Genomic DNA, 57,671 nt, shown 5'->3' with positions numbered 1-57,671 from the left:
CATATTGGCGACAAATGCGCTGGACAGCGCGAGAATCGAACCGACCGACAGGTCAATGCCGCCTGTCAGGATTACAAACGTCATACCGAATGCAATCAATGCATTAATCGATACCTGACGCAGCAGGTTCAGAATGTTAAGCGGTTCCAAGAAGCTTGGATTTAGGACGGATACGATAACGATAAGAATGATCAGTCCGAGCAGCGGACCGAGCTTTTGCGTCAAACCTGAGACCTTAAACCCTTTTTCCGCCTTGGCATCGTTAATAGTTGTCATATTACTGACCTCCTGTAGCTAGAGTCATGATGTGTTCCTGCGTGGCTTGTTCGCGATCCAGTTCACCGGAAATTCTGCCTTCGTGAACAACGAGAATCCGGTCGCTCATTCCGAGCACCTCCGGCAGCTCCGACGACACCATCAGAATCGCCACGCCCCGTTCGGTCAGCTCATTCATCAACTGATAAATTTCCCGCTTTGCACCAACGTCTACGCCGCGTGTCGGCTCATCTAGGATGAGCACGCTCGGCCCAATGCCGATCCACTTGGCAATAACGACCTTCTGTTGGTTACCACCAGACAGATTGCGTGCCAGCGTCTCGGATGTATGCGTTTTGATCTGCAGCCGCTTCGTCAACGTATCCACGAAATCCTGTTCCTTCTTCCCGGAGATGAACCCTCTGGAAGAGAAGCTGAACAGATTGGGCAGCGCCATATTTTCACGGACCGAGAAATCCAGGACCAACCCCTCATCCTTGCGGTCCTCTGTGATGAATCCAATGCCGTGTTTCACGGCATCATCCGGCTTCTTGATCGTAACTTTCTTTCCGCGTACCCAGATTTCGCCGCTATCCAGCGGGTCCAATCCGAAGATCGCTCTCATCATCTCGGTGCGCCCAGCCCCCATCAGGCCGGATACGCCAACGATTTCGCCGGCACGAACCGAAAAGCTCACATTCTCGAACCGGCCTTTGCTGCTAATATTCTTCACTTCCAGCACAGGCTCACCCGGAGAGGGATGGCGTGCCGGATATCGCTCGGTCAGCTCCCGGCCGACCATCTTTTTGACGACTTCATCAAAGTCCGTGTCCGGAATAGCTTTGGTATCGACGGATTTACCATCCCGCATGACCGTAATCCGGTCGCAGATCGTAAAGATCTCCTCCATCCGGTGAGAGATGTAGACGATGGATACGCCTTGTTTTTTCAATGAACGAATGACGTCAAACAGCTTCTCGATTTCTCTTTCGGTCAGCGCCGCCGTCGGCTCGTCCATAATGATGACTTTTGCTTGGGTCATGAGCGCCTTGGCGATCTCAATCATCTGCTGCTGGCCGACGGAGCATTCCCCCGCCTCCTGCGTTAGTGGTATCTTCACCGCCAGTTTGCCGAACTGTTCCTTCGCAAGCGCCTTCATCTGCTTCATGTTGAGGAAACCCAGGCCGGATGTCATCTCCTTGCCGATAAACAAGTTATCCAGAACCGTCATTTCCGGCCAGATGTTAAGCTCTTGATGGATGAAGGCAACGCCTCTTTCTTCCGCTTCCTTCGGATTAGCAAAATAAGTTTCCTTGCCGTCGATGACAATCTTGCCCTCATCCCGGCTGTGAAGACCGGTCAATATATTCATCAGCGTCGATTTGCCCGCGCCGTTCTCTCCCATCAGGGCGTGAACCTCTCCTTCCCGGAGATCAAAGTCTACGCCTGCCAGTACGCGGTTCGTGCCAAAGGATTTATGGATATTGGTCATCTCAATGTTCATGGTGCTTCCTCCTTTTTAACCGAAATGAACACCGGCCTGCAAAATGCAGTTCGCATAGGGCTTGGCTTCTCCTGTACGGATAACCGCCTTGGCGTTTTGCGTCCGTGCTTTGAACAACTCGTGCGAGCAAGCCTCGATCTCGCAATCCTGAAAGTTCTCCTGTATATAATGCAGTGTTTCCTTATTATCTAGCTTCATTTCTTCAGCAATCACGATTTTTTCAATCACCATATCGTCGGCGATCGCTTCCACCACCTCGGTAAAGCTTGGCGTCCCCAGCGTGAGAGCCAGGTCGATCTTCGGAACGCCTGGGGGAATCGGAAGACCGACGTCTCCAACTACGATGGTATCGGTGTGCCCCAGATCTGCCAGCACTTTCGCAATGTGACTGTTTAGCATGCCGTTCTTCTTCATGATCAAAGACTCCCTTCTACTTCGAGGCGCGATGGCATTCCGCCCTGCGCTCCGAACTTCATGACCGACAAGGACGCTGCGCGGTTCGCAAATCTCAGGCTGTCTGCTATGCTCATGCCTTCGGACAGAGCCACGGCGAAAGCGCCGTTGAATGTATCGCCGGCTCCCGTCGTATCCACGGCTTCAACCTTGTAGCCGGGAACGACAACCTCTTGCAGGCCGTCGAAATAACGAACTCCCCTCTTGCCTTCCGTCACGATCAGTTTGTTCGGATAACGGCGCAGCACGTCGCCTAATGGCTCATCGCCGAACAAGATAGCCGCTTCATGTTCGTTTGGCGTAATATAAGCCGCCCGTTCAATAACGCTGCTTGGCACCGGGCGGGCAGGAGCCGGGTTCAGCATCAACGGCACCTGATATTTTGCGCACAATTCACTGACATGGATCACCGTTTCCTCCGGAATCTCCTGCTGTATCAACACGATATCCGCAGCCTGGATAACCTCCGCTGCCTGATCAACATATTCCGGAGTGACCCGGTCGTTGGCAGCTTTTACCACCACGATGCTGTTGTCTCCCTCTGCCAAAATGATGTGCGCGGTTCCGCTTTCCATACCTGTAACCGGTTCCACATGGTCTGTTAAAACGCCATTTGACTTCAGATTGCTCAAAATCATTTCGCCGAAGGAATCTTCACCGACACAGCCAATCATGTTCACCTCTGCACCCAGACGCGCCGCCGCGACGGCCTGATTGGCCCCCTTCCCTCCGGGTACCGTCTTAAAGCTGTCGCCAAGCACCGTCTCTCCCGCGCCGGGGCGCTTGGTGGAGGTGACCACCAAGTCCATCGACGCGCTTCCGATTACCACGATTTTCGCCATTATGATTCCACCTTTCTCGTTGTCTGCCGCTCTATAAATTCTACCGAGAATTCGATGCTGCTTCTCTCTATGTGATGCCCTTCAATAAGTCCCATAAGCAATCTGGCCGCCTCCCGGCCCATTTCATATGCCGGCTGATGAATCGTAGACAGGGGCGGTGCCAGCAGCCGGCTGAGCAGAATATCGTCAAACCCTATAATCTGTACGTCTTCCGGCACCCTTTTCCCCAGCCGAAACGCTTCCTTGACTACGGCGGATGCCATAATATCGTTACTGGCGATTACGCCGTCCGTGTCCGGAAACTCGATGAACACTTGCTGGGCGAATTCTTCCGCTTCGATTAAAGAAAACGATGTCGTCTTCAGCACTTGATACGCTGCCGCCTGTCCTTCCAGAACCTCGACGGCTCCTTCAAAACGCTCTTGAGCAGGACGGACATCCGCCGGGCCCTGAATCACGGTTATAGCTTTACTGCCTCGCCTAATGATCTCCTGCGCTGCAATTCTTCCGCCCTGCCGGCCATCCGCATAGACGGAAGGACGATCCGATGAGGTGCGATCCAGAAATACTACCGGAATCTTGAGCCCTGTATACATGTCGGCATCCGGATCATTGGTCGATGATATGACACCAACCACATTATTTTGGACAAAGGTTTGGATATATTCCATTTCCTTTTTCTTGCTCTCGTCGCTGTTCCCGAATATCAGCCGATAATCATTCTCCTGCATCTCATCCTCAACTCCGCGGGCTAGCTGCGGGAAATAAGGGTTCATAATATCCGGAAGTAAAAGTCCAATTAATTTCGATTTTCTTTTATATAAAGAACGCGCTACTTCATTCGGCGTATAATTCAGCTCGCGAATGCTTTGTTCTACCTTGGACCTGGTGTCCTCATGCACGTAACCGTTTCCATTTAAAACCCGTGAAACCGTGGCCACGGACACGCCGGCCCGATTTGCCACATCCTTGATCGTTGCCATTACCGTCATCACCTCATTCATGTGTAACCGGTTACAGCTATAACATATCACATCTTTTTTTAACGTGCAAGCGTTTGAGGATTGGAATATTTATGTACCGTCGCTGTCCAGCGCAAATTCAGCATCTAACATATCCAGCAATAAATTACGGTATTCTTACAAAACCCATTACTGGATTTTACATCCGGCTCCTATACTCAATACCTGTAAGGCCAAGCAGGAAAGTGAGGTAAACATGATGATGGAAAAAGAATTTACGCTTCCTTCTCCGAGTCACTCTCTGACGCCGCCGGTCAGCGAAGCTGAACCTTCAACAGCGGCGAAAACGATCTCCATCAAGAAATCAAAACGCAGGGAAATCATGCTCGCCTATGCATGTCTGGCACCTTCGCTGCTCATTTTCGGTCTGTTTCTGTTCTATCCGCTGCTTAAATCGGTTTATCTGAGCTTGTTCCTGACCGATCCTCAAGGCCGGGTAGCCGAATTCGTGGGGTTCGATAACTTTAAGGAAATACTGACCTCCGAGATGTTTTATACCAGCTTCGGCAACACACTGCTGTTTATCGTGCTGACGGTCCCGACCGGGATGGCGGCCGCCATACTGCTCGCAGCCCTGACGCACAATAAGCTGAAAGGCATGAAAATATTCCGCTTCATATTCTCGCTGCCGATGGCCGTGTCCGTCGGCACCGGCTCGATGATCTGGATGATTCTGTATCATCCGACATTGGGCGTACTGAATTACTTTCTGTCGCAACTCGGCACTCAGCCCATTCAATGGCTGACCGATCCGAAATGGGCCATGATCTCCGTCGCGATCATGACCGTCTGGATGAATCTTGGTTTTAATTACATCCTCATGCTGAGCGGCATGCAGGGCGTATCCGAGGATATCTACGACAGCACCAAGATCGACGGCTCCGGTCCGCTGAGAACTTTCTTCCGGATTACGATGCCGCTGATCTCCCCTACGTTATTCTTTACATCCGTCGTGTCGGTCATCGGCGCTTTCCAAGCGTTCGGACAGATCAACATCCTGACCAAGGGAGGTCCGATGAACAGCACCAACGTCATCGTGTTCAACATTTATCAGGATGCCTTCGTCAATTTCCGCTTTGGCATCGGCAGTGCGCAAGCGCTCATCCTGTTTGCGATCATTCTGCTGCTGACCATCTTTCAATTTAAATTCGTGGAGAAGAAGGTGCATTACCAATGAACATGCGACTCATGCCCAAAAGCTTCATCTACATCGCGCTGCTTCTCTGTTCGCTGGTCATTGCCTTTCCGCTCCTGTACACCTTGTCAACATCGCTGATGAGCGAGGCTGAATCGGCTGTTTATCCGCCGCCTCTTCTTCCGGAAGCCATCAATCTGTCCAATTTCGCCAAGGTGGTCGATACGATCCCTGTCCTTACCTTTATCGGGAACAGCCTTGTCGTCTCCATTGCCATCATGGCAGGTCAGATCGTGACCGCAAGTCTGGCGGCATACGCCTTCGCCTTCCTGCGGTTCCCGGGAAAAACGCTGCTGTTCAGTCTCTTTCTCGCCACGATGATGATTCCGTGGGAAGTGATCATGATTCCGAACTATTTGACGGTCAAAAGCCTGAACTGGCTGGATACCTACCAAGGGCTTATCATTCCATTCCTGGCAACGGCCTTCGGAACCTTCCTGCTCAGACAAGCTTTCCTTCAGCTGCCAAAGGAGCTGTTTGAAGCGGCCCGCGTGGACGGCTGCGGACATGTCCGCATTTTCCTGAGCATGGTCCTGCCGTTATCCATCCCCGGAATTGCCACGCTGGGCGTATACTCGTTCCTGAACCATTGGAACATGTACCTGTGGCCGCTCCTGACAACAAACCGCGTCGAGATGCGAACCGTCCAGATCGGGATCGGGATGCTGCAGTTCGAAGAGATGAACTCATGGAATCTGATACTGTCCGGCGTGCTCCTCTTGCTGCTCCCTTCCCTGCTGCTGCTTGCACTCGGTTTGAAGCCGCTAGTCCGCGGCATTACGGCAGGTGCGTTGAAGGGCTAACTGGCCCATATGCCAGGGCTTTAATGGATCAGCCTTGCGTGCCGGTTATCTGGTAAGAAACGGGCCGCGCAATTTCTGATAGATCAAAACCATACTATATTTTCAAAAGGGAGAGATTAACCGATCATGAAACGTTTTGGTAAAAGGTCCTTCGCGCTGCTCCTGCTTTCCTGCTTCATGCTGCTCAGCGCCGCTTGCAGCAATACGCCAGCTGCTGGAGAAACGACCGTTGCCGCCGGCAGCGAGCCAGCCAAAGAGCCCGTTAAGGTCGTATGGTGGCATTCCATGAGCGGTGAGCTCGGGACCGTCGCGGACAAGCTGATCTCCGATTTTAATGCCGCCCACAAGGATATTCAGGTTGAGGGCGTGTTTCAAGGAACGTACGATGAAAGCTTGAACAAGCTGAAGGCCTCCTTGGGATCGAACAGCGGCCCGACCATGATTCAGGTGTACGAGATCGGCAGTCGTTTCATGATGGATACCAAGGCGATCCGTCCGGTTCAGGACTTCATGGATGCTGAAGCATACGACATTTCCTCCTTGGAACCGAACATTAAAAATTATTATACATTCGACAACAAATTGTACTCGATGCCATTTAACTCCTCCAACCCGATCCTTTACTACAACAAAGATGCCTTTAAAGCGGCGGGACTGGATCCGGAAAATCCTCCAAAAACCTACGAAGAGGTAGCGGAAGCGGCCAAGACGCTAACGAAAGACGGCCAAACCGGCGCATCCTTTGCGATCTACGGCTGGTTCATGGAGCAATTCCTCGCGAACCAAGGTGTTGAACTGCTGAACAACGGCAACGGACGCACGTCCCCGGCCACCGCTTCGCAAGTCAACAACGCCGCTGCCGTGAAGACGCTGGAATGGTGGAAGCAATTGCTGGACGATAAGGTCCTGCTGAACCTGGGACGTAAAACGGACGATACCAAAAAAGCATTCGCAGCGGGTCAAATCGCCATGACGCTGGACTCGACGGCTTCCCTCCGCGGGATCGTCAGCGCAGCGGAAGGCAAATTCGAAGTCGGTACGGCTTTCCTCCCTAAACCGGCTGACGGCGGCGAAGGCGGCGTTATCATCGGCGGTGCAAGCCTGTGGCTGATGAACAACAAATCGGAAGAAGAGCAGCAGGCCGCCTGGGAATTCATGAAGTATTTGGCCGAGCCGCAAACGCAAGCTTACTGGCATGTCAACACGGGTTACTTCCCGGTCACGACCAAAGCTTACGAAGAGACCCTCGTAAAAGAAAACCTGGAGAAATATCCGCAATTCCAGACGGCCGTTGATCAATTGCATCAAACGACGGCCAATCTCGCAACGCAGGGGGCTGTCATGGGCGTATTCCCTGAAGCCCGCCAGCTGACGGAAACGGCCATCGAGGAAGTGCTGAATGGTCAAAAAACGGCGCAGGAAGCACTGGACAAAGCCGCTCAGGAAATTAGCTCCAAGATCGAGACTTATAATAAGACGGTAAAATAAACGTCGCGCATGCCGCGTAAGCATGCGCTGAATCATAAATCGAATTGCACCTATTCCACACCCTTCATGCTGAATCATGGGGCCCTCTGCGGACAATCCATGAATCATGCATTAAGGGTGTTTTTTTAGATCCAAAACCTTCCATATTGATCAGCTTGTATAGGGGTTTGCCCAAGTCACGCAGCCGGCTCCTGAATACACTGATACAAAGTGGAGGTGAGCCTATGATGAACAATCTTCCGTCCACCGTAACCATCGTCCCGGTGCCGTTTGACCGGGGTGCTACCCGCCGCGGCGCAAGCCAGGGACCAGACGCGATTTTCGGAGCCGGCCTGAAGCGCAAGCTTGACGCACTCGGAATATCCTATCAGGTTGATGAGCTTGCTGGACTCCCCGAACATAAGGGTGGAACGCACCATCCTCAATTAAAACATCTGAAAGAAGTCCTAACGATTAACGAGCAGCTCGCCGCTCATGTTTCTGCCCTGGCAGAATCGGGTGTCTTCCCGCTAGTCCTTGGCGGTGACCATAGCATTGCAATTGGCACGCTTGCCGGGCTTACCCGGCACTACCGAAGCCTGGGCGTCATCTGGATCGATGCCCACTCCGATCTCAACACACCCGATACGACCCCAAGCGGCAATATCCACGGCATGTCGCTGGCTGTCAGCTTGGGAAGAGGCGATGCGCGGCTAACATCGATCGGCGGCGCAAAATCAACGATCAAGCCCGAACATGTGGTGCTCATTGGCGCGCGCTCCCTCGACCAAGGCGAACGGGATTTCATCCGCCGGGAAGGCATTTCCTGCTTCACGATGCAGGATATCGACCGCCTGGGCATGTTCAACGTCATGAAGGAAGCCATCCGCATCGCGTCAACGGGCACGGATGGCGTACACCTCTCCTTCGATATCGATAGTGTCGATCCGAAAATCGCGCCCGGAACGGGAACGCCGGTTCAAGGCGGACTCAGTTACCGGGAAGCGCATCTGGCCATGGAGATGCTGTCGGAATCCGGCATTCTGACCTCGGCCGAATTCGTGGAGAACAACCCGCTGCTGGACCGCGGACAGACAACGTCCCGGCTGCTTGTCGGCTTAATCGGCTCCATGCTTGGCGAGAGCATCTTGTGATGCGTCCTCATGCTTGATGAAGAAAGGCCTTTTTTTGCGCGGTATACAGTGCCATTGCCGTTTAGGTTTCTTTAGACTCCCAAGGAGGTAACGCTATGGACCCTTCAAACCCGCATATCGAGAAAGCCGAAAAGTACGGTGCGAGAAACTACCATCCCCTCCCCATCGTCATTGCCGAAGCGGCAGGCATCCATGTGACGGATTCGGACGGCAAGCGGTATATCGACATGTTAAGCGCCTACTCGGCGCTGAACGCAGGACATTGTCACCCCCGTATTATCGGGGCTTTAAAGGAACAAGCAGATAAGGTGACTCTGACCTCGCGCGCATTCCATCATGACCAATTGGGCGAGTTTTACGAGAAGCTGTCTGCTATCACCCGCAAAGATATGATCCTTCCCATGAATACGGGAGCCGAGGCTGTTGAAACGGCGCTCAAGGCAGCACGCCGCTATGCTTACCGGAAGAAAGGTTTACCGGCCAATCAGGCCGAAATTATCGTCTGCGAAGGCAATTTCCACGGACGCACGATCACCATCACCTCCTTCTCCTCCTCCAACGAATATCGGGAAGGCTTCGGCCCGTTCACGCCGGGCTTCAAAGTCATCCCCTATGGCGACCTGGAAGCGCTCAAGCAGACGATTTCACCGAATACGGCCGCCTTTCTTGTAGAGCCGATCCAGGGAGAATCCGGTATTGTCATCCCTCCTGACGGATACCTGAGCGGCGCAATGGAGCTGTGCAAGCAGCATCGTATCCTTCTGCTCGCGGACGAAATCCAGACCGGCTTCGGCAGGACGGGGAAACGGTTTGCCTGCGACTGGGAGGATGTCGTGCCGGATATGTACATCCTCGGAAAAGCGCTTGGCGGCGGCGTCTTCCCCGTCTCTGCCGTGGCGGCGGACGCCGATATCCTCGGTGTATTCGAGCCGGGGTCTCACGGCTCTACCTTCGGCGGGAATCCCCTCGGCTGCGCGGTGGCCGTTGCCTCCATGGATGTATTCCTGGAGGAAGGGCTGGAAGGCAACTCCAAGGAGCTCGGCGAATATTTTCTTCAGCAGCTTCGAACCATCCGGCACCCCGATATCAAGGAAGTGCGCGGCAGAGGCCTATTTATCGGCATGGAGCTTAACGTCCCAGCCAGAACCTACTGCGAGAAATTAAAGGATCTCGGCTTGCTCTGCAAAGAAACCCATGAATCCATTATCCGCTTCGCCCCTCCGCTCATCATCACCAAAGCGGAACTGGACCAGGCCGTCGAGATCGTAAGGCAGGCGTTTGCATGAGGAATCGATACCGATGGCATGTGCACAAAAAAACAGTTTGTTCACCCCTGACTCCAGCATGAGGGTGCAACAAACTGTTTTTCCGGTTCTTCTTTATTCCAAGCCCTGCAGCTTATCCTGACACTGCGAGCCGCCGCGCAACTTTGATCGTGCGGCTCTGAGCACCGTCAGGTAACCGACTTCTGTTTCATTCTTCTTGTTACTAACAGCAGCTGGGATACAACGGCAAGCACAGGCAGTTCGATTAGCGGTCCGATGACCAAGGCAAGGGCAATCACCGGCTGGTCCGGAAAGGCCGTCACGGCGATCGCGAGGGCTACCGGGGAATTCCGGGCAATGATCGTTAAATGGAGGCTGACCGAATCCTCATAGGTGAAACGCAGCATGCTGCCCACCGCACTGCCCAGCATATAATTCATCGTGAAATAAATCAGGATCGGAACAATGAGGATATATACCATGTCCATATTATTCAATAAGTATGACCCTTGAGACGCAAACATCGCAACAATGGCGAGACTCAGAAAGACAATCTGGGCCCTGCCGAAGAACGGCATCACCTTGTGCTCAAGCACCTCTTTCCTGGTTCTCAGAATGAAACGGGTGAGATGCGCAAGCGTGAACGGAACGACGAGCACAAGCAGCACGCTTTCGATCAGCGCTGCCATCGAAATCGTTTCGATCGTGCCGGAGAACAAGAGCAAATACAGCGGAAGCAGCAGCACCTGTAGGATCAGGTTTATAGGAAGCACCGAAGCACCCGAGGGTACGTTTCCCTTGGCAATCGAGGTAAAGACCAAATACCAGTCTGTACAGGGGGTCACCATCAGCATGATGAATCCGATCCAAAGCGCCGGGTGGTCCGACAGAAAGACAGCACCGAGTCCCCAGGCTAGCAGCGGTGTCCATATAAAATTAATGAGCGTGCTCGCTCCCAGAAACCTGATGTTCTTAAACGCCTTTCGCAGCTGCCGCAGCGGTATCGTCAGAAACAATCCATATAACATCAGCAGCAAAAAAGGAACGATCGTGTATTCCGCATACTCTGCGGCGAACGGCAGCTGTCCCACTGCCAGCCCAATCGCCACCGCGCCCATAATGATCAAGGTTTGAAATTTCTCTATAAGTCCCATCCCGCACTCCTTACCGATTCGAATTATGAACAAACTAAAGAAATATCATCTAATGGTATCATACCGCATTTCCAGTATAATGGATTGTATAATACTGGATTTAGCATCAGGTAAGAAACGCATCCCAGTATCCTTCTCCGCTCATTTCAATCGATGAGGGGCAACGATTCTTAGCCTTGTTTTGTCAGGGTTGATGATAACTTTTGCAAGGAGGTTCGACCATGAGAATAGCCATTTGCGGAGGCACCGGTTTCATTGGAGAGGCATTGTGCACGCGTTGGCAGCAGGGCGGGCATGACATGATCATCGTCACAAGATCGAAACCGGACAATCCCCAACCCAGCAGGCCTATATCCTATCTGACCTGGGATGAGATGAAGTCCCATCCCGAGCGGTTTGAGGGTCTGGATGCCCTCGTTAACCTTGCAGGCTCTTCCCTGAGTCAGCGCTGGACGCAGGAAGGCAAGCAGAGAATCCTTCAGTCTAGACAACGAACCGTCTCCTCCGTAGCCGAGCTAATGGACCGCCTGGCGTTTAAACCTCCGGTGGTCATTCAAGCTTCGGCGATGGCCATTTACGGCACATCCGAGTTTGAAACCTTTGATGAGGAAAGCCCAGCCACGATTATGGATTTCCCGTCCGAGGTTGTGCAGGAATGGGAGCAAGCGGCCGACCGCATCCCGGTTGACCGGTTAATTAAGCTGCGCATCAGCGTTGTTCTGGGCGGTAAAGGCGGAGCCCTTCCCAAAATGCTGCTGCCCTACAAACTAGGCGTTGGCGGTAAGATCGGCAGCGGCAAGCAATGGCTCTCCTGGATACATATCGACGATATCGTGGATTTGATCGATTATTGCATCCGGCACGAGGCCATATCCGGAGCCGTGAATGCGGCTTCCCCGCATGCGGTCACGAATGATGAACTCGGCAGGAGCATCGCCAAGGTCTATCACCGTCCGCATTGGCTCCCCCTGCCTGCTTTCATGCTCCAAGCCATCCTGGGCGAAATGTCGCTCATTCTGCTAAAGGGCCAGCGTATCCTTCCGGCCAAGGCACTGCGACACGGCTTCCAGTTTCGATATCCGGAAGTGACGGACGCTCTGAAGCAGATCAAAGAAAACTGAGCCGTACGGCCATATGCATAAAAAAACAATCGCTCTCATGATATAGAGAACGATTGTTTTCTTTTTTTCATAAAACTTCTATTGTACGGGGGCCAGCTCGCTTTCCGTCACCCACTTATGATTCTTGACTTCTTCGCCGGTTGTCGTCGTGAAGTCCACCATATAGACCGTCGTTTGTTCGGCGGAATCGATAACGGCAGTGGCTCCCTTCATGCCCTCCATATGATCCGCATTCACGACAGCTTCCGTTCCGGGTTCCAAGGGCTCCTTCCCGGCATCCTTCAGCTCCTCATGAATCACCCATTTATGATCCTTCTCTTCGGGTCCGCCGCTCGTCGGCGTATACGATATCGTGTACACCGTCGTATCGTACGCCCCGACAATCGTTGCCTTTGCCCCCTTCATTCCGGGCATGTGATCGGATTCAATGATCGCTTGGGTCTCGGCCGCATAGGTCGGATTCTCTGCCGCCTTCAACCCTTCCGGGATCTCGCCCGAGCCGGAATGGTTCATGCTGCCATGATCCATGCCATCCATGTTCCCGGTGGCTTCCGTGTTTTCGTTGTTATCGGGGTTTGCACTCTTCGTATTACCGCAGGCACCCAGTATGAGGATGAGGGATGCCAACGCAACCAGAATAAGCGGCTTCCATCGTTTCTTAGCTGACATATGATGAACTCCTCTCTTATATTGAATGTTCATAGCATAGCAGCTACTTATGAAGAACTTGTGTAGCTGTCTATGCATGACATCACTTACCCATTTTTTCAATAAAACCTATCTGTGATATAAAATAGAGAGTGACTAGAAGTCCCATTTTGTCCTATATTCTTGGCAGAGATATATGCCAATTCCGAGAAGGAGCACCCTCTCCCATGCAAATCGATGACGAAACTTTCATCCCGTTATTCAAACGGGCCAATTCCATATTAAACCGAACCCTGAACTCCATTGAACAGCAGGAACTGAGCGTCCGGATCCACTACTGGGGATTTATGCCGCGCCACTACGACAATACGGAGCATAAGCATTCTTTTTTTGAAGCTTGTTACGTGTTGACAGGCTGCGGCTCGTATATCGAAAACGAGACAGAGTTCCATCTTCATCCAGGCACCCTGTTTCTCTCAAGGCCGGGCATCCAGCACCAAATTAAGAGCAGGGAGGGCTTGGCCTTATGTTATGTTGCCTTTGAACTGGATGAATCAGCAAACAGCGATCTCCATACGGCTGCTTTCCGAAGGTTAGCCATCCAAGGCATTCCGGTGCTTCAGGAAGATGCCGGGCAAGCGTCCGGACTCTTGTGGCTTTCGCTGCTATCAATGTTTCAGTCGGGCTCTGGCGGTAAGCAGCACCCGCCGCATATGCTGAACAGCTTGGCAGCTTCACTCATATTATCGATTCTGGCTGCCCACGGTCCCGGTTTCTACCAAGAACCTTCCGATCCTGGAGCACGCGAAGAAGGAGCTTCGATGTTTCATCAGGCCGAATTGTTTATCCAGGATAATCTGGGCGAGCCGCTCTCGCTGGAGCGGGTGGCTGGCCATCTTCACGTTACGACCCGTCATTTAACCCGGCTGTTCCGTAAATACGGACATCAATCCTTTGTTCATTATGTGCAGGAGCAGCGCGTGCAGCAAGCGAAACACCTGCTTCTGAATACAGACCGGCAGATCAAAGAAATTGCCGTCTCCTGCGGATTTGAGTCCGTGCACTACTTCACCCGGGTGTTTACGTCCAAGCTCGGCGTAACCCCGGCCCGCTTCCGGCGTTCCCAGTTTTCAGAAGGCCGTTACGACTCCGAGCTTTAGCGACTAGAGACGTCGATGTCCTGATCGTACAAAAACACTTCCTCTTTTTATAAAGACGGATCCTCCCCTTCCTCCTACAATGAAGTCGTAACCGACATTCCGGAAGGGAGGAACCATTTATCCATGAAACCTGCAACGACCTTTCAATCACACCCGATCAACCACTTGGACTTTGGCAGCGAACCCCAATTTATGAAGAATGGGACCGACGCATGGTGCTCGTTTATCCTGTCGACCTATAAACAAAAAAATTCCCAGCATGAATCACAGGAAAAAAGCAGTATCTTCATTACGCTTGACGGAACACACGGCGCCGATTTCGATAAACTGCTGGCCAAGCTTCAGCAAGCCTGTGAGCAAGAAGGCATCGCCTTCGCATGCGATTCCACGTCCGATTACGTCAAACCCGAAGCCGAGCTCCGGGCCGAGATGGCTCCTTATCTTACGGATAACCGGGCATTCGGCTATAAAGCAACCGATGTCCGCCCCATTCAATATTTTCAACAGGACGCACGGCCAGCCTTGAATAAAAATGCGCATGCATTTGACGCGATGCGCGGCATATACGTCCTGCACGGACCCGGCGCTTCGCTGCTTCAAGGCCGGACCCCCGACCTTCATTTCTACGCCGATTACTCCCGCGAGAACCAGCAGCGGCGCCATGCCCAGCATATGGGCAGCTTCGGCTTGGGCAGCTCCTTCGACAAGGTTGAGACTTACAAGAATTGTTTATTTCTCGAATGGCCCGTCTGGGAGACCTACCGTCGCGACTGGTTAGCCCATCATACCCATGCCCAACACTCCGACAACCAAGCGTATTACATGGACTTAAATCGTCCGGAAGAGCCGGTGTGGCTGCCGGCTGCCGCCTTGGCAAACGTACTGCGCAAAGCAAGTCGGCAGCCGTTTCGGGTCAAGCCGTTTTTTGCCCCGGGAATATGGGGCGGTCAATATCTTAAGGAATTATGCGGTCTTCCCGACGAATGGCCCAACTGCGCCTGGAGCTTTGAGCCTATCGCTCCCGAGAACACGCTTGTGCTGCGCGTGCAGGATATCACCTTCGAGGTTCCGTTCACATTGCTCATGGAAGCAGCGGCTCAAGAGATTATGGGAAGGCGTAATGTCCGGCTGTTCGGCGACTACTTCCCGATCCGGTTTGATTATCTGGATACGATGCAGGGCGGCGAGCTGTCGCTTCAGGTGCATCCGCTGCAGGAATATGCAGAGTCGCAGTTCAATGAGCATATGACGCAGCAAGAATCGTACTACATCATGCGCAATGCCCCGGAAGCCAAGGTGTATCTCGGGCTGAAGGAAGGAATAAGCGGCGAACGGCTGCTTGCAGCAGTGGAAGACGCCCAGCTTCGGGAAGAGCCGCTTGAGCTCTCCGACTACGTTAACGAGTACAACTCGCAAACAGGGGATCTCTACCTCATTCCACCGGGCACGGTCCACTGCTCCGGCAGGGATAATCTGGTGCTGGAAATTTCCTCGACCACCTGGTGGTTCACGTTCAAGATCTACGATTATCTGCGCCTGGACGCCGATGGCAAACCGCGCCCGATGAACCCTGAGCATGCGCGCCACAATATTAATGACGCCATGAATACGCCTGCGGTAGAAAGCGGGCTTATCGCCCGGCCAGCCGTCGTAAGCCGTCAAGGGGGCAGCTCGGAGGAACTGCTGGGTCAACGGGAAGATCTTCTGTTCCAGGTCAGCAGGCTGAATCTGCAGGAAACGTGGAAAGCGGACACCCAAGGAGAATTCGTCATGTACAATCTCGTGGAAGGCGAACGTGTCCGCCTCGTGCCGGCAGCGGACGAGAGTGCGGCCGTTGAATGGGGCTATGCGGAATCTTACATTGTTCCGGCATGTTTAGGCGAATACCGACTGGAGAATCTGTCCGGATCCCCATGCGCATTGATTGCAGCGAGGGTCAATCCCGATTGGGATTCTCCACTGCTTCCGCCTTCCCGGCCAACAGAAAGCGGGGAATTTGCATGAACCGCAAGGATAGCGCCGATCCAGAAAGCGTGCCCTCCCCTGCCCCCATCACCATCGCGCTTGATGCCGGCGGCACCGCTTTGAAGGGAGCGCTCATCGTGAACGGGCTGCCAATCCCCGGCTCGTTCATAACCCGGCCTTCGGAATCGCACGGAGCCGCGGCGGATACGATTTCCAGCTTCGCCCAAGCCTGTCATGATCTGATCAACTATCACGCTTCGGCCTTCCGGCCGTTGGATTATCATGATTTAATCCGGATCGGCTTCGCTTTTCCGGGGCCCTTCGATTATGCAAAAGGCATTGCGCTTCTTCAAGGCCTAGGCAAATATGACGCTCTGTTCAAGCAATCGGTTCGGGATCTGCTCCGCTGCGAATTTCAGAGACTCAAGTCATCCTTCCCGGGTGTCACGATGAACCGTCTGACCGCCGCCGATATCCGGTTCGGCAATGATGCCTTCATGTTCGGCCTTGGGGCCTCCACCCGGTTCCCATCGGAACGCCGTCTCCTATGCCTTACGCTCGGTACGGGCCTCGGCTCTGCCTTTGTGGAGAATGGTCAAATCGTAGCCGGCAGGCATGGTATCCCAAGCAGCGGAATGCTGTTTGCGGAGCCTTACCGGGATCATATCGTGGACAGCTATTTCGGGAAAAGGGGCATTCTGAACATGGCTTCGGAGCGGGGACTCCTGGCTGACGGGTTCGACGTAGCCGACCTCGCTGAAGCTGCCAAGAGCGGTAACGCGCAAGCTCAGGATGTATTCCGCGAATATGGCAGCGAGCTGGGAGAAATGCTCCTGCCTTATTTATCCGTGTTCAAACCGAGCCGCCTAGTGCTGGGCGGGCAAATCTCGGGCAGCTTGCCCTTATGGGAAAAGGATATCATGCTCGCTTTGGGCAGGCACGCCGTTCCCGTTCACGCTCTCGCAGACGGAACGGCGGCTGTGTTTAACGGCATTGAGAAGCTATTCGAGGATACGGATCATCATGCATCCGCTCCCCATTTTAATCTATAGGAGGTCACTAATATATGAACCTATCCACCCAAGGCGGTCATCGACCCGCCCGTCCCTGGACGATCTATGTCATCCATCATTCCCACACGGATATCGGCTACACGGAACGCCAAGAGAGAATCGAGCAGTACCATGTTGATTTTATCCGCCAGGCACTAGACATCACGGAAGCCGCACAACGCGGGGAGCGCCCGGAATGGGAATCGTTCCGCTGGACTTGCGAGACCTTCTGGGCCGTAGAAAAATTTCTCGAAGCAGCGACTCCGGCGGAAAAAGCAGCTTTTCAACAAGCGGTAAAGCGTGGCGACATCGAACTGTCCGGAACCTATCTCAATATGACCGAGCTCCCGGATTTCGACCTCCTTCTGCGGAATCACGGCAAGGCGCAAAAGTTCGCGGAGTCCTTCGGACATCGGATCGACAGCGCCATGACTGCCGACATTAACGGATACAGCTGGGGGTATGCCGAAAGCCTGCTGCAAAATAACATTGAGCATCTGTTTTCCTGCATCCATACGCATCACGGCATGTATCCGCTGGGCCGCAAACAAACCCCGTTCTGGTGGGAAAGTCCGAATGGCGGCAGGCTGCTTGTCTGGAACGGCGAACATTATATGTTTGGCAACGAGCTCGGGTTCTGCCCTGATGCACTGGGCAAATATATCATCAAGGACGAGCTTCAGCATAACCTGATGGAGCCTGAACAACGTCATAACGAGATCGCTGCTTTACGGATTAACCGGTATTTATGGAATCTTGAGCAGGAGTCCTATCCGTATTCCTTCGTTCCGGTCATGGTCTCCGGCCTGGGCACGGACAATGCATCCCCGAATGCGGATATCGCGGAGAGGATTACGAAATGGAATGAACAATACGGCGACCAAATCACCATTAAGATGGCTACGCTGTCTGAATTTTTTGCGGCATTGAAACAGGAGGACCTGTCTGCGCTTCCGGTACACCGGGGGGATTGGCCGGACTGGTGGACGGATGGGGTCGCTTCAACAGCAATGCATACCCAGATTTACCGGGATGCCCAGCGCACGCTTCGCAAAGTCAAGCGGCTAGATCCGGTCCATGGTGCGGCAAGCCTGGCCGAGGTCGAGGAAACGTCACAGGCGCTGACCATGTATGCCGAGCATACATGGGGCTATCATTCCTCCGTGTATGAGCCATGGCATCCGCAGGTGCAAATGCTCGAGGTGCGGAAGCAGGCCTATGCGGCGGAAGCCAGCAAGATGGCTTACCGGGCGCTGGATAAAGCGCTCGTAGCCCGTCAAGGCGCGCTGCTCGCTCCCCATCGTCCCCTGCGCTACGAGGTGATCAATACGGAACCGGCCGCAGCGACGCTGCAGGTCGCCATTCCGTTGGATGGCTGGGAACACGTGATCCTGAAGAAAAAGTTCGAGCTCATCGACGAAACGACCGGGCAGGCGCTACCGTACCAATTGGCACACACGGGGGCGCTTGTTACGCAGCTCTCGCTTGAACCGGATGAGTCCCGGATCTTGTACATCCATCCGCACGAAACACCGGATGCACTCTCCGCTTCCGGGAACATGGTGACTGCGCGCAACACCGAACCGATTGCGTGCGAAGGAATCGCCGACATCCAGTCACAGCCCATAACTCCTTATCCGATTGTGGTGGGCAAGCGTTCGATCGAATCCGAATCCTTCCGGATCGAATGGGAGATGAACGAAGGCATTACGGCCTGGATCGATAAGACACGCTCAGCAGACCTGCTGGACGGCGCACGTGAGCACGCGCCTTTCACCCCCATCTACGAGGTAACGCCGGCACAGGATGAGTTTAATCCGTCCGAAATATGCTCAACCCGCCGCCGCATGGGACGCAACCGGAAGGGCACGAACGTCCAGCGGGATACCGGACGCTTGACCCGAGTCACCGTGCTGGACAACGGACCGCTATTTGCCCTGGTCGAGCTGGTGTTCGACGTGAAGGGACTCAGCTATTATGCCCTCCACATCAAGATGTTTGCCAACCAGCCTCGGGTCGAGGTGTCCGTCCGCTTCCACAAGGACAGCGTCTGGCTGCCGGAAAATGTCTATGTGGCTTTGCCGTTCTCCATGGGCACTGAAGCCGAGTTATACGTGGAAAAAGCCGGTTGTCATTTCCGGCCTTGGAAGGATCAAATTCCCGGAAGCTGCCTGGATTACACCAGTGTGCAAGAGGGAATATTCTGGCACTCGGCTATAGACCGGGAAGCGCTGGCCCTGTCCATGACGGACACGCCGCTTGTACAGCTGGGAACGCTGGAGCACGCGCCTCGTCAGCTTCACACCATGCAGCCGGCGGACAGCCGTCCTTCCACGTATGCCTGGATATTGACCAACTACTGGGAAACCAACTTCAAAGCGACGCTTGGCGGCTTCTATGAGTTCCGTTATGCGGTAGAGCGGCATCGCCAGCTGGACCCGGAGCAGGCTGCGAAGACCCTGCACGCTTCAACCGGACAATTCACGGTTCACCGAATTATATAAGTCATGAAGAAAAACAGCTGCCCTGGTTTCAAGGCAGCTGTTCTCATTATGAAAGGCAGGATGGCCGTTAAGCGGTCTCTGTCCTTATTATTTTTTTCTCAACAAGACTACGTCCACGCCCACATGAATCCGTCGCGATCCCAAGCAATCCGTCCGCCATGCAGTTTGCGGAATGCCTTCTTCACGTCCTTGGACAGCGAGGCGTTTCCGTTTTCGTTCACGAAAACAAATTCTTCCCCGAAATTCTCGCGTACATAGCGGATGGCCTCCGTCTGATACAAATTACCCGTAAACCGGATTTCCTCCACCATCCATTCGGCCACCTGCTGCGCTGTATATGTCATTAACATCGTTCCCTTCTGTATACCTTCACTTATTATAACAGAATGGACGATGGAATCGATTTTTATGAAAACGGCAGACTACATCAAAATGATGGACAGCAATAAAAACTGGACGGAACCTACAATCTCGATGATTCCGACCTTCATCGGTTTCATTATTTTTCCGGAATACAGTAACGTCTTAATGAACGGAAATAAGAATGGCAGACACATCCATGGATTCCCGAAGATGATCGGCAGAACCAACATCACAGCATGATACAATTTTGCGTATACGGTCCAGCGGCTGTTTTTGCGTTCACGGAAGACCGATTTGACAAAGAACACGGTCCCCGTAAAATAAAGGAAATTATACCCAATGACGGCGGCAAGGATCGGATCGAAACCACCGCCTCCCAGCATATAAGCAGCGGCGCCTCCGGTACAGAACAGCAGAATCGCGCAAATATCATTTAACAGCGCACGCTCCGATTTCTGAAGGACATGCCAAACATTCACCATGATCAGGATGAGCAGCACAGGTGCAAACCAGAGCATCATCGGTTTGAAGACAAGCACCGGAATGAGAAACGCAATAGCGATAAGGGCATAAACGATCCCCCAGGATAACCATGTTTTACGTTGGGATGTTTTCTTTAAGGATTGCAGAAACGGATAGGATGCCATATATAAACCTAACCACGCCAAAAATAGCGGAAGGTGCAGAAGCGCCGGCTTGGCGGCCGCCATTCCTATGATATAGGGTACGCTGACCATGGCCCAGCCACCATGCTCCCGTGGTATGACAAACCTCGTCTTTTTCATGTGTCTCTCCCTCTCCAATCCATAGACTCATACCCGGTACGATCCATAACTTCAGCCATTCGAACAACGGCCAGGCGGATGATAAGTAATATCGCTGAAGGTGCCCACATACTGAACGATGTCACCCGATTCGTCCTTTACCGCGTTAATCGTTAGCAGTTCCAAGTACTCTTCTCCGTTCTTCCTGCGGTTCCAAATCTCCCCCTGCCAGCTCCCGTGTTCCATGATTTCAGACCACATCGCCTGATAAAACGCAGGTGTTTGTCTTCCGGATTTCAATACGCTCGGATTCTTGCCAAGTACTTCCTCCTCTGAATATCCCGTTAACTTCGTGAATGCCGGATTGACGGCATTGATCTTTCCGCTCCGATCCGTAACCAATATCCCCTGGCCGGTGGAGTTAAACACCTCGGATTGTACGGAGAGTTTGTCCTGATAGTACATCCATACCACAATAACGAAACTGGCCAGCGCAACCTGCGATAAAGCCATGAACCCAATGGAATATTGCCCCGTAGCCGAATGGATGAAGGAAAGCATCAGCGGCGGGAAGAATCCGCCAAGACCGCCCATCATGGACACGATACCGTTCACAATGCCGGCCTGCTTGTTGAAATAAAGGGGCACGAGTTTGAAAATAACCCCGTTTCCAAGCCCGGCACCAACGGCAATGGTTAAGCAGCCGGCCGTATACAAGCCAATGGATGGAGAGAATGCCAACAGGATGGCCGCAGCCGTGAGCCCTATGAATACGCCCATTAATAAGAACAGCGGTTTAAACTTATCTGCAAGCCAGCCGCCTACAGGGCGTAATATTGTTGCTACCAAAATGAACCCTGCCGTCCGCATCCCGGCATCCACCTTCGCAAGCTCGAAATGGGTAACCAGAAAGTTCGGCAAGTACACCGTAAAGGCTACGAACGAACCGAATGTAATAAAATAAAAAAGAGAGAAAAACCACAATTTTTCATTTTTATATACACCCTTGATCTGTTCCATGATCGGTGTTTTCACTTTGATTTCTTTACGGTCGCCTAAGATTACATTTAGCACGGCAAAGATCAACAGCAGAACCAAATACAGCTGGACGGTTTTGGACCATCCGATCTGAGTCGCGATGACCGGTGCAGCAAACGTGGTAATGGCGGTGCCGATGTTGCCCATTCCGTATATCCCATTTACGAGTCCGAGCTTCTCTTTCGCATAATATTTAGGCAGCGAGGTCACGCCGACCGAGAATACGGCCCCCCCGATCCCAAGGAACAAGCCGCCGATTACCAAATGCGTAAAGGAGGTAGCCGAGCTGATAAAATAAACCGGAAACAGCAGCAGGATAAAGCTGGCGATAAAAACAATTCGTGCTCCCACCACATTGGCGTAATAGCCGAGCGGAATCCGGAGGACCGAACCCAGCACCACCGGAATAGCCGTCAGAATAGCGAGGCGGTCGGCCGTAATGGAGATATCCTCGCGAATAAACGGCAAGAGCGCGGAGATGATGACCCATACCATAAAGCCAAGCACCAGATTCATTGTTTGCAGCGGAAGCTGCACCTTTTTGATCATTTCCATCACCTTTTCTAAAGCGTAATGAATGGCATATTGATCCCCAGCTCCTATTGTACGTGCACCTATTCACAATGCTAATAGGGAAGTTCCCTGAATCTCACCGGGGAACTTCCCTATTCCTTTAAGCAATGACCCTTTATTGCGCCCTGTTGTATAGGTAAGACTAAAAATCCAGCAATTTTTTCTTCAGCGCATATTCCACTAACTCCGGACGGCTTTTCAAATTCAGCTTTTCCATAATTTTGGCCTTGTGCGCCTCCACCGTCTTGACCGATACGAACAGTTTTTCCGCGATCTCCTTATTGCCATAGCCCTTGGCGATTAGAGGCAGGATCTCAATCTCCCTTTTGGACAGGCTGTTAAACGGATCCTGCTCCGCGCTCTCACTATCTTTCTTAATAAACTCCCGAACCAGGGAAGTCGCCATCTGGGGATGAATATAGGTCCCTCCCTTATGCACCATGCGGATGGCGGAGATTAATTCATCATCCGGCGCATTTTTGAGCACATAACCTGAAGCCCCGTTTTTTAAAACATGAAACAGGTAATCGTCATCATCATACATGGTTAGAATCAGAATTTTCGTTTCCGGAAATTCGCTGCTGATCTTGCCGGTCGCAATCAGTCCGCTTTCGCCGGGGGGCATGCTTAAATCCATCAACAGCACATTCGGCCGATGCTTCGCCACCATGGTGTAAGCCTCCATACCGTCTGCCGCCGTCGCGACAACCTCCATGTCTTCCTGGTAATTCAGAATCATGGAAAATCCGCTGCGGACCACGGCATGATCATCCGCAATCACAATTTTCACGTAACCCTCACCTCCGGCTTGTCGTCACCATTCGTAAGCGGAATGTTGAGCTGAACCGTCGTACCCTCACCGGGAGCGGACAGCAAAATAAACTGACCCCCGACGAGCTCCGCGCGTTCCCGCATCCCGTACAGCCCCAATCCGGTTCCCTTGGCTTCATCAATGACCATATTAAACCCAACTCCACGGTCACGAACGGTTAGCTGAAGGTAGCCGTTCACTTCGCATAATCGTACATGCACCTCGTCCGTTCCTGAATATTTCATGGCATTCAGCACCGCTTCCTGACATACCCGGTACACAACCGTTTCAATCTCGCTGCCGTAGCGGGCTGCCGCTAACTCCGCAGAGAACTCAACAAGCACTCCGTAATTCTTCCCGATCCATTTAAAATGGGAGCGGAATGCAGCCTCAAGCCCCAAATCATCCAATGAAGCAGGTCTGAGTTCAACGGATAAATGCCGGATGTCATCCAAAAGCCGGGTTAAAGACACCTCGGTCTGATGCAGCTTCTTGAGCACATCCTCGCCTACATCCATATATTTAACGACACGCAGGTCGACCAGCGAGCTGAGCAGCTCTTGAGCCACGCTATCATGGAGCTCGCGGGATATCCGCTTACGCTCGTCCTCCTGTGCCTTGATGACATATTTCAGCATATTCGTCCGCTGCAGCATTTCCTGTGTTTTCTGCTGCTTCGTCAGGTCAAGGAGCATCATCACCCGGATGCCGCGGGCTTCATCGATGATATGGTAACTGGCCGCATAGGGAACGATGCCTTCGCCGCGCGTCTTAAGATAGACCTGGAACGATGAAAACTCCCCATGCGGATAATCTAAATAGCATGTGGAGCAGGTTATAAGATCCTGTTCATCGGTATAGCCTTTGCAGGTCTGGCAGAAGGAACCATCCGCACCGGACTGCATCCTCTCAATCACATCAATGTCAAGGATGTTCTCCGCAGCCGGATTCATAGCCACCACGCTGCCCTTTTCGTCGATAAAAAAAATGGCCTCCATGCTATTCTGATACATGCTTCTAAGCAATTCGCTTAAATGCTCATCCGTCATCTGAATCAAGGCTGTGATACCTCCTTGGCATAAAAAGCACCAAATTCCGTTCCCATTCCTTCCTGAAACGACTCAAAGGACCTTGGATCCAGCACGTTTTCCTTGCGATATCCCACAAGCAAAACCCCCTTGACGCGAGAGCCTTCCCACAGCGGTACTGCGCCAAGGCTTTTCAACTGCTCTGCAACGATAATTGGATAATTATACAAGTCCCTTGATTCAATATCGGCATTCACGTTTTGAATCAGCATCGGTTTTCCAGTCTTAAATACCATTCCCGCGATGCCTTTGCCGGAATGTAAAACGATACGCTTGTACCTCTCGTTTATATTTCCCGAGGCATACTGCCAGGTCAAAACAAATCGGTCTTCAGCCGGCTGCACCAACGCCATGGACACGAAATCGAATTGAAACCGGGCTCGAAGCTTATCCATTTCACTTTGGTAATTAAAGATCGGCTGATTCTTCATTTCCATTACTCCTCTGACGTAGAAAAGAAGGCCCAACAGCCTTCTTCCGCTCTACGATTCAAATTTACGGTGCTTTCTATACAGAATATATCTTCTCCCCACATAATTCAACGGAACACTCCACACATGCACCAATCGGGTAAACGGCCATAAGCCAAAAATGCCGAATCCGGCCAGAATATGAATTTTAAACGACAGCGGCACGTTCACCATCAACGAAGCATCCGGACGGAGCATAAACAATCCACGGAACCACACGGAGACCGTTTCCCGATAATTGAATTCCGGCTGCACCGCGTTCGTGACCAGCGTGCTGTACATCCCCATAAATACGATAAACAGCAGAAGGACATTAACCAGCATATCCGAAGCGGTGCTGAGTTTTCGGACATTACGAATGGTGAACCGCCTGGCGGTTAACAATACCATGCCTCCCAGCGTTAGAAAGCCAAATGCGCTTCCAATATACACCGCCCCGATATGATACATATGGTCGCTGATCCCCAGTGACTCCATCCAGGATTGAGGGATAGCTAAGCCTGCAACATGCCCTCCGATAACAGGAATGATGCCTAAATGAAACATGAGACTGCCCAGCTTGAGATGTTTCTTCTCGATAAACTCGCTGGATTTGGCCGTCCAGTTAAACTGGTCCGTACGGTAACGGTAAATATGACCGACAATAAACACGGCAAGGCAGATATAGGGGAAAATGACCCACAGAAACTGATTAATCATGCTCATGAGCCGCCTCCTCCTGATTGAAACATGCTTTGAACGTCGCGCGAAGGCCTTGAATGAGATAAAGATACGGACTCTTATATTTCTCCAAAGCTTTCAGCAGATGATAGGTGCCGTCCTCCATGACAGCCAGCATCAAATCCAGGCTCTCTCCAGCTTCCTTCTCGCGCCCCTGCCAATTCGCTGCATATAGAAACTCGCACATCAGCGGGAGATAATCCGATAGTTCCGAGCCCGCGATGCCCAGACCAAACATCTCATACGTCTCTTTAAGTTTGGCGAGCATCTGGCCACGTTCCCTGCCGTCCTCAAATTTATAATAGGTCATATACAATGTGGATTTCGCCTGAAAGTCGAAGGTCTGGACGTACAGCTCTTCAATCTCTTCCATGCTGTATTCATGCATGGTCGTCCAGTACGTTCTGATGGATTCATAGGCCGGGTCAGAGGAGTCAAGCGACTCCTCCATAACCGACGGGTGGAAATCCAGCTTTTCCGGATACGTGAGCTGCTGAGCGAAAAAACCGAAAACATGTTTATAATCATGCAGCTTTCCGAGATTAATCACGCCAGATCCCCCGTAGAAGTTTTCTTCGTACAGCTCTTTGCCCGTTTTGCCCTGCAGTCCTTCCGGTCCGCAACCGCCGCAGCTTGCGCTAAAACCTTCGGAACCCTGCGAACGGTAAACATCCATATGGCTTTCCTTATGCGAAGTCGGGACAACAAACCGGTCATCGTATTTCGCGATGGCAAGCAGACGGTACATCTGCTTCATTTGGTAGGCGGTCAAGCCAACCCGTGCTAACCGTGTCTCATCAAACTCAGCCCCCGACGATTGCGCGCGCATATAAGAACGCATCATCGCCATTTTTTGCAGGGCATCCTTCACCGTCACCGTGTCCCCTGCCGTGAGCAGATTCGCGAGATATTGAATCGGTGTGCGCATCTCCTCAATTGCCGGGAAAATCATGTCCGGATTCTCGATCGAATCTCTGCCTTCAAAATAGTTCATGATTGGACTGAGCGGCGGTACGTACCAAACCATCGGCAGCGTCCGGTACTCCGGGTGGAGCGGAAAGGCCAGCTTGTATTCAATGGCTAGTTTATAGACAGGCGAATTTTGGGCAGCTTCGATCCATTCTTCGGTTAATCCGTCCTTCCGCGCCTGCTCGATCACTGCCGGATCATGCGGATCCAGGAACAGATCGCACTGGGCCTGATAAAGATCCTTCTCGTCCGGCGTGGATGCTGCCTCCTGTACCTTGTCGGCATCGTACAGCAGCACGCCCAAATACCGGATACGTCCTGTACAGGTTTCGGAGCATACCGTAGGCAGACCGGCTTCAATTCTCGGGAAACAGAAGGTGCATTTCTCGGCCTTGTTCGTTTTCCAGTTGAAATACACCTTTTTGTACGGACAGCCGGTCATGCAGTATCGCCAGCCGCGGCAGGCTTCCTGGTCCACCAAGACGATGCCGTCTTCATCCCGCTTGTACATCGCACCGGAAGGACAGGACGCTACGCAGCTCGGGTTTAAGCAATGCTCGCACAGGCGGGGCAAATACATCATGAACGCCTGCTCGAAGTTGAATTTAATCTCTTCCTCGATTTTTTCGATATTCGGATCCTTCGGGCCGGTGACATGGGCTCCCGCCAGATCGTCTTCCCAGTTCGGACCCCATTCCAGATTCATCGTCTCGCCGGTTACTGCCGATTTCGGACGGGCCACCGGCTGATGCTTCTTCTCCCCGGCATTCGTCAGATGCTCATAGTTATACGTCCACGGCTCATAGTAATCTTTCATTTCCGGCATATCCGGATTGTAGAAAATTTTGCCGAGCGCGATTTTGGACAGCTTGCTGCCGGATTTCAGCTGCAGCTTGCCTTTTTTCAGCGTCCAGCCTCCCTTGTATTTCTCCTGGTCTTCCCAGCGGATCGGATAGCCTATGCCCGGCTTCGTTTCCACGTTGTTGAACCACATGTATTCCGCGCCCGGACGGTTGGTCCAGGTGCTCTTGCAGGTGACGCTGCACGTATGGCAGCCAATGCATTTATCCAAATTCATGACCATGGCGACTTGTGCCTTAATCTTCAAGCCAATCCACCTCTTTCATTTTGCGGACAGCCACGTACACATCCCGCTGGTTGCCGATCGGTCCGTAGTAGTTAAAACCATAGCTGAGCTGGGCATAGCCCCCGACCATCTGGGTCGGCTTTACATGGATTCTCGTCGGCGCGTTGTGGCTGCCGCCGCGATCCTTCGTAATCTCCGAGCCCGGCACGTTGATGTGTTTATCCTGCGCATGATACATGTACATCGTGCCTTTCGGCATCCGGTGGCTGACAACGGCGCGGGCGGTGACAACGCCGTTGCGGTTGTATACTTCCAGCCAATCATTGTCCTGAATGTCGTTCGCCGCTGCGTCATCATTGTTAATCCATACCGTCGGGCCTCCGCGGAACAGCGTCAGCATGTGCAGATTATCCTGGTAGGTGCTGTGAATGTTCCATTTGCCATGCGGCGTCAGATATCGGAGCACGAGTGTATCCTTTCCCCCGGTAATCTGCTTGTCGCGCGGCCCGAATACCATTGGCGGAAGGGTCGGTTTATACACCGGCAGCGCTTCGCCGAACTGCAGGAAAATTTCGTGGTCGATATAAAAATGCTGTCTGCCGGTCAGCGTGCGGAAAGGTACGAGCCGTTCAATATTCGTCGTGAACGGGGAGTATCGTCTTCCCATTTTGTTCGATCCGCTGAATACGGGCGTCGGAATGACTTCCCGCGGCTGCGCCGTAATGCTCTGGAACGTGATGCGCTCTGCAGCGCGGTCCGCGGAAATGTCTTTTAGCTGCACGCCGGTGTCCTGCTCCGCCGATTCCCAGGCTCGCTGCGATACCTTGCCATTCGTGGCCGAAGACAGATTCAAAATGGCGTCCGCCGCATTTCTTGCCGTATGAAGTTTGGGCAGGCCGTTTTTGATGGTGTCGTCGTAATACGTTCCGTTCAAACGCTTCAGCTCTTCATACTCTTCGGCGACCGAGAAGCTGACGCCGTGCGCTCCGACTTTGCCTGTAGCCAGGTTCGGACCGAGCGTAATATATTTGTCGTGAATTTTCGTATAGTCCCGCTCAACCACCGTCAGATTGGGCATTGTTTTGCCAGGTACGGCCTCAATTTCACCCTTGCGCCAATCCTTCACCTCACCGTATGGCTGGGCGATCTCGCTTATGGAGTCATGAGAGAGCGGAGTGGTGACCAGGTCCTTATATATTCCCGGAAGATGGGTCTTTGCCATGTCGGAGAAGACCTCGGCAATCGTTCTGTATATATCCCAGTCCGACCGTGATTCCCAGAGCGGATCTACTGCCGGGTTAAACGGATGCACGAAAGGATGCATATCGGTTGAAGACAAGTCCGTTTTTTCATACCAGGTCGCTGCAGGAAGGACTACATCTGCGTACATCGGCGTTGATGTCATCCGGAAGTCCAGCGCAACAAGCAGGTCCAGCTTGCCTTCGACTTCTTCGCGCCACACCATTTCTTCCGGTTTATCCTCTTCATTCGGCGTCGAGAGCAAGCTGTCCGAGGCGCCCAATAAATGCTTCATGAAGTATTCCTGACCCTTGGCCGAGCTTGAGATCAGATTCGAGCGCCATACGAACAAGGATCTTGGGAAGTTTTCAGGCGCATCGGGATCTTCGGCCGCAAACTTGGTATCTCCAGAGACGATTTGCGCAAGCGTATGCTTCACAATGTCCTCATGGGTGGTTTTCCCCAGCTGTGCTGCCTCCTCCGCAAACTTCAAGCTGTTTTTGTTAAACTGCGGGTAAGATGGAAGCCACCCAAGTCTCGCGGCAAGCACGTTGTAATCCGCCGGGTGCTGGTAACGGATTTCCCCGCACGTTGGCGATTTCAGCGAATCGGCCCCCATTTCTTCGTACTTCCATTGGTCGGTCGCAAAATAAAAGAACGAGGTCGCATTTTGCTGACGCGGCGGTCCCTGCCAATCTTTCGCGAAGGCGACCGTGGACCAGCCCTCGATCGGGCGGCATTTTTCCTGGCCGACGTAATGCGCCCAGCCGCCGCCGTTTACGCCTTGAGACGCCGTTAGAATGACCAGATTCAAAATGGAACGGTAGATCGTGTCACTGTTAAACCAGTGGTTAATCCCGGCGCCCATGATGATCATCGAGCGTCCCCCGGTCTCCAGCGAATTCTGCGCAAACTCCCGGGCAATCTGGACGACGACCGATGGTTTCACACCCGTGATTTTTTCCTGCCAGGCCGGGGTATAGAAGGAATCCGCATCCTTGTATTCGTCTACACCCAGCCCGCTGTCTGCCCGCCCTATTCCATATTGGCTCAACATCAGATCGTATACCGTTGCCGCCAGACGCTCCGTTCCATCCGCCAGCTGAATGGTCTTCGCCGGAATTAGGCGTTTGAAGGTACCGTTAGCGTTGTTGTCAAAGAACGGGAAGGAAATCGTCTGCCACTCCCCACCCTGAGACTCCACGGACAGCGCCGGCGCAATGACCGAGCCGTCCTCGCGCTCCAGGATCAGGTTCCATTTCTTATCCTGCTCCCAGCGCTGTCCCATTGTGCCGTTCGGAACCGTGATTTCATTGGTATTCTCGTCGATGATCACCGGCTTCCACTCGGCATGCTGAGAGGCATCGCCCAGATCGCTTGCCCGCAGGAAGCGTCCCGCCTTGTAGCCCCCCTCAAACTCATCCAATAGAATCAGGAAAGGCATATCCGTATATTGTTTCGCATAATTCAGGAACATCGGCTCCTGGCGCTCATGATAGAATTCTTTTAAAATGACATGCGTCATGGCCTGCGCAATGGCCGCATCCGTTCCGGGATTCGGAGCCAGCCAGTTATCGGCAAATTTGACGTTCTCGGCATAGTCCGGCGCGACCGACACAACCTTGGTGCCTTTATATCGCACTTCCGTCATGAAGTGGGCATCCGGCGTCCGCGTTAACGGTACGTTTGAGCCCCACATGATCAGGTAACCGGCATTGTACCAATCGCTGGATTCCGGCACGTCGGTCTGCTCTCCCCAGATTTGTGGAGATGCCGGCGGCAAGTCCGCATACCAGTCATAGAAGCTGAGCATTTCGCCGCCGAGCAGAGAAATGAATCTGGCACCTGAAGCATAGCTGATCATCGACATGGCCGGAATCGGGGTGAAACCGGCAATGCGGTCCGGCCCGTATTTGCGGATCGTATAAATGAGCTGCGCGGAGATCAGCTTCGTGGCCTCCTGCCAGGACACACGGACATGACCGCCTTTACCCCGTGCTTGTTTATAGGACTTCGATTTCTCCGGATCTTCGACGATGCTGGCCCAAGCGGCGATCGGATCGCTGTGTTGGCTTAAGGCCTCTTTCCACATATGCCATAGCCGGCCGCGCATATAAGGGTATTTCACTCGCAGCGGACTGTATTCATACCAGGAAAATGAAGCTCCGCGCGGGCATCCGCGCGGTTCGAATTCCGGCATATCCGGCCCGCAGGAAGGATAATCAATCTGCTGGTTTTCCCAAGTGATGATCCCGTTCTTCACAAAAACCTTCCAGCTGCAGGAGCCTGTACAGTTCACGCCATGCGTTGTCCGCACCACTTTGTCATGCGACCAGCGCTTGCGGTACATATCCTCCCATTCCCTGCTTTTCTCCTCCAGAACGGACCAATTGTCAGAATAGCTTTCCATCCTCTTGAAGAACTTCAGCCCCGACTTTCGTTTCATAGGACAGTTCAACTCCTTCTGCTTGAATGACAATGATTGGGGAATCAATGTGCCGTCCTTCGTATAGCTTTATTATGGGTGGCTTCTTCCCCGGTTCCTATTAGGGAAACACCTATATTCCTAAGAGAATTCCCTTGTTGATGGCTTGTCGCCCGAAAAACCCCTTCGAAAGGAACGATTCGTGCACGGAGCGCTTTTTGAACAAAAAAAAAGAATGTCCCATAAGACCTGAAGATCTCATGGGACATCCCTAATGCAATCATTATGAATCTGGTCGACGAACATAAGAATAACGTCGATCGACGTACTTTTCAGACAGACCGCGGTGAGGGGTTGATGATCATTCCCCGACCTTTACCGGTACTCCCGTTTCGGCTGACCGCAAAGCCGCATAGGTAACTTCCATCGTTTTGACGGCATCCTCATAGGTCGATAAGATTCCGGAAGCATCGCCTGTGCGCAGCGCATGGATGAAAGCTTCACTCTCTCGAAGATAAGGATTAGCTGCATTGCGGATTTCCGTTATTCTTCCTTTTTCCTTGACGATGAGTTTATCGGGTTGAATGTCAATGACTCCTTGCTCCGTATAGATGGCCAAGCCTACCTTATCCGATTCCGGCAGCATGCAGGTGTTGGAGATCGTTGCCACCGCCCCGCTCCTTAATTTCAGCGTCGCGGTACCCACGTCGTGTACCGTTACTCCCTCATGAATGTCCTGCATGGCTCTATGGGCGAACGCCGCATACACTTCATCCACTTCTCCCAGCAGGCAGCGAAGCAGGTCAACCATATGGGTGGTTTGCTCGATAAATTGCCCTCCGGAGCCTTCCTGCTGTCTCCACCAGTATACCTGCGGCATGTCTCCCATCCAGTAGCCAAGTGCCATCCCGATCTTCCGGCTATCCAGCATCTCGGCAGCCTTCATGGCTGCATCCGTATAACGAAAATGATACCCGGCCGATGTCAATAATCCAGCCTTCTTCACCCCATGCAGAATCTGTTTGGGTGTAGCCAGGTTTGTCCCAAGCGGCTTTTCTACCAGAAATGGAATACCCCTCTGCACAAGCTGGGATTCGATATCGCCATGCGCAAACGGCGGAACGCAGATATAAACCGCATCAGGCTTGGTTTTATCCAGCATTTGCTCAACATCACTATATGCCCTGGCCGTGGCGTAGTTCTTTACCGCTGCTTCCGCTTTCTCTTGGCTCGTCCCGACAAAAGCCGCAACATTCACTCCATCCATATTGGACAGAATATCCGCATGTACTTTGCTAAACCAGCCTGTGCCGATCATTCCTATGTTTAATGCCATGTAATCCTAAGACCTCCCTTATCGATTAGTGATGCTGTCCTTTCTTCTCATCCATTCATAAACCATCCTGAAGTGAACACAGCTCGCATCTGAAAGTAAGCAATGATCACAATTTCCGTTGAGCTGATGTCTCCAGAATACATCAAATGGACCCAGGTTCCAATGATCATCATGAATAAAACATAATACCGGGACAGTCTGGCAAGCATCATGTTTCGTCGGCTTCACCCGCAAGTCCTTTATCGGAATAAAAAAGGCCGCTCCCCGGTCATCATTCCAGGTTACGGCCTCTACAATTATCTAAACATCATCCATATCACAATAAACGCAATTAACGAAACAAGATAAATGATGAGCAGCTTCGTGAGATTGGTTTTTGTTTTCCGCTCATAGTTCGGGTTTGCCTTCTTATTCTCCTGAGATAATCCTACAAGAAGCGTGGAAACTCCTCCAATTAATGCCAGTGCGATGACGATAATATACATAACCAACCACAAACAACCCCATTCGATTATTCATTATATACATTCTATTATAGAACCTGAGGCATCAGGATCAACCGTAATAATCATTCATTTGTCATTTCTGCCTCATTATAATGAACAATCGACTAATGCACACCATCCAATTGCGCGACAGTTGTGACCATCCAATTGGATGGTCCTTCACCCTCCATTAGGGCTTGCCTCCATTGCACGCCACCCATTGATGCATCCGCTCCAGTGCTTCTTCGGCTTCAGGCATCGGAAACAGAGGCCACACATGCATCATGTTCTCGTATTCCCAATACTCGGCATTAACGCCTTCTCGGACCAGTTTATCGCGCAGCAAACGAGCGTCCGGCAGCAAGGAGTCATCGGTTCCGACAAGGATGACCGTGCGGGGAAGGCCTCCCATCTCGCCGAACAAAGGACTGACCGCTGGGTCGTCCACAGGAAGGCTTCCTGCATACATCCTACCGACCTCTCCGAGTCCGGCCGGCTGTAGAAAGACGTCACGCTGCGGTATAGCGAGTGCGGCAATCTGGGGGTTGTCCGTGGCTGCATCCGCCCATGGCGAGAGCAGAATTAATCCCTTTGGGACAAGCGGCGTTCCTTTTACCGATTGGGCCATATCGAGAGCCAGCGCTCCACCTGCCGAATCACCCATTAGAAATACCGGACTCCCCGTCTGGGCGCAGATGTACTTGTAAAATTCGCGCATCAGCCCCGTCAGCTTCTTCGCATCTATAGCCGGGACGGTGGGATAATTCGGTATGATGACGGTGAATCCGGTTCGCTTCGTCCACTGTTTGGCAAAAGCAAAATGGGGTGGAAGAATCTCTTCGATATAAGCTCCGCCGTGCACATAAACGATGGTCCCCTGTTCCATCGCGCCATGCGATATATAATAATTCATACTCAAGCCGGATCCGCTGTGAAAACAACGGGTTTCCAATCCTTCCTGTTCCTCTGAAAGTGCAGGATACGGAGGCAAGGTTTCGATATATTGCCGAATCGTTCCGGCATTTTCCCATTTATGATGAAATCCCTCTGCGGTCAACCGTTCTTTAATAGCAACACTTTCTTTGCTTCGCATATGGTTGTATCCCCTTTGCTGGACGTGATCAATATTTCGCAGGTTCGTGTGTCCACCTTCAATATATCAATACACGCAGCATGCCCGCTGTGGCAATTGATACAGAGGACCGGCATATAAAAGAGACCTCACCGGTAACGACATTCAGGTGAAGTCTCTTTATCGCTATTCCAGTTCCTTGATTCGACCAAAACCCGCACATATTCCTACACTTCAGCTTCAATAGGCGGGTCGACATGGATGTCGCTATCCGGTTCCGTCCTCACCCAATGCGTGAATGTTACGTTCAGTCCGGTACGGGTCGGCGAGCAAACAAAAGGTCCGGCCTGACATTCTGTCCCGGTAGGGAATGGGGCAACGCGGACGGTTCGCCAAGGATGCTTGCCGGTTCTTGCCCTGATGATGACTGCATCATTCAGCCTCGAGGCACGGATCGTGACACGCTCGCCAACCCACTCCGGCACCGGCGCGAGCGACCAATCCGAATATCCATCGGTGACGACAGTGGCAAGCTGCGGGATTCCGTCATTAATCTCGATCCCTGCTTTGATCCACTGTCCCGGAGCGTTCATAAGCATAATCCCAGCCTGGTCGTAAAGTTCTGTAAAGGAATCCAATTCAAAAGTGACCTCCATGGCCGCATCGTGATCCCACGAGGTAAGCAGTGAATGCCCGCTGTCGCGTTGAAATCCGTACAAGGTTTTCTCCCAATAATCACTGCCTTCTCTCGACTCTACCTTCAGATGGTACCCTTCTTTTGTCACCGATACCGGTTCGGTTGTCCATTCGCCCGCATCCCATTCCATGATGCTTCTCGTCATTCGATCACGACTCCTTATATTAGTAACCGATCCGCACTGTGCTGCAGAAGCAGACAGAAGGAACGGTTATGTCCGATAAAAAACGATGACACGTCATAGCGTTGACGGGCAGGCTCATAGGTAATCAGCGCTCGATGTCTCATGTTTCCCATCAGAATGTTCGCGAACTTCTCCGCAGGACCACTCGCGAAAAACGTCAGGTAGGCATACAGGGAATGATCAACGGGTTCATCCAGCGGGCTTACGCCGGCGCAGGAAAACTCGGTCTCCAATCCCGCCTTTTGCAGCTGGATCAATATCGGATATAACTGCTCATCGACAGAAGTATCGCCGAATAACCGTGTCCGTTTGGGCTGTTTGCGCACCTTGGGTCTGTTGATCCATTCGTTAAGCTCCTGCCTTCTCCGCCTCCACTGTTCCGGGGTATGTGTGCTCAGGAGCAGCTCACCGCTGGAATCATGTCGTTCCTGGTTCATCCCATCCATCCCCCTCGTTCACATCGCTGCATTCTGTTATTTTAGTGTAATCCCATTTCGCTTGAAGTCAAATAAGCCGGATGATAGGTCCGGCTTACGTTGTATTCGCTATCTGGTTTCCCGATGAAGCGTCACCCGCTTCAAGCGTGGACAATATTTGCGCAATTCCATTCGCTCCGGGTGATTTCTTTTATTTTTAGTCGTTGTATAGTTACGGTCGCCGGTTTCCGTACATGCCAAAGTTACCGTCACTCGCATATTCAACACCTCCTATTCTCGTGTTTCATAATCGTAATTATTACGATTAATTAAATCATACTTTATTCCTGTTTTTAAGTTTTGTCAAGAAACTGCAGCGATTCCCCCCTATCCCGGCAGGGTTATGGTGACCTATCCGATTTACAATCGATATAACCTCCATGTTCTACCGGTGTACTGGATATTTGTCATCGTAATGATGAAATTATGAAAACCCTTCATTTAAGCATAGTGATATGATTAACATTACAGACAGAAACAGCTGAATATGTTCATGAAAGGATGAGGAAGGTGTGGAAGCCGGATCGCAACAGCACACAACCTCTATATCAGCAAATTGCTGATGCTTTGGAGCAAAGAATATCTTACGGTGAGTTTCCTCCAGGCAGCTTACTCCCCTCCGAGCGAAAACTGGCGGAGCAAATCGGAGTTAATCGAAGCACCGTGGTTCTGGCTTACTCGGAGCTTCGGGCGCTTGGAATCATAGAGAGCCGTTCCGGGAGCGGTACGCGGGTCAGCAGTTCCAAGTGGGGCGCCACGCCGAAGCATACGCCGAACTGGCGCCGTTACGCTGAGGGAGGAAATTTTCTGCCTAACCCCCCTTTTCTCCGCCGGATTCGGGAAGCGTTGGCGCATGATCCTTCTTTGATTGATTTTGCCAGCGGGGAGCTCGCCGGGGATTTGGCACCGATCCAAGAAATGAATACGTTGATGAGCCAGAAACCCAGTCTGTCCTATTTCGGTTATGACAATCCACAAGGATATGGTCCACTCAGACAAGCATTGGTTACCTATCTCAAAAAGTATCGCGGGATTCATACTACCGAATCGTCCATACTGATTACGTCAGGATCCCAGCAATCGCTGTATCTCATTACACAGTGCTTGCTGTCACCTGGTGACGCTGTGGCCATCGAGGATCCATCCTATTGTTATTCGCTGCCGATGTTTCAATCCGCAGGGCTCCGATTGTTCAGGCTCCCTGTCGATGAACGAGGGGTACAACCGGACGACATCCGCTCCCTTTACAAGAAACACCGGATCAAGATGATATTCATTAATCCGAATTTCCAGAATCCCACGGGCACCATTATGGACCATGAGAGAAGATCCCAGCTGCTTGATATGGCTAGTAAGCTGGGGCTACCGATCGTTGAGGATGATCCCTTCAGTTTAACGGCCTATCAGTGTTCTCCGCCTGTCCCCTTGAAATCGGTGGATTCCGTCGGCTCGGTATTGTACATCGGGTCTTTCTCAAAAATAGCCGCATCCGGCCTCCGCGTAGGCTGGATGGTCGCCCCGAATTCCGTGGTGGAGCGGCTTGCGGACGCCAGGCAGCAGATGGATTTCGGATTGAGCGTGGTGCCTCAAAGCTTGGCCGGACAGTTCCTCAATTCTTCCTATTTTGCTCCGCACCTGGACAGGCTAAGAGCAAGCCTGTTGTACAAGCGGGATTTACTGATCGAGGCCCTTCAGAAAGAACTTCAAGGCCTGGTCCATTTCCATGTGCCCGAGGGCGGCCTGCATCTCTGGTGCAAAATCGTTCCGGACGTGAATGACAGCAAGCTGCTGGAGACTTCCATTCAAAAAGGCGTAATTTTTGCGCCAGGCAGCGTGTACGGTTCCGCTTCCGGTTATGTGAGATTTACTTATGCCCGTGCCAGAGCCGAGGATATCCCATCCGGAATAACGAGGTTCGCGGAAGCTCTGCGCGCCACGATTCAATAGGCAGAACCGGCTGCTCTCTCCAGCCTGTGCTTTGTGGTAGCCACGGCGGCTATCAGTACCTGAACCTTGGATGAATCATAAAGGAGTTGTTGACAAAAAAGAACGCCCGCGAGTAGGGGCGTTCTTGGTATACCAGGATATCAGTATCTTCTCAAGGAAGCGTCCGGGCCCTGGCACAGTTTTCGTACTATTCCCCGGTTTCCGCAAATTGTTGAATACGCTCGCCGATTTGATCGCGTACGCGCTGGAAAACAGCCCATTTTTCTTCGTCGGTCCCCTGTGCCTTGGCTGGATCATCAAAGCCCCAATGCTCTCGGCGAACATGCGGAGGCGTCATCGGACAACGATCGGCTGCATCGCCGCACAAGGTGACCACCAGGTTGGCTTGATTTAACAGCTCCGGGTTAATGATATCGGAGGTTTGACTCGAAATATCAATCCCCACCTCATTCATCGCTTTAACCGCATTCGGGTTTAGGCCGTGAGCTTCGATCCCCGCGCTGTAGACGTTCCAATCATTACCCAGATGTTTTTTGGCCCATCCCTCAGCCATTTGGCTGCGGCAGGAATTGCCTGTGCACAAGAAGTATATCGTCTTTTTTGTCATATTGGTCCTCTCCCTTTCTCCCTTATCGCTTCAATCAAAGTATGGTTAACCAAATATATAAACCTAAGAGGGTTATAAACAATGTCGGAATAGTCAATATAATTCCGGTCTTAAAGTAGGTCCCCCAGCTGATCTTCACGCCTTTGGTCGAAAGGACATGCAGCCACAGCAGGGTTGCCAGCGAACCGATCGGCGTGATTTTGGGACCCAGATCGGAACCGATGACATTCGCATAAATTAACGCCTCACGGATGGCGCCCGAAGTGTTTGTCGCATCGATTGCTAACGCATCAATCATCACCGTCGGCAGATTGTTCATGATGGAAGAAATGATTGCAGCAATGAAGCCCATGCCCATGGTTGCGGCAAATATCCCTTGGTCGGCGATCTGCTGTATCACACTTGCCAGAAAATCAGTAAGACCGGCATTTCGCAAGCCATAGACCACGACATACATGCCGATCGAGAAAAAGACAATCGCCCATGGTGCGCCTCTGAGCACTTCCTTGGTCGGCACAGCCTGACTTTTTCTCGCCATCAGCAGAAAGAGTATCGCAATAACTCCAGCCACGATCGATACCGGAATCCCCGCAAATTCACACACAAAGTAACCGACCATCAGCATACTCAAAACAATCCAGGACAAGCGGAACATGGCAGGGTCTTGAATTGCCGTTGCCGGCTGCTTGAGCTCGCTCCCGTCAAACTTTTGCGGTATGCTTTTGCGAAAAAACAAGTAAAGCACAAGGACACTCGCCGCTAACGAGAAAAGATTGGGAACCAGCATTCGGCTGGCGTATTCGGTAAACGTAATGCCAAAGTAATCAGCCGATACGATATTCACCAGATTGCTGACCACCAGCGGGAGTGAAGTTGTGTCCGCAATAAAGCCGCTTGCGATGATAAAGGGAAACACCTTCTTCTCGTCGAAATGGAGCGCCCGCACCATGGCAAGCACAATCGGCGTTAAGATCAGAGCCGCACCGTCATTTGCAAAAAATGCGGAGACAACAGCGCCAAGAACAGATACATACACAAACATCCGGATACCGTTGCCTCGAGCGGCATTCGCCATATGCAAGGCAGCCCATTCGAATAAACCGATTTTATCCAGAATCAATGAGATGATAATAATCGCAACAAAGGCGAGCGTAGCATTCCATACGATTCCGGTGACATCCCATACATCCTGAAAGTCAACGACGCCAGCGAGCAGTGCCAGCACCGCACCTCCGCAAGCCGACCATCCGATGGATAGATGTTTAGGCTGCCAAATGACAAAAACCAAAGTAATTAAAAAAATGATGCTGGCCAAAACAACAGAAACCAATGTATAAACCCTCCAATAACGTAATGACCTTGAATACAGTTATGCTTCTTCTCTTGATCAATATATAACTATATCCTTATATAATGAACATCGACTATCTCTACCCCTCGAACCTCATTCATATTTCAGACGGATTATCGGTTAATCACAGGAACAGTTTATGCTCTTATTTAGCGATGACAGAATTTCTTGCGCGCTTGGCATCTCATGCAACACCGCTTGAATATATGGCTTATCCTCAACATGCAAGGAATAATAAACCCATTGACCTCGTCTGGCTTCACTTACGATGCCTTGGGACTTAAGCTTTCTTAAATGCTGGCTGATTGCGGGCTGTGACATGTCGAATATTTCCACAAACTCGCAAACGCACCATTCTCTTTCCTTGAGGAGCGTCAACATGGTAAGCCTTGTTTTATCCCCAAGCAATTTGAGTTTCTCGGCCATTTCGTTCATATGCTCCATTAAGTTTCACCCCTTTAATGAGAAAAATAATATTCAACATACCGCATCCATATAACTTAATGCTTATATACTAATGGAAAGTGTTCCTGATTACAAGTATGCAGATATGTGCCGAACTCAGCTCCGAATCATAATAAAGATGACCCCTGATGAATTCAGAGGTCATCCCATCGGCTGCTTGATCCCGGAGAGACCTGCCATGCCGATGGCTTGTACATTATGCCGATATCACACCCGCAATCGTCCGGTTACGTCCTTCGTCCTTCGCCCGGTATAACGCCATATCCGCTGCCTGGAATACATCCTCTCGGCTGCCATGTTCAGGATACAAGGAGACGCCGATCGATACGGTAAGTGTTAGCGAATAAGGCGTTTTGGAATTCTGAATCGCATTGCGAATTCGCTCAGCCAAACGATAGGCTTCATCCATACTATGCTTCCGAAGAAGAATGACAAACTCCTCCCCGCCGAAACGAGAGCAGACCGCACCCTCTGGAACGCAATCGTTCATGACCGCCGCCACCAGCTTCAGGACCTGGTCGCCGGTTTGATGGCCATATGTATCGTTTACGCTTTTAAAATGGTCAATGTCCAGCATTAAAACAGCATATGGATCCCTAAGCGCTTCCCATGAATCAAGGCAGCGTTCCAGCTCTCGGCGATTGGACAGCCCCGTCAATGGATCCGTGATGGCTTCCTGCTGTAACGAAAGGGTCTGCTTGGCCAGCGATTCGGCAGCCACCCCCATGATCCGGTTCAATTGATCGGCTTCCCGATTCCAATGCGGCCGGAATTCCTGAGAAGACACCGTTTGTCCCGCTGCTACCATTTTCGTTAATTTATACAGCCGGGTAAACGGAGCGGCAATTCTTGCAGCCGTATAGGCGGCTATGACCAGCATAAGCACGATCGGAAAAAGCATGCTTCTCAGTTGGTCTTCCAAGTTGCGGTCGACATCGGCCAGAATGGAACTTACCGACGTCTGCATGACAATCCCCCAGCCATTCATTGCAACGCTGGCATAACCGGCCAAATAATCGTCACCATCCGTATTCATGACACGCTGCATGCCGCTCTCGCCGCTCATGAGCCGCTTTACCACGCCGTTAGAGCTTACGTCCTCCCCTACCCGGCTTTTATCCAGATGATAGAGCAGCCTCCCGCGGGCATCCACGATATAGGAGTAGGATTCTTCCTCATTCCCCGCACCGGAACCGAAGATCCGATGCAATATATTGTTCTCTTCCAAGTAGATTGTGCCGGCAATCATACCGTGATACTCGCCGGAGCTGTCAAAAATCGGCTCGCTCGCAAGAACAATCCAGCGTCCGGCAGGCGTTCTATACGGTGCAGATATATAGGACTTTCTCTCCTGTAGCGCCTCCGTAGTCCCCTCCGTTTTTAATCGGGCCTGATTCAAATTATTCCCCACAGGAGAAACCACGCGAATGGTACCCGCTTGATCGGCCCAAAATACGGAGTTGAAATAAGGGCTGCTCTGCAGCATCAGATCAAAAATGACCTGCAGCTCCTTTTGATCGGATGCCGCGCTGGCCTCAATAGCCGGATTGTTGGCAGAGGCGCGAAGACTTTGGCGCATCCCTGAGAAAATCGCTTCAAGGGTAACCGCCATTTTTTGTGCGGAGGATAAATTAAGCGACATGGTGTTGTTGTATAAGGATCGTTTCTCGTTTTTATACTGGATATAGAACATAATCGACATCGTCATGAGAATGGATAATGAAACCAGCGCAGGCATAACCATGGCTAGACTGATTTTGATGCGTTGTTTAGGTATGTTCATGGAAGCTGTACCCCTACTCTTGATGAAATGATGCCGTATGAGATATACGATCTTTTCATATTACTTCACATACGTTTTCAAGTCCATATACGGAATAAGCGTTTTATGGGTGGGGTTCTGGTGCAATGCGGGATTTTCAACCGATCGTGTTTCTGTGGAGTGCTGGTTAAGAACCGAGGAGTAGTATCCATCAGCTCACCCGGGGAAAGTGTTTGCCCTGCTTGCTCTGGCTTCGATGTTGCTCCAAATAACATAATGTTTCTTCGGCATATCGGAAAGTCACACGATGAAGGGACTGCTCCGGAAATTAATTCGGTACAGCCCCTCCAAATCATGGAAAATCAAATAGACCGAAGCCACGGAGTCAGTGACTTCGATCGATGGGAATTCGAAATGTAACCTCAGCTCCACCCTGCCATTGAAGATTGCGAAGCGTTAAAGTTCCATGATGGAGCTTTGCAACATTGCTGGCAAAGGTCAACCCGATTCCGTAGTGTCCTGTAGCTGTGCGGCTCTTGTCTCCCATGTAAAACAACTGGGTAGCCTGCTCGAGGTCCTCAAGGGTAAAGCCCGGTCCGCTGTCAGTCACACGAAATGACAGGAGTTGGTCTCGCTTGATTAACGTGAGTCCTATCTTCCCTCCATCAGGCGAATAATCCACGGCATTTGTCAAGATATTCATCAATGCTCGATGAAGCAGCGCTTTGTCTATGTAGATCGTCGACTGTTCAATCTTCAATCCTTCCATAACATCGAATTCAAGCTCAATCCTCCGATGTCCGATATAACCCGTAAAGTCCTGAACGAGTTCATCTATAAAATCCTTAAGACAGGTCGGTTTCTTAATGATCGCCATGTCCTGCTCGGCCTTGGACAGTTGAATAAGCATGTTAACATAATGTTCGATCCTATTGCTCGCATTCAAGATATATTCGGTATATCCCGCATGCTCCTCGCTCTGTTCATCAAGATTTAACAGTTCGGCATTTCCTTTAATAATCGTTACCGGAATCTTGATATCATGGGCCAAGGCAGCGATTTGTTCCCGCTTTCGAGTTTCTGTTTTCCACTGCGCTTTCAGTGAGGCCTCTAACGCCTTTGCCATCTCCTGAAGGGAGGTCATGACATCATCGAATTCTTTAATCGGGGACCCCTGCGCTTCCAGACTCAGATCCTGGTTTTGAATGCTTCGGGTCAGCTCCTGTATACGGTCGAATTGGCGTTGAAGTCTCCTCGCGAACACCGAAGTGACAGCCAACACCACACCTATGATCAATACAATGCCCAGCGCGATGGTTGTCACTTCATAATCCGGAAAATGCTCCCTTAAAAACGGTGAGGTAAAGCGCGTACGAACCTTATAATGTAAAACAACGTATGCATCCTCTCTCTCAACGACCCGGTATACCGATTGTCCCTGGTAAGCCGTCCTGTTCTGGATCGCCCGAATGGCCGAGGACATTCCCGCAGCATCCAGTGATCCATCTACCACTTCAAGCGCAGGCTTTTTCAGCACAACGAACGGGATCTCATCGGGAACCAGCTCCCTCTTGAATTGGGGAGTTTCCTGTATCATCGACTCAGCTTCAAGCACGCGTCGTTCATCATAATTAGCGTTTACCACAAGCCCTGAATTAATGGCGAGCTGGTTTAGGAATACGCCTATAAGTACGATTGAAACGAGACACACGGTTAATGAAATGACGTATTTGAGCAGCTCTACACGTAGAGTTGTCTGTTTCAGTCGTTTTGCCATCGGTAGCCCACTCCCCAGACCGTCGAGATCGGAGACACTCCACACGCATTAAATTTACTGCGGATTGACCGTATAAACTCCGTAATCGTAGTAAACAGGGCATCCCCATCGATTCCATATATCTCTTGATGGATTTCTTCCCGGCTGAATACCCGCTCCTTCCGTCTGGCAAGCATTTCGCATATCTTATACTCATTGGGGGTTAACCGAACCTGTTGCTCCCCCACCCACACTTCTTTGGCGTCATAATCAAAAGTAACCCCCGCGACGGTCATCCTCGATACGTTCTTTTCCCGGGATTCCCTCCGCAAATGGGCATTTACCCGCGCACGCAGCTCTTTTACGCCAAACGGTTTTGCAATATAATCATCCCCTCCCGTCATCAAGCCGTTAACCACATCCTCCTCTTGGGATTTGGCTGTAAGAAAGAGAATGGGGCAGCTGACAAACCCCCGAATCCTCCTGCATAGCTCAAAGCCATCCACATAAGGCATCATGACGTCCAAAAGGATCAGATCGTATTCTTGAAAAAATTCTGGATTAATGTCTGTAACTTCCTGAAGGGTTATCACGACATGTTGGTCGCGATGCAAAATATTGGATATTAATGCTAAAATGTCAGAGTCGTCGTCAATCGCCAAGATTTTGGCCATTTCTATCACGTCTTTCCCTATAATAACAGCCTATTCATGCGCTTGCTTGCCTTCCCATCGGCGAAACCAGATCATACTTAAAACCAGACCGGCTAAAGTTAGCAAAGTCGCAAACACAAGCCCCTGCTTTAACTCATCTTGAACATAGTCCACCAATTCCATCGGCAAGGTTCCTTCTTGCAATAGGCCGGTTAACCCACTGAAACGAACTCCCCAGGCCCAAGGGACATACATCCATATCCCATCTCCCAACCCTGTCGCCATAAGTGCCGATAACAGAAGCCCTGCGCCTCCCAATAGAATCGAAGCACCCATTCCAAACATAAAGGCTGAAAAAAGTTGTACGATCCATATCAATAGACTGGAACCTGTAAGCCAAAGCCATCCGTAAAAGTAACTCCACAAAGGAATATCGGTCAAGTGCAATACCCATTTCATCCCTGCTACCCATAGTACTACAGCCAAAAGAATCGAAAAAGCCTCGAATAAAATCAAGAGCAGCAGCTTGCTCGTATATCCTGATAAGCGGGATGCGGAACCACTAAGAAGTACTTGAAAGTGCCCTGCACGTCTTTCTTGGTAAACCATCAAGCCGGTGATCATCCCAAGAAGCAAGGGCAGTGCAACGCCGATGCTCTCCATGTAAAAGGAATACATCTGAAAAGAATCCATCTTTCTACCATGGAAGTAACCCAGAAAAAGCACTGCACATACGACTGGAATCGCAACATGAATCCATAAAATCTTGGTTCTTCGAAGCTTTAACAAATCCGCTCTTAAACATCTCCACAAACTCATACTCCTACTTTACCCTCCCTATTGTTTATGCGCTTTTTTGTGGCTCAAATCGCTGCATCGTCCATAAACATAGGAGTAGGGTCAGCAATATCGACAAACCGATTCCAATCGGAAGAACCTGCAACTCAAGAAGGGGATGTCCTTGTTCAAGCAAGGTTCCATTGGGATGTACCTTGACAACCGGAGACATCAGCCGAATGGACCAACTCCATGGACATGCCCACCATAACGTCCGAGCAGAGAGCAGAATTCCAAACCCCAATGCACACACAATGTTGAATCCCATGGCCAAGGCCGCTCCCCATTTCCGAGCCAGCCATAAACACAAAGGAATTTCCCAAAGCGTTGTGATCCAGAGTACCAAAACAGCCACAAGAGTCCTAACATTAACGATAAGCTCTCCGGATAACAGCATGCCGGCAATGCCCATTACAACAAGATAAACCATCATCGCAGCAAGGGAATAGATAGAAATTACTAACTGCTTCGCAAACCATATTTTTTTCACAGAAACCGGTAGCAGATAGACGCCGGAATAACTCGAAGCTCGCTGTTCCTTTTGATGTGTCAGGCAGCACCATAGCGCAATCGTGAGCGGCAGGAACAGAATGGACCACCAATTGATCGTATTGGATACAAAATACATGGGATTCATGATGAAAGAAAATGCCACATTTGCGAAAGGGACTAGGATAAGCAGCTTCAATGAGAATGTGCGTTTCAGTTTCAGATGTTCTGACCGAAGGAAATCCATCATTGTACTACCCCACCTCTGATCCTATGGGCAGCAACCACGTCCATAAATAACTGCTCCAAATTTTGTCCTGATTGGATCTCTCCCTGATATCCCAAAACGCCTTGGCTGATGATACCGATACGATCGGCGATTTGTTCAACCTCGGACAGTATATGGCTTGAGAGAATCACGGTCATACCTAGACGGGGGAAGGTACGAATAAGCTCCCTAAGTTCATGAATTCCAACCGGGTCCAAGCCGTTGGTAGGCTCATCCAGGATAAGCAACCGGGGACGATTCAGAAGGGCAATCGCTATACCTAGCCGCTGTTTCATCCCCATAGAAAATTGGCTTGCCGTTTTTTTGCCGGTATACTGAAGATCTACAATATTTAAAACTTCCTTGATCCGAGAGTCCGGCAGTCCGAGCAGCAGACTCCGAACCTTCAAATTTTCGAAAGCTGTTAAATTTTCATAAATGGGTGGGGATTCGATCAGCGCTCCGATTTGGCCAAGGTCCCGCCGACTCCAGATATGACCATCAAACCAAATGCTGCCGGATGTCGGCGTAATGATGCCGGTCAGCATCTTAAGTGTGGTGGACTTTCCGGCTCCATTAGGGCCGAGCAATCCATATATGGAATTTTCAGGCACCTGCAACGACAGCTCTTTTACGACTTTTTCCTTACCAAAGCTTTTTGAGACCTTCTTCATTTCTAACAATTGACCCTTCAACAATCATTCATCCTTTCATAATAAATGTTTCAAAGATGCGATAATCCCTAATCCCCCTGCACCATCTTGGCTTGAAAAAGCTTTTTGTTGAGCTCAATGATAATCAGGTCGAAACTGCCTTCAGGCTGCCGTTTGTATCGATAGGCGGAACCGTAGGTCAAAGGCTGTTTCTCTCGAATGTCTTTCGGATTGTAGTAAACATATGGCTTCTTTAGCTCCTCTTCTGTCCACCTCTTCCCCTCTTGATCCACATAATGCGTCTGCCCAATGAACCCTAGATACTCTCCCTTGGACTTCGGATTGACTTCATCCTTTAGTTCATACAGTCTTCCGCCAAAAACAACTCTGTCCAACTGGCCATCATCGATGAGCTGCTCAATGGTATATGGAGTATCCTCCTCGAGATCCAATGTAAAATGGGCGGTTTTTTCTGTTTCATCTATCACCTTTTGTGTGAAATCTTTCAGGCTCCCGCATCCTGTTAATAGAATAAATATGCTGAACGTCAAGACGAGCCAACGCTTGAAAGACTTCCCCATAAATCAAACTCCTTTCGTAAATCCATCTCATTTGTGGCTACGTTTGACTATAAGCGGTAATTATCAGAAAACTATCAAGAAGAAAAAAAAGCTTACAGCATATCTGGTGAAACTACCTAAAGTTCCTTTGTCTGAATTCGTATTTTGTCATACTCTGTATTTATCAGTTGCATAACAAACATATGTTTGTATATGATGGTGAGGATGAACGTCTCCACTGCAAACCTAGGAAGAGCTGCTGTCTGCAAGGACTGCGTCATTCTACCGCTTTTGCTTGATGCGCGGGAACGGGATATCCGCAGTTGGAGAAGCAGGGCGAGAAGCACAAGCGGTCACCCCCGCAATGGATTTAAGAGAGGATCAGAGCACGGCTCGAAACAAGGAAAAGGTACAACTGCAAGTATACGGGGACTAAGCAAATTACGAGGTAAACGAAGTTAAGGGAATGTATGCGCATTCATACTCTTTTGATAAAGGACGGGATCTCACATGAACGACAATATGCACGTTGAAGAAGAAATGAAACCAAACGGACTATTGAACACAAACTCGGATCAGCTCCTGCAGTCGCTGCTCTGGAACAGACACGATCTCCCCTCTCTGGAGCATGGTCGGCTCTATCGACATCATCACCGATTTACGCTCACCGGAATGGTCGTAGCCAGCCTGGAAGGCCGGCCGCTTCACTGCTCCTATGAGGTTGAAACCACCCGCAGTTGGCAGACCCGGAAGGTAAAGATTAAGCTCTCAATCGGCACGGAAGTTCAGTCCCTTCACCTGGAGCGGGATAATGACGGCCGCTGGTGGGACGGCGATACCGAGCTCACCGCATTTGCCGGCGTGACCGACATTGACCTCGGAATTACCCCCTCCACCAATTCCTTGCCGATCCGACGCTTGAAGCTGAGGCCTGGAGAGAGCGCGTCCATGACGGCCGTTTGGATTCAGTTCCCGAGTCTAACCATTGCCCCCCTTCCCCAGCAATATACGCGTACGGGCGAGTATACCTATCGTTATGAGAGTAACGATGGAGCCTATCAAGCGGATTTGGAGGTTGACGAGCACGGCCTCGTCACGAAGTACGCGGACGTATGGAGCCGAGCTCGCTGAGCCCGATGCGTCCATGGCCACCAGGAGCAGCATCCCTGTATCCGGACGAAAACAACAACCCGGAACCGTTGCAGCATCATCACGACCCGTTACAAGCAAGCCTCACGCTCATTTTCGGAGAAAATATCCATCGGCGAGAATTCGGTGTTCGGCTGCAATACTTTATCGGCATACACCAAAATCCCCTGCCAGGTCTGCTTAGGCCTGGCAGGGGATTTTCACGTGTATAAATCAATGCGGGACAAAGACTAGCTGCAGTACGAACAGCACGGCAAAAATATACATCAACGGGTGAACCGCCTTCCACTTGCCCTTCACGATTTTCATCAGCGGGTATGAAATAAAACCGAGCGCGATCCCGGTCGCGATGCTGGACGTAAGCGGCATGGTCAGGATGACAAGAAACGCGGGGAACGCTTCATCAAAATCATTCCACCGGATGTGCTGAACGCTGCTCAGCATCAGGCAGCCCACTACGATGAGCGAAGGTGCCGTAATGGCGGATAACCCGGCAACCGCGCCGATCAGCGGACTGAAAAAGGCGGCAACCACGAATAATGCGGCAACGACGACCGCCGTCAATCCAGTCCGACCGCCTGCGCCAACGCCGGCTGCCGATTCAACATAAGCGGTGGTCGGGCTTGTACCGACCATGGATCCGGCCACGGTTGCCACCGAATCGGAGAACATGGCACGTTCTGCACGAGGCAGCTTGTTATCCTTCATCAGCCCCGCCTGCTCCGCCACACCAACTACCGTACCTGTGGTATCGAACAGCGTCACCAGGAGGAACGAGAACACAACGGCATAGAGCCCATGCCTGATCACATCCGAGGCAGCGGTAATCGGGTTCCATACCAAGATGCCTTCCGGCAGCGCAGGTACCGACATAATCCCGCTCGTAAAGGACAGCATATCGGCAAAATAAGCAATAATCCCGGTGATAATCATACCGATAAACAAGGCACCTTTCACATCGCGGGCCAGCAGCACAAGCGTAACCGCAAGTCCTACCAAGGCCAGTACAACCGATGGCTGGTGCAGATCGCCGAGCGCTACCAGATTGTCCGGATGCGCTGTAATGATGCCGCTCATCCGCAAACCGATAAAAGCAATAAACAGGCCAATACCGACCGTAATCGCATGCTTCAGATTCGACGGGATCATCTCAATCAGCCTGCGCCGCAGGGAAGTCATCGATAACACCAAAAACAGAATACCGGCTATAAATACCGCCGAGAAAGCTTCAATATACCCAAGTCCGGCGTGTCCCTGAACAACGGAATAGGTGAAGTAGGCATTCAAGCCCATCCCCGGCGCCACAGCGATCGGGTAGCGGGCTACAAGCCCCATCAGCAGTGTACCAATCACAGCGGCAATAATCGTAGCCGTGAAGCTCTGCTCAAAGGGCACACCTGCTTGCGATAGTATCAGCGGATTCACAACGGTCACATACGCCATCGTGAAAAACGTCGTGGCCCCGGCAACAACTTCTGTCTTAACCGAGGTACCGTTAGCTTTTAAATCAAACACGAAAAATCCTCCATTCATGATGCTCAGTCTGGCAATGAGCCAGACCCTTTTGGTATGTTAGGCAATATTTGATATACTCAAACACAAATGCACTGAAAATCTCTACGTAGCAAATTCGTTCTGAACTCATTAAAAATCTTAATTAGACAATCTATTCAAATCTTAAGCGACAGCAAATAACAGGAGGCTTGAAACGATGTGCGGACGCTTTACACTCACGGTCACTTGGGAAGAACTGATGACCAGATATCTCATCGATCCCGAATCGGTATCTCCCTTTCACATTCCCCGGTACAACATCGCTCCAACGCAGATGGTCACGGCGATTATTAACGACGGCAGCACCAACCGAATCGGTCAGCTGCAGTGGGGGCTTGTCCCATCCTGGGCCAAGGATTCCTCGGCCGGAGCCAAAATGATCAACGCGCGCAGTGAAACGCTGGAAGACAAGCCTGCCTTTAGGATGCCCTTTTATCGGAAAAGATGCCTGATTCCTGCAGATGGCTTTTTCGAATGGCAAAAAAACGACAATGGCAAGCAGCCCTTTCGCATCGGCTTGAGGAACGGTGAAATATTCAGCATGGCCGGTCTGTATGATACCTGGATCACCCCGGGCGGAGATAAGCTCAGCACCTGCACCGTCATCACCACCGCACCCAATCAACTCATGGAGCCGATCCATAACCGGATGCCTGTCATTCTGAGACCCGCAGACGAAGCACTATGGCTTGAACGACAGACGTCTTCTCATTCCAATGATAGCAGCCCTTCCTTCCTGCAATCCCTCAAAGAGCTTCTGAGACCTTACCCCGCGGAGGAAATGCAGGCCGTACCGGTCAGCACCACCGTGAACTCCGTTAAAAATGACTCGGAGGATTGCATCCGCTCCATTACAGGCAGCTAAATCTTTCGGAAAGGTTCGGGATTCCTCTTCAAATTCCGCTTTTTCTCAACTTGCCGGTTTCTTTTCTATCGATTGGAACATAAATCAAAAACTCCATTTGCGGAAGAACGTCAGGAACGTTTTATCCCTGCATATCCCAAATTTAAAAGCCCCTGCTCATAAGGAGAAAACACTCCCGAGAGGGGCTTCTTCTATGCAAAGTCAATCCTTGATGTCATCCAATTGTTATCGAAACATACCCCACAGCTTGATCAAATGGAAGGTGTTGTTCGGATCGATGCGCTGTGCAAGCACGAATTGAACCATTTGCTGCTCCTGCGTGGAGCTCAGCTTTTCATTCAAGATGCCGCTGGCAGTCCGGATCAATTGATGGACTTTTGCGCTATTTTGAAGATCTGCCTTGGTCAACCCCTGAGTCAGCCCTTTAATTCTTTCCTTGACCGCCGGGTTTTTCATTTTTAGCTTGATTCGTTCAACCAGCTGCGGACTAATCCCGTACTGCTGATAACTCAATGTTGAAGCACCTCCAGTCATAAATGCTGCTACCTTTTTTGAGTATATGACGAAGGTCTGTCCATTGTGCCAACAGATTCATGTTATTAATCCATGATATCGCCCTGAAAGATCTTCTCCTGCTGCAAAAAGTCGCGTAATGGTTCATATTCAGGAGACGTCCAGAAGGAACTGTCGCTGACCAGAGCCGCTGCATCGCCCCTGGCCTCCTCCACTACTTTGAAGTCGGCGACCATGTCGGCCAGCCGGAACTCCGGCAGTCCGCTCTGCTTCGTACCGAAAAAGTCGCCAGGGCCCCGTAGCTCCAAATCCCTCCGGGATACCTCGAAGCCGTCCTCGGTTTCGGTCATAACCTGCATCCGCTCCTGACCCACTTCCGATTTCGGATCGGCCACAAGTACGCAATACGATGCATGCTGCCCACGGCCAACGCGGCCCCGAAGCTGGTGCAGCTGGGACAGACCGAAGCGATCGGCATCCATAATGATCATCAGGGTTGCGTTCGGCACATCGACGCCAACCTCAACGACCGTCGTGGAAATCAACAGCTGGACCTCATTGCTGTAGAATTGGCGCATGACCTCATCCTTCTCGGCAGGCGTCATACGGCCGTGCAGCAAGCCCACAGCATATGTAGGAAAGGCTTGCTGCATCTGGACATGCAAATCGATCGCATTCTGAACGTCCAGCTTGTCCGATTCTTCAATCAAAGGAGCAATCAGATATGCCTGACGTCCTTGATTTACTTCCCGGGAAATAAATCCGAGCACACGGTCCATGAGTTCATGTTTGACCCAATAGGTCGTAATGGGAATACGACCTTTCGGACGCTCTGACAGCGTGGATACATCCATATCGCCAAAGGCGGTAATTGCCAGCGTCCGTGGAATCGGCGTCGCCGTCATCGTGAGCACATCCGGGTTATAGCCTTTACGGCGAAGTACGCTTCGCTGATTCACGCCAAAACGATGCTGCTCGTCCGTTACGACGAGTCCCAGCTCCCGGAAGTACACATCATCCTGGATGAGCGCATGGGTGCCCACGACAACGTCCGTCAACCCCATCTGTAAGGAAGCCAACAGGTCTTTACGCTTCTTCCCCGTTACGCTGCCCGTCAGCAGGCCGACGGTAATGCCAAAGGGCTCAAACAGCTTCTGCAGGGAACGCATATGCTGTTCGGCAAGAATCTCCGTCGGCACCATCAAGGCTCCTTGAAAGCCCGAGCGCACCGTTGTGAACAGAGCGATGGCGGCAACAATCGTTTTTCCCGAACCGACGTCCCCTTGAAGCAAACGGTTCATGCAGTAAGGGGAACGCATATCATGCAAAATCTCCAGCTCCACCTTCTTCTGCGCATCGGTAAGCTCAAACGGGAAGCTGCGCACGAACTCGCGGATCGTTGCATTGTCAGCCGTATGTACAACACCGTCCATCCGACTCCGGTTTAGCGCGCGGAACGCCTGCATTTTCAATTGGAACAAGAAGAGCTCCTCGTACACCATCCGGCGCCGCCCTTCCTGACCTTCCCGGGAGTCAACGGGCTGATGGATCGTCATGATCGCCGCTTTACGCGGCATCAGATCATATTTCCTGAGCAAGGATTGCGGCAAAATCTCGGGAATCATCTCCCCGTATTGCTCCAATGCCTGTCCCATCGTTTTTCGGATCCAGGATTGCGTGATCTTCCCGCCGATGGAATACACCGGCTGCAGCGTTCCGCTGCGAAAGGCTCCCTTATCCGGGAACTCGGATTCGGACACCGTAAGCTGCATTCTGCGCTGATCCCACTTGCCCGTCAGCACGATCTCCCGGCCGGCCGTAAGCTGGTCTTTCAGAAAATGCCGGTTAAACCAGGTTGCGGTGAACATCCAGTTTTCAGCGAGCATTTTGCAGGTGAGACGGGATTTACGCCCGTAGCGCTGCAGTACCGGCACGCTCGCGATCTTGGCTTGAATGGTAATTTTGTCCCCGTCCTTGACTTCACTCAGGGAACGGAGCCGGTAATCCTCATACCGGAAGGGGTAATACTCCAAAAGATCCTTGACCGTAGAGACGCCAAAGGCGTGAAGCTCCCCCTCTTTCAGGGCGCTCACGCCGTTGATCTGTCTGACGGATATTTGATCGAGTTTGAGACTCATATCATCTACCTCACTTAAGCAGGCCATATATATGCTGCAATGGTTCCCGGTCCAACGTGCGTGCCGATAACCGGACCGATCTCGGAATACACCGTTTCCTCGATCGTAAACACAGCGGACAGCTGCTGCAGAAAATCCTCAACCTGAGCAGGGTCAGCTGTATGACCCACAGCCACTTTAATATTTTTCACACCGGATAGATCCTGTTGAAACAGCTCAATGATTTTGGCCGTCGCTTTCTTGCGACCGCGGACCTTGTCTACCGGAAAGATAATGCCTTCGCCGTCAATGGACAGGATCGGCTTAATGTTAAGCAGGGTGCCAAGCACAGCCGAAGCCTTGCCAATTCGCCCACCCTTCTGCAAATACTCCAGCGTGTCTACCAGGAAGTAGAGACGGCGCTTGGAGCGAAGATCCTCAAGCGACGAAATAATATCTGGAACAGCCGCAGCTTCTTGTGCGAGCTTCGCTGCATGAACCACGAATAGTCCGAAACCGTAGGACGCCGATTTGGAATCCCATACGGTGATATCCGCTTCTCCTTCGATTAGAGAGGTTGCAAGCAATGCGGACTGATACGTTCCGCTCAAGCCGGATGAGATGTGAATGGACACAATGGAGCAGCCTGGGTGCTGTTCCAGAATGGACTCATACACAGCTACAAAATCTGCGGGTGAAGGCTGGGAGGTCGTTGGAAGCTGGGGCGACTGCACCAGCTTTTTGTAGAACTCTCCCGGCGTAATTTCGACTCCGTCCAAATACGTATCTTCCCCGAACATAAGTCTCAGCGGCACAATATGAATGTTGTGTTGCTTCGCCAGGTCTGCCGGAATATCCGCTGTGCTGTCTGTCACAATAACGGTCTTATTCACCGGAACCCCTCCTAAAATGTACCTTGCATAATGTCAAAGCGTTGTTTATCAAGACTCAACGGAGAACAGATAGGAATAGATCGGCTGTCCGCCGTAGTGTACCTCAACCTCTGCGTTAGGGTATTGCTCGCCGAGCCACTCCGTAAGTGCGTTGGTCGATTCTTCGCTTGCGTCCGCCCCGGTAAGCAGAGTCACGATTTCATCGCCGGACTCCAGCATTTTACCCAGCAAATCCTGGGAGGTCGTAATCAAATCCTCATTCGCTGCAACGATATTGGAATTGCGAATGCCGATGAATTGACCGGCCTTGATCTCCAGATCATCAATCGTTGTGTCCCGAACGGCATAGGTTACCTGACCTGATTGCACACGAGTGATCGCATCCAGCATGTTGTCGGTATTCATATCCGCATTCTCATCTTCCTGGAAAGCAAATGCAGCCGCGATCCCCTGCGGAATCGTCTTGCTCGGAATGACCGTTACGCTGCGCTCGCCTTCGAGAAGCTCTCTCGCCTGCTGGGCAGCCAGCACGATGTTGGAGTTGTTCGGCAGAATGTAAATCTGCTGAGCCGAGATCGAAGAAATCGCATTGACAAAATCCTCGGTGCTCGGGTTCATCGTCTGTCCTCCGGAGAGAACGACGTCAACGCCCAGACTTTTGAATATGTCAGAGATGCCTTCCCCTGACGATACCGCAATGAAACCGTACGGTGCGATCTCGTCTGCCGGAGGAACAGCCGGAGCTTCCGGTGTTACGGTCTCTGCCGGAATATCCGCAAACAACTCGGGCATCGGTGCGATGTCCATTCCCGTTGTCAGCAAATCACGGTGCTGCTCGCGCATATTCAATATATGAATCTGGGTAATTTCTCCATACAGTAGTGCCAGGTTCAACACTTCGCCCGGAGCCTTGGAATGCACATGAACTTTGATGGTCTCGTCATCGGCGATAACAATGATGGAATCACCATTCACTGCAAGCGCTTTCCGGAACTTATCTTCATCAAAGTCTGCACCCGTTCCTTCCCCGAGCTGCCTATTAATAAAGAATTCCATGTCGTATAAAAATTCAATGTCCTCTGTGGACAGTCTGGACTGGGCTGAGGCCGGAGCTTGAACCGCCGAGAAGTCAGGAACCGCTTGGAAGGCCGGTGCCTTGCTGCTCTGTTCAGCTTGTCCTTCCGCAACAGCAAACGATCCGGACGGAGCGTCTTTTCTCAGCACCTGCAAGAAACCTTCATAAATGTAAACCAGGCCCTGACCACCCGAATCCACAACGCCAACCTGCTTCAGAACAGGGAGCATATCAGGCGTCTGGGACAGTGTTTCTTTGGCTTTGGCCAACACCTGCTCCATCAATTCCACGATATCGTTGTTGCGGCGGGAGAAATAGACCGCATGCTTGGCCGCTTCTTTAGCTACGGTAAGGATGGTGCCTTCAACAGGCTTCACGACAGCTTTATACGCAGCTTCTACGCCTGTCTGCAGTGCTGCGGCGAATTGATGAGAATTTAGTTCTGTATAAGGTGCCGCATATCGGCTGAAACCGCGGAACAGCTGGGACAGAATAACCCCCGAGTTCCCTCTGGCTCCCATCAGAAGCCCCTTGGATAGCACACCGGCACTTTGCCCGACGGACTCCGAGTACTTACTCTTCAGTTCTGCCACACCTGCAGTCATCGTCAAATTCATGTTGGTCCCCGTATCGCCGTCCGGCACCGGGAACACATTCAGGGAATTGACGTGTTCTGCATGCTGCTGCAGCTGCTCCGCTCCGGCTAGGACCATCGCGGTAAATTCTGTTCCATTCAAAGAACGCTTACTCAATGAGAATTCCCCTTCCTGGCTTGATACCCATAACACTTCTTGTCGTAAATTTCATATCTATTTCATAGCTTATAGCTGACGAAATGCCCAAGCAGTAAATAAAAGACTTATCATGATAAATGGATCATAAATCTATGATGGGCTATCCTCTCGTCCTCTACGCTTTGCGGCGGTTCCCAAGCTTCTTGAGAGCCATGCCGACCAGCCCACGAACTATTTCTTCGGAAATATTATGGACTAATCAACATTGTACTATAATGGCAAAGAGAAATAAATGTTTTTAGGACAGTTGACGGAGCAATTTTTACTGTGATATTATATTTAAGTATTGTTTCATGCAGGGTTAGGAACAAGGAGGTGTAATGAATGGCTCGCAAATGTTATGTAACTGGCAAGAAACCAAGCAGTGGTAACCACGTTTCTCACGCTAACAATCACAACAAGCGTTCTTGGGGTGTCAACGTTCAAAAGGTTCGCATTTTGGTGGATGGCAAGCCAAAACGTGTATACGTCAGCACTCGCGCTTTGAAATCCGGTAAAGTGACTCGCGTATAATCATCTTGTGTTATATGAAGAAAAACTTCTTAATCTCCAGGCACCATTTGTGGGCGATCCGGGACAAGGAAGTTTTTCTTGCGTTTAGATACATATTCTCCTTCTAAACAAAAAGCACCCTGAGCAGTTAGCAGGTGCTTTTTTTATTTAGATATAAGAAAGATGAAAGAGCACGACTCCCACTTTCTTATATCGCAAGAAAAACTTCCGGTCGAACGCGGTCTGTCCTCGATAAGTACGTCGCTAGACACTCTTCTTTTGATATAAGAAAGCGAAGGAGAACTACCGCGCATTTTGGCTTTCTTATACCGCAAGAAAAACCTCCGCATGCAGCTGCGGTATGTCCTCCATGCGCTCTATCGGAGTGTTCTTGCCTCTTTCCCCAGAACCGGCTAGGCGGCGTCAGTCCCAGGCGGAGGTTTTGTTACGCCGGGACAAGCTGTCAGCTCTTGTGAAACGTATTTAAGATGGCCTTCACAAAACCTCCCAAAAACTTCGGCAGCTTGAACGTATAGAATTTCATGTCTCACCCTCCCCATCATTCTCATGCCTTCCTAGAATATGTTATGCACCAAGCCCATAGATGTGAACACAGACAAAAAAGGCTACATGAGAACCCAGCTCATGTAACCATATTTATGCGGGAAACCCGCGCCCTATGCATGCCGTTGTTCACGTTCTGGTCAAGATGTTACGCTGTCGCGGATTATTGCAATGGCTGCCGCGCGATCCGGCTTGCCGAATACGGCGCTGCCCGCAACCAGGACATCCGCTCCCGCTTCCACCACAAGCGGCGCTGTCTCCGCTGTAATGCCGCCATCCACTTCAATATGGATGTTCGGGTTGTCGGAGTTTGAAATCCATTCACGCAGCTGCGAGATCTTGTTTATGGTCCGCTCGATGAAAGCCTGTCCGCCAAACCCCGGGTTCACGGTCATTACCAGCACCAAGTCCAAGTCGGGGAGCACTTCCTGAAGGACATGGGCCGGCGTAGCCGGATTGATCGCGACGCCGGCCTTCACGCCAAACTCTTTGATCAGATGGATGACCCGATGAAGATGCGGGCAGGTTTCGGCATGAACGGTGATCAGGTCGGCTCCTGCCTTGACGAAATCCGCAATATACAGCTCCGGCTGTTCAATCATCAGATGCACGTCAAGCGTCAGGCTCGTATGGGGCCGGATGGCTTGGACGATCGGCGGGCCCAGCGTAATATTAGGTACAAAGTGTCCGTCCATGACGTCCACATGAATCCAATCGGCTCCGCCGGCCTCGGCTTCCTTAATTTCTTGTCCCAGCTTCGCAAAATCCGCTGACAATATGGATGGGGCAATTTTTATCATCATTCAGTACCTCCGTTTCTTCTCTTTCATCTCCGTATAAAACTCCACATAATGCTCATAACGGCTAGCCAGGATGATTCCATCCGCTTTGGCTTGGAGCACCCGGCAGCCCGGCTCATGCAGATGACTGCAGCCTCTGAATTTGC

The 57,671-nt window shown here is 51.3% G+C and carries 54 protein-coding genes and 1 pseudogene (2 of these 55 only partly in view); 14 read left to right on the top strand and 41 right to left on the bottom strand.

Annotated elements, in window-relative coordinates; all coding sequences use genetic code 11:
* The 5 genes in view from rbsC to BJP58_RS30340 are tightly spaced (at most 15 nt apart) and all read right to left on the bottom strand, a layout consistent with a single transcriptional unit that may run on beyond the window.
* Nucleotides 1-276, bottom strand: the 5' end (the start) of a protein-coding gene (rbsC, locus tag BJP58_RS30360; protein ID WP_009592570.1) for a ribose ABC transporter permease RbsC. 693 nt of this gene lie to the left of the window's left edge; 276 of the gene's 969 nt are visible here — the first part of the coding sequence; it begins with the start codon at nt 274-276; its stop codon lies beyond the left edge, outside the window.
* A 1-nt stretch (nt 277) separates the two neighbouring features.
* Nucleotides 278-1,759: a sugar ABC transporter ATP-binding protein gene (locus BJP58_RS30355; RefSeq protein ID WP_194541796.1), complete on the bottom strand. Its 1,482-nt coding sequence runs from the start codon at nt 1,757-1,759 to the stop codon at nt 278-280.
* Between the two features lie 15 nt (nt 1,760-1,774).
* Nucleotides 1,775-2,173: a D-ribose pyranase gene (gene rbsD, locus BJP58_RS30350; RefSeq protein WP_194541795.1), complete on the bottom strand. Its 399-nt coding sequence runs from the start codon at nt 2,171-2,173 to the stop codon at nt 1,775-1,777.
* A 2-nt stretch (nt 2,174-2,175) separates the two neighbouring features.
* Nucleotides 2,176-3,054, bottom strand: coding sequence for a ribokinase (rbsK, locus tag BJP58_RS30345; RefSeq protein WP_194541794.1), 879 nt, complete (start codon nt 3,052-3,054; stop codon nt 2,176-2,178).
* Nucleotides 3,054-4,037 (bottom strand): LacI family DNA-binding transcriptional regulator, encoded by a 984-nt coding sequence (locus BJP58_RS30340; RefSeq protein WP_194545117.1) that lies wholly within the window; start codon nt 4,035-4,037, stop codon nt 3,054-3,056. Before BJP58_RS30340 ends, rbsK begins: the two co-directional genes overlap by 1 nt.
* Nucleotides 4,038-4,272: 235 nt before the next feature.
* Here BJP58_RS30340 and BJP58_RS30335 point away from each other — a divergent pair, with 235 nt between their 5' ends.
* The 5 genes from BJP58_RS30335 (at nt 4,273) to BJP58_RS30315 (ending at nt 9,981) form a co-directional block, all read left to right on the top strand.
* Nucleotides 4,273-5,253, top strand: a complete 981-nt coding sequence (locus tag BJP58_RS30335; protein ID WP_194541793.1) for a carbohydrate ABC transporter permease — start codon at nt 4,273-4,275, stop codon at nt 5,251-5,253.
* Nucleotides 5,250-6,074, top strand: coding sequence for a carbohydrate ABC transporter permease (locus BJP58_RS30330; RefSeq protein ID WP_194541792.1), 825 nt, complete (start codon nt 5,250-5,252; stop codon nt 6,072-6,074). The genes BJP58_RS30335 and BJP58_RS30330 overlap by 4 nt, the downstream gene beginning before the upstream one ends.
* Nucleotides 6,075-6,200: 126 nt before the next feature.
* Nucleotides 6,201-7,562, top strand: coding sequence for an ABC transporter substrate-binding protein (locus tag BJP58_RS30325; protein WP_194541791.1), 1,362 nt, complete (start codon nt 6,201-6,203; stop codon nt 7,560-7,562).
* Between the two features lie 227 nt (nt 7,563-7,789).
* Nucleotides 7,790-8,695: an arginase gene (gene rocF, locus BJP58_RS30320; protein WP_442953975.1), complete on the top strand. Its 906-nt coding sequence runs from the start codon at nt 7,790-7,792 to the stop codon at nt 8,693-8,695.
* Nucleotides 8,696-8,790: 95 nt separating this feature from the next.
* Nucleotides 8,791-9,981 carry an ornithine--oxo-acid transaminase gene (locus tag BJP58_RS30315; protein WP_194541788.1) on the top strand — a complete coding sequence of 397 codons (1,191 nt, stop codon included), beginning with the start codon at nt 8,791-8,793 and terminating at the stop codon, nt 9,979-9,981.
* 167 nt (nt 9,982-10,148) lie between these two features.
* Here the strand turns inward: BJP58_RS30315 and BJP58_RS30310 are convergent, their stop codons facing one another.
* Nucleotides 10,149-11,114: an arsenic resistance protein gene (locus BJP58_RS30310; protein ID WP_194541787.1), complete on the bottom strand. Its 966-nt coding sequence runs from the start codon at nt 11,112-11,114 to the stop codon at nt 10,149-10,151.
* 221 nt (nt 11,115-11,335) lie between these two features.
* Between BJP58_RS30310 and BJP58_RS30305 the strand changes: the two genes are divergently transcribed.
* Nucleotides 11,336-12,235, top strand: coding sequence for a TIGR01777 family oxidoreductase (locus tag BJP58_RS30305; protein WP_194541786.1), 900 nt, complete (start codon nt 11,336-11,338; stop codon nt 12,233-12,235).
* Between the two features lie 78 nt (nt 12,236-12,313).
* Here BJP58_RS30305 and BJP58_RS30300 read toward each other — a convergent pair whose 3' ends face one another.
* Entirely contained in the window at nt 12,314-12,904 is a 591-nt protein-coding gene (locus tag BJP58_RS30300; protein WP_194541785.1) for a YdhK family protein, read from the bottom strand.
* Between the two features lie 206 nt (nt 12,905-13,110).
* Here BJP58_RS30300 and BJP58_RS30295 point away from each other — a divergent pair, with 206 nt between their 5' ends.
* From BJP58_RS30295 to BJP58_RS30280, 4 genes are all read left to right on the top strand, one after another.
* A complete protein-coding gene (locus BJP58_RS30295) occupies nt 13,111-14,043 on the top strand; it encodes a helix-turn-helix domain-containing protein (protein WP_194541784.1) in 933 nt (310 codons plus the stop codon).
* A gap of 123 nt (nt 14,044-14,166) precedes the next feature.
* Complete coding sequence (locus BJP58_RS30290; RefSeq protein ID WP_194541783.1) at nt 14,167-16,047, top strand: class I mannose-6-phosphate isomerase; 1,881 nt, start codon at nt 14,167-14,169, stop codon at nt 16,045-16,047.
* Nucleotides 16,044-17,060, top strand: a complete 1,017-nt coding sequence (locus tag BJP58_RS30285) for an ROK family protein (RefSeq protein WP_194541782.1) — start codon at nt 16,044-16,046, stop codon at nt 17,058-17,060. The genes BJP58_RS30290 and BJP58_RS30285 overlap by 4 nt, the downstream gene beginning before the upstream one ends.
* A 14-nt stretch (nt 17,061-17,074) precedes the next feature.
* The gene (locus BJP58_RS30280) at nt 17,075-19,564 is read left to right on the top strand and encodes a glycoside hydrolase family 38 N-terminal domain-containing protein (RefSeq protein WP_194541781.1); all 2,490 of its coding nucleotides are present in this window, start codon (nt 17,075-17,077) and stop codon (nt 19,562-19,564) included.
* Between the two features lie 107 nt (nt 19,565-19,671).
* On the opposite strand, the gene BJP58_RS30275 is transcribed toward BJP58_RS30280, so the two are convergent.
* The 16 genes and pseudogenes from BJP58_RS30275 to rpmG form a co-directional block, all read right to left on the bottom strand.
* The gene (locus BJP58_RS30275; protein ID WP_041621962.1) at nt 19,672-19,908 is read right to left on the bottom strand and encodes a DUF6953 family protein; all 237 of its coding nucleotides are present in this window, start codon (nt 19,906-19,908) and stop codon (nt 19,672-19,674) included.
* A 78-nt stretch (nt 19,909-19,986) separates the two neighbouring features.
* Nucleotides 19,987-20,712, bottom strand: a complete 726-nt coding sequence (locus tag BJP58_RS30270) for a YwiC-like family protein (RefSeq protein WP_194541780.1) — start codon at nt 20,710-20,712, stop codon at nt 19,987-19,989.
* A gap of 51 nt (nt 20,713-20,763) precedes the next feature.
* A complete protein-coding gene (locus BJP58_RS30265) occupies nt 20,764-22,278 on the bottom strand; it encodes a nitrate/nitrite transporter (RefSeq protein ID WP_071223961.1) in 1,515 nt (504 codons plus the stop codon).
* Nucleotides 22,279-22,444: 166 nt separating this feature from the next.
* Complete coding sequence (locus tag BJP58_RS30260; RefSeq protein WP_071223733.1) at nt 22,445-23,092, bottom strand: response regulator transcription factor; 648 nt, start codon at nt 23,090-23,092, stop codon at nt 22,445-22,447.
* Nucleotides 23,089-24,171: a sensor histidine kinase gene (locus BJP58_RS30255; protein ID WP_194541779.1), complete on the bottom strand. Its 1,083-nt coding sequence runs from the start codon at nt 24,169-24,171 to the stop codon at nt 23,089-23,091. The genes BJP58_RS30260 and BJP58_RS30255 overlap by 4 nt, the downstream gene beginning before the upstream one ends.
* Complete coding sequence (locus BJP58_RS30250) at nt 24,168-24,632, bottom strand: GAF domain-containing protein (RefSeq protein WP_194541778.1); 465 nt, start codon at nt 24,630-24,632, stop codon at nt 24,168-24,170. Before BJP58_RS30250 ends, BJP58_RS30255 begins: the two co-directional genes overlap by 4 nt.
* A gap of 51 nt (nt 24,633-24,683) precedes the next feature.
* Nucleotides 24,684-25,376 carry a respiratory nitrate reductase subunit gamma gene (gene narI / locus BJP58_RS30245; protein WP_194541777.1) on the bottom strand — a complete coding sequence of 231 codons (693 nt, stop codon included), beginning with the start codon at nt 25,374-25,376 and terminating at the stop codon, nt 24,684-24,686.
* Entirely contained in the window at nt 25,363-25,842 is a 480-nt protein-coding gene (gene narJ / locus BJP58_RS30240; RefSeq protein WP_267907915.1) for a nitrate reductase molybdenum cofactor assembly chaperone, read from the bottom strand. Before narJ ends, narI begins: the two co-directional genes overlap by 14 nt.
* A 91-nt stretch (nt 25,843-25,933) precedes the next feature.
* Nucleotides 25,934-27,468, bottom strand: a pseudogene (gene narH, locus BJP58_RS30235) (nitrate reductase subunit beta).
* A complete protein-coding gene (locus BJP58_RS30230) occupies nt 27,458-31,132 on the bottom strand; it encodes a nitrate reductase subunit alpha (protein ID WP_194541775.1) in 3,675 nt (1,224 codons plus the stop codon). The pseudogene narH and the gene BJP58_RS30230 overlap by 11 nt, the downstream one beginning before the upstream one ends.
* A 340-nt stretch (nt 31,133-31,472) precedes the next feature.
* Complete coding sequence (locus tag BJP58_RS30225) at nt 31,473-32,447, bottom strand: Gfo/Idh/MocA family protein (RefSeq protein ID WP_194541774.1); 975 nt, start codon at nt 32,445-32,447, stop codon at nt 31,473-31,475.
* A gap of 296 nt (nt 32,448-32,743) precedes the next feature.
* The gene (locus BJP58_RS30220; RefSeq protein ID WP_194545116.1) at nt 32,744-32,932 is read right to left on the bottom strand and encodes a hypothetical protein; all 189 of its coding nucleotides are present in this window, start codon (nt 32,930-32,932) and stop codon (nt 32,744-32,746) included.
* Between the two features lie 190 nt (nt 32,933-33,122).
* Nucleotides 33,123-34,025 (bottom strand): alpha/beta hydrolase fold domain-containing protein, encoded by a 903-nt coding sequence (locus BJP58_RS30215; protein WP_194541773.1) that lies wholly within the window; start codon nt 34,023-34,025, stop codon nt 33,123-33,125.
* A 206-nt stretch (nt 34,026-34,231) separates the two neighbouring features.
* Nucleotides 34,232-34,846, bottom strand: coding sequence for a DUF1349 domain-containing protein (locus BJP58_RS30210; protein WP_194541772.1), 615 nt, complete (start codon nt 34,844-34,846; stop codon nt 34,232-34,234).
* A 14-nt stretch (nt 34,847-34,860) separates the two neighbouring features.
* Nucleotides 34,861-35,322, bottom strand: a complete 462-nt coding sequence (locus tag BJP58_RS30205) for a hypothetical protein (RefSeq protein WP_194541771.1) — start codon at nt 35,320-35,322, stop codon at nt 34,861-34,863.
* 108 nt (nt 35,323-35,430) lie between these two features.
* Entirely contained in the window at nt 35,431-35,580 is a 150-nt protein-coding gene (rpmG, locus tag BJP58_RS30200; protein WP_098742858.1) for a 50S ribosomal protein L33, read from the bottom strand.
* Nucleotides 35,581-35,871: 291 nt separating this feature from the next.
* On the opposite strand from rpmG, the gene pdxR reads away from it, so the two are divergent.
* Nucleotides 35,872-37,308, top strand: a complete 1,437-nt coding sequence (gene pdxR / locus BJP58_RS30195; RefSeq protein WP_194545115.1) for a MocR-like pyridoxine biosynthesis transcription factor PdxR — start codon at nt 35,872-35,874, stop codon at nt 37,306-37,308.
* A gap of 187 nt (nt 37,309-37,495) precedes the next feature.
* On the opposite strand, the gene arsC is transcribed toward pdxR, so the two are convergent.
* The 10 genes from arsC to BJP58_RS30145 form a co-directional block, all read right to left on the bottom strand.
* Nucleotides 37,496-37,915: an arsenate reductase (thioredoxin) gene (arsC, locus tag BJP58_RS30190; protein ID WP_194541770.1), complete on the bottom strand. Its 420-nt coding sequence runs from the start codon at nt 37,913-37,915 to the stop codon at nt 37,496-37,498.
* Between the two features lie 34 nt (nt 37,916-37,949).
* On the bottom strand, nt 37,950-39,245 hold the full coding sequence (locus BJP58_RS30185) for an arsenic transporter (protein ID WP_194541769.1): 1,296 nt from the start codon (nt 39,243-39,245) through the stop codon (nt 37,950-37,952).
* 141 nt (nt 39,246-39,386) lie between these two features.
* On the bottom strand, nt 39,387-39,710 hold the full coding sequence (locus tag BJP58_RS30180) for an ArsR/SmtB family transcription factor (protein WP_194541768.1): 324 nt from the start codon (nt 39,708-39,710) through the stop codon (nt 39,387-39,389).
* Nucleotides 39,711-39,927: 217 nt separating this feature from the next.
* Nucleotides 39,928-41,514, bottom strand: coding sequence for a sensor domain-containing diguanylate cyclase (locus tag BJP58_RS30175; protein ID WP_194541767.1), 1,587 nt, complete (start codon nt 41,512-41,514; stop codon nt 39,928-39,930).
* Between the two features lie 364 nt (nt 41,515-41,878).
* Nucleotides 41,879-43,270, bottom strand: a complete 1,392-nt coding sequence (locus tag BJP58_RS30170) for a sensor histidine kinase (RefSeq protein WP_194541766.1) — start codon at nt 43,268-43,270, stop codon at nt 41,879-41,881.
* The gene (locus BJP58_RS30165; protein ID WP_194541765.1) at nt 43,255-43,923 is read right to left on the bottom strand and encodes a response regulator transcription factor; all 669 of its coding nucleotides are present in this window, start codon (nt 43,921-43,923) and stop codon (nt 43,255-43,257) included. Before BJP58_RS30165 ends, BJP58_RS30170 begins: the two co-directional genes overlap by 16 nt.
* A 30-nt stretch (nt 43,924-43,953) precedes the next feature.
* The gene (locus tag BJP58_RS30160; RefSeq protein ID WP_194541764.1) at nt 43,954-44,721 is read right to left on the bottom strand and encodes a lantibiotic immunity ABC transporter MutG family permease subunit; all 768 of its coding nucleotides are present in this window, start codon (nt 44,719-44,721) and stop codon (nt 43,954-43,956) included.
* A gap of 25 nt (nt 44,722-44,746) precedes the next feature.
* The gene (locus BJP58_RS30155; protein ID WP_194541763.1) at nt 44,747-45,478 is read right to left on the bottom strand and encodes a lantibiotic immunity ABC transporter MutE/EpiE family permease subunit; all 732 of its coding nucleotides are present in this window, start codon (nt 45,476-45,478) and stop codon (nt 44,747-44,749) included.
* A complete protein-coding gene (locus BJP58_RS30150; protein WP_199341191.1) occupies nt 45,475-46,170 on the bottom strand; it encodes a lantibiotic protection ABC transporter ATP-binding protein in 696 nt (231 codons plus the stop codon). The genes BJP58_RS30155 and BJP58_RS30150 overlap by 4 nt, the downstream gene beginning before the upstream one ends.
* Before the next feature lie 68 nt (nt 46,171-46,238).
* Entirely contained in the window at nt 46,239-46,730 is a 492-nt protein-coding gene (locus tag BJP58_RS30145) for a NisI/SpaI family lantibiotic immunity lipoprotein (RefSeq protein ID WP_194541761.1), read from the bottom strand.
* A gap of 489 nt (nt 46,731-47,219) precedes the next feature.
* Here BJP58_RS30145 and BJP58_RS30140 point away from each other — a divergent pair, with 489 nt between their 5' ends.
* Nucleotides 47,220-47,840 carry a putative glycolipid-binding domain-containing protein gene (locus BJP58_RS30140; protein WP_194541760.1) on the top strand — a complete coding sequence of 207 codons (621 nt, stop codon included), beginning with the start codon at nt 47,220-47,222 and terminating at the stop codon, nt 47,838-47,840.
* A 231-nt stretch (nt 47,841-48,071) separates the two neighbouring features.
* Here BJP58_RS30140 and BJP58_RS30135 read toward each other — a convergent pair whose 3' ends face one another.
* On the bottom strand, nt 48,072-49,373 hold the full coding sequence (locus BJP58_RS30135; RefSeq protein WP_194541759.1) for an NCS2 family permease: 1,302 nt from the start codon (nt 49,371-49,373) through the stop codon (nt 48,072-48,074).
* 196 nt (nt 49,374-49,569) lie between these two features.
* Here BJP58_RS30135 and BJP58_RS30130 point away from each other — a divergent pair, with 196 nt between their 5' ends.
* On the top strand, nt 49,570-50,277 hold the full coding sequence (locus BJP58_RS30130) for an SOS response-associated peptidase (RefSeq protein WP_194541758.1): 708 nt from the start codon (nt 49,570-49,572) through the stop codon (nt 50,275-50,277).
* Nucleotides 50,278-50,502: 225 nt separating this feature from the next.
* On the opposite strand, the gene BJP58_RS30125 is transcribed toward BJP58_RS30130, so the two are convergent.
* The 4 genes from BJP58_RS30125 to BJP58_RS30110 all read right to left on the bottom strand — a co-directional run bounded on the left by BJP58_RS30125 (nt 50,503) and on the right by BJP58_RS30110 (nt 55,627).
* Entirely contained in the window at nt 50,503-50,790 is a 288-nt protein-coding gene (locus tag BJP58_RS30125; RefSeq protein ID WP_113057116.1) for a stage VI sporulation protein F, read from the bottom strand.
* An 86-nt stretch (nt 50,791-50,876) separates the two neighbouring features.
* Complete coding sequence (gene recG / locus BJP58_RS30120) at nt 50,877-52,928, bottom strand: ATP-dependent DNA helicase RecG (RefSeq protein ID WP_113057117.1); 2,052 nt, start codon at nt 52,926-52,928, stop codon at nt 50,877-50,879.
* Nucleotides 52,929-52,942: 14 nt separating this feature from the next.
* Nucleotides 52,943-53,800, bottom strand: a complete 858-nt coding sequence (locus BJP58_RS30115) for a DegV family protein (protein WP_194541757.1) — start codon at nt 53,798-53,800, stop codon at nt 52,943-52,945.
* A gap of 48 nt (nt 53,801-53,848) precedes the next feature.
* Nucleotides 53,849-55,627 carry a DAK2 domain-containing protein gene (locus BJP58_RS30110; RefSeq protein ID WP_194541756.1) on the bottom strand — a complete coding sequence of 593 codons (1,779 nt, stop codon included), beginning with the start codon at nt 55,625-55,627 and terminating at the stop codon, nt 53,849-53,851.
* A gap of 366 nt (nt 55,628-55,993) precedes the next feature.
* On the opposite strand from BJP58_RS30110, the gene rpmB reads away from it, so the two are divergent.
* Nucleotides 55,994-56,182 (top strand): 50S ribosomal protein L28, encoded by a 189-nt coding sequence (gene rpmB, locus BJP58_RS30105; protein WP_006209230.1) that lies wholly within the window; start codon nt 55,994-55,996, stop codon nt 56,180-56,182.
* Nucleotides 56,183-56,624: 442 nt separating this feature from the next.
* Here the strand turns inward: rpmB and spoVM are convergent, their stop codons facing one another.
* The 3 genes from spoVM to rsgA form a co-directional block, all read right to left on the bottom strand.
* Complete coding sequence (gene spoVM, locus BJP58_RS30100; RefSeq protein WP_034273235.1) at nt 56,625-56,705, bottom strand: stage V sporulation protein SpoVM; 81 nt, start codon at nt 56,703-56,705, stop codon at nt 56,625-56,627.
* Between the two features lie 160 nt (nt 56,706-56,865).
* Complete coding sequence (gene rpe / locus BJP58_RS30095; protein ID WP_194545114.1) at nt 56,866-57,525, bottom strand: ribulose-phosphate 3-epimerase; 660 nt, start codon at nt 57,523-57,525, stop codon at nt 56,866-56,868.
* A 3-nt stretch (nt 57,526-57,528) separates the two neighbouring features.
* A protein-coding gene (gene rsgA / locus BJP58_RS30090; protein ID WP_194545113.1) for a ribosome small subunit-dependent GTPase A crosses the window boundary here: on the bottom strand, nt 57,529-57,671 show its 3' portion. Its footprint extends 766 nt past the window's final position; 143 of the gene's 909 nt are visible here — the last part of the coding sequence; the start codon falls outside the window, past its right edge — the gene reads right to left on this strand; it ends in the stop codon at nt 57,529-57,531.

It is taken from the genome of Paenibacillus sp. JZ16 (genome assembly GCF_015326965.1).
In the GTDB taxonomy this organism is placed as follows: Bacteria; Bacillota; Bacilli; order Paenibacillales; family Paenibacillaceae; genus Paenibacillus_AQ.
Note: the sequence above shows the minus strand (reverse complement) of the source record. Positions and strands in the feature narration are given on the sequence as shown.

What these genes read in the sequence shown, in the direction of transcription:
- BJP58_RS30355 (WP_194541796.1), bottom strand. Translation starts at nt 1,759, where the DNA reads ATGAACATTGAGATGACCAATATCCATAAATCCTTTGGCACGAACCGC.
- rbsD (WP_194541795.1), bottom strand. Translation starts at nt 2,173, where the DNA reads ATGAAGAAGAACGGCATGCTAAACAGTCACATTGCGAAAGTGCTGGCA.
- rbsK (WP_194541794.1), bottom strand. Translation starts at nt 3,054, where the DNA reads ATGGCGAAAATCGTGGTAATCGGAAGCGCGTCGATGGACTTGGTGGTC.
- BJP58_RS30340 (WP_194545117.1), bottom strand. Translation starts at nt 4,037, where the DNA reads ATGGCAACGATCAAGGATGTGGCAAATCGGGCCGGCGTGTCCGTGGCC.
- BJP58_RS30335 (WP_194541793.1), top strand. Translation starts at nt 4,273, where the DNA reads ATGATGATGGAAAAAGAATTTACGCTTCCTTCTCCGAGTCACTCTCTG.
- BJP58_RS30330 (WP_194541792.1), top strand. Translation starts at nt 5,250, where the DNA reads ATGAACATGCGACTCATGCCCAAAAGCTTCATCTACATCGCGCTGCTT.
- BJP58_RS30325 (WP_194541791.1), top strand. Translation starts at nt 6,201, where the DNA reads ATGAAACGTTTTGGTAAAAGGTCCTTCGCGCTGCTCCTGCTTTCCTGC.
- rocF (WP_442953975.1), top strand. Translation starts at nt 7,790, where the DNA reads ATGAACAATCTTCCGTCCACCGTAACCATCGTCCCGGTGCCGTTTGAC.
- BJP58_RS30315 (WP_194541788.1), top strand. Translation starts at nt 8,791, where the DNA reads ATGGACCCTTCAAACCCGCATATCGAGAAAGCCGAAAAGTACGGTGCG.
- BJP58_RS30310 (WP_194541787.1), bottom strand. Translation starts at nt 11,114, where the DNA reads ATGGGACTTATAGAGAAATTTCAAACCTTGATCATTATGGGCGCGGTG.
- BJP58_RS30305 (WP_194541786.1), top strand. Translation starts at nt 11,336, where the DNA reads ATGAGAATAGCCATTTGCGGAGGCACCGGTTTCATTGGAGAGGCATTG.
- BJP58_RS30300 (WP_194541785.1), bottom strand. Translation starts at nt 12,904, where the DNA reads ATGTCAGCTAAGAAACGATGGAAGCCGCTTATTCTGGTTGCGTTGGCA.
- BJP58_RS30295 (WP_194541784.1), top strand. Translation starts at nt 13,111, where the DNA reads ATGCAAATCGATGACGAAACTTTCATCCCGTTATTCAAACGGGCCAAT.
- BJP58_RS30290 (WP_194541783.1), top strand. Translation starts at nt 14,167, where the DNA reads ATGAAACCTGCAACGACCTTTCAATCACACCCGATCAACCACTTGGAC.
- BJP58_RS30285 (WP_194541782.1), top strand. Translation starts at nt 16,044, where the DNA reads ATGAACCGCAAGGATAGCGCCGATCCAGAAAGCGTGCCCTCCCCTGCC.
- BJP58_RS30280 (WP_194541781.1), top strand. Translation starts at nt 17,075, where the DNA reads ATGAACCTATCCACCCAAGGCGGTCATCGACCCGCCCGTCCCTGGACG.
- BJP58_RS30275 (WP_041621962.1), bottom strand. Translation starts at nt 19,908, where the DNA reads ATGACATATACAGCGCAGCAGGTGGCCGAATGGATGGTGGAGGAAATC.
- BJP58_RS30270 (WP_194541780.1), bottom strand. Translation starts at nt 20,712, where the DNA reads ATGAAAAAGACGAGGTTTGTCATACCACGGGAGCATGGTGGCTGGGCC.
- BJP58_RS30265 (WP_071223961.1), bottom strand. Translation starts at nt 22,278, where the DNA reads ATGATCAAAAAGGTGCAGCTTCCGCTGCAAACAATGAATCTGGTGCTT.
- BJP58_RS30250 (WP_194541778.1), bottom strand. Translation starts at nt 24,632, where the DNA reads ATGAAGAATCAGCCGATCTTTAATTACCAAAGTGAAATGGATAAGCTT.
- narI (WP_194541777.1), bottom strand. Translation starts at nt 25,376, where the DNA reads ATGAGCATGATTAATCAGTTTCTGTGGGTCATTTTCCCCTATATCTGC.
- narJ (WP_267907915.1), bottom strand. Translation starts at nt 25,842, where the DNA reads ATGGAGGAGTCGCTTGACTCCTCTGACCCGGCCTATGAATCCATCAGA.
- BJP58_RS30230 (WP_194541775.1), bottom strand. Translation starts at nt 31,132, where the DNA reads ATGAAACGAAAGTCGGGGCTGAAGTTCTTCAAGAGGATGGAAAGCTAT.
- BJP58_RS30225 (WP_194541774.1), bottom strand. Translation starts at nt 32,447, where the DNA reads ATGGCATTAAACATAGGAATGATCGGCACAGGCTGGTTTAGCAAAGTA.
- BJP58_RS30220 (WP_194545116.1), bottom strand. Translation starts at nt 32,932, where the DNA reads ATGTATATTATCGTCATCGCACTGGCATTAATTGGAGGAGTTTCCACG.
- BJP58_RS30215 (WP_194541773.1), bottom strand. Translation starts at nt 34,025, where the DNA reads ATGCGAAGCAAAGAAAGTGTTGCTATTAAAGAACGGTTGACCGCAGAG.
- BJP58_RS30210 (WP_194541772.1), bottom strand. Translation starts at nt 34,846, where the DNA reads ATGACGAGAAGCATCATGGAATGGGATGCGGGCGAATGGACAACCGAA.
- BJP58_RS30205 (WP_194541771.1), bottom strand. Translation starts at nt 35,322, where the DNA reads ATGAACCAGGAACGACATGATTCCAGCGGTGAGCTGCTCCTGAGCACA.
- rpmG (WP_098742858.1), bottom strand. Translation starts at nt 35,580, where the DNA reads ATGCGAGTGACGGTAACTTTGGCATGTACGGAAACCGGCGACCGTAAC.
- arsC (WP_194541770.1), bottom strand. Translation starts at nt 37,915, where the DNA reads ATGACAAAAAAGACGATATACTTCTTGTGCACAGGCAATTCCTGCCGC.
- BJP58_RS30180 (WP_194541768.1), bottom strand. Translation starts at nt 39,710, where the DNA reads ATGGAGCATATGAACGAAATGGCCGAGAAACTCAAATTGCTTGGGGAT.
- BJP58_RS30175 (WP_194541767.1), bottom strand. Translation starts at nt 41,514, where the DNA reads ATGAACATACCTAAACAACGCATCAAAATCAGTCTAGCCATGGTTATG.
- BJP58_RS30170 (WP_194541766.1), bottom strand. Translation starts at nt 43,270, where the DNA reads ATGGCAAAACGACTGAAACAGACAACTCTACGTGTAGAGCTGCTCAAA.
- BJP58_RS30165 (WP_194541765.1), bottom strand. Translation starts at nt 43,923, where the DNA reads ATGGCCAAAATCTTGGCGATTGACGACGACTCTGACATTTTAGCATTA.
- BJP58_RS30160 (WP_194541764.1), bottom strand. Translation starts at nt 44,721, where the DNA reads ATGAGTTTGTGGAGATGTTTAAGAGCGGATTTGTTAAAGCTTCGAAGA.
- BJP58_RS30155 (WP_194541763.1), bottom strand. Translation starts at nt 45,478, where the DNA reads ATGATGGATTTCCTTCGGTCAGAACATCTGAAACTGAAACGCACATTC.
- BJP58_RS30150 (WP_199341191.1), bottom strand. Translation starts at nt 46,170, where the DNA reads ATGAAGAAGGTCTCAAAAAGCTTTGGTAAGGAAAAAGTCGTAAAAGAG.
- BJP58_RS30145 (WP_194541761.1), bottom strand. Translation starts at nt 46,730, where the DNA reads ATGGGGAAGTCTTTCAAGCGTTGGCTCGTCTTGACGTTCAGCATATTT.
- BJP58_RS30140 (WP_194541760.1), top strand. Translation starts at nt 47,220, where the DNA reads ATGAACGACAATATGCACGTTGAAGAAGAAATGAAACCAAACGGACTA.
- BJP58_RS30130 (WP_194541758.1), top strand. Translation starts at nt 49,570, where the DNA reads ATGTGCGGACGCTTTACACTCACGGTCACTTGGGAAGAACTGATGACC.
- recG (WP_113057117.1), bottom strand. Translation starts at nt 52,928, where the DNA reads ATGAGTCTCAAACTCGATCAAATATCCGTCAGACAGATCAACGGCGTG.
- rpmB (WP_006209230.1), top strand. Translation starts at nt 55,994, where the DNA reads ATGGCTCGCAAATGTTATGTAACTGGCAAGAAACCAAGCAGTGGTAAC.
- spoVM (WP_034273235.1), bottom strand. Translation starts at nt 56,705, where the DNA reads ATGAAATTCTATACGTTCAAGCTGCCGAAGTTTTTGGGAGGTTTTGTG.
- rpe (WP_194545114.1), bottom strand. Translation starts at nt 57,525, where the DNA reads ATGATAAAAATTGCCCCATCCATATTGTCAGCGGATTTTGCGAAGCTG.